61 protein-coding genes (1 of these 61 running past the window's edge) are annotated in these 54,674 nt (G+C 68.5%); 30 read left to right on the top strand and 31 right to left on the bottom strand.

All coding sequences use genetic code 11. The features are described from left to right. The first annotated feature begins 7 nt into the window (after positions 1-7). Together C1925_RS05720 and C1925_RS05715 are read left to right on the top strand one after the other, a co-directional pair. A complete protein-coding gene (locus C1925_RS05720) occupies positions 8-820 on the top strand; it encodes a DUF3108 domain-containing protein (RefSeq protein ID WP_108768045.1) in 813 nt (270 codons plus the stop codon). A gap of 2 nt (positions 821-822) precedes the next feature. Further along, positions 823-1,506, top strand: coding sequence for a DUF3108 domain-containing protein (locus tag C1925_RS05715; RefSeq protein ID WP_108768044.1), 684 nt, complete (start codon positions 823-825; stop codon positions 1,504-1,506). A 96-nt stretch (positions 1,507-1,602) separates the two neighbouring features. Here C1925_RS05715 and C1925_RS05710 read toward each other — a convergent pair whose 3' ends face one another. From C1925_RS05710 to C1925_RS05700, 3 genes are read right to left on the bottom strand one after another with little or no spacing between them, the layout of a single operon-like run. Next, complete coding sequence (locus tag C1925_RS05710) at positions 1,603-1,911, bottom strand: hypothetical protein (RefSeq protein ID WP_108768043.1); 309 nt, start codon at positions 1,909-1,911, stop codon at positions 1,603-1,605. Continuing rightward, on the bottom strand, positions 1,908-3,179 hold the full coding sequence (gene murA / locus C1925_RS05705; protein WP_108768042.1) for a UDP-N-acetylglucosamine 1-carboxyvinyltransferase: 1,272 nt from the start codon (positions 3,177-3,179) through the stop codon (positions 1,908-1,910). Before murA ends, C1925_RS05710 begins: the two co-directional genes overlap by 4 nt. Positions 3,180-3,200: 21 nt before the next feature. Continuing rightward, complete coding sequence (locus C1925_RS05700; RefSeq protein ID WP_021202589.1) at positions 3,201-3,431, bottom strand: BolA family protein; 231 nt, start codon at positions 3,429-3,431, stop codon at positions 3,201-3,203. A gap of 54 nt (positions 3,432-3,485) precedes the next feature. On the opposite strand from C1925_RS05700, the gene C1925_RS05695 reads away from it, so the two are divergent. The 15 genes from C1925_RS05695 to C1925_RS05625 all read left to right on the top strand — a co-directional run bounded on the left by C1925_RS05695 (position 3,486) and on the right by C1925_RS05625 (position 15,772). Then, complete coding sequence (locus C1925_RS05695) at positions 3,486-4,487, top strand: KpsF/GutQ family sugar-phosphate isomerase (protein WP_108768041.1); 1,002 nt, start codon at positions 3,486-3,488, stop codon at positions 4,485-4,487. 64 nt (positions 4,488-4,551) lie between these two features. Then, positions 4,552-5,100 (top strand): HAD hydrolase family protein, encoded by a 549-nt coding sequence (locus tag C1925_RS05690; RefSeq protein WP_108768040.1) that lies wholly within the window; start codon positions 4,552-4,554, stop codon positions 5,098-5,100. Continuing rightward, positions 5,097-5,672 (top strand): LPS export ABC transporter periplasmic protein LptC, encoded by a 576-nt coding sequence (lptC, locus tag C1925_RS05685; RefSeq protein WP_108768039.1) that lies wholly within the window; start codon positions 5,097-5,099, stop codon positions 5,670-5,672. The genes C1925_RS05690 and lptC overlap by 4 nt, the downstream gene beginning before the upstream one ends. A 104-nt stretch (positions 5,673-5,776) precedes the next feature. Beyond that, on the top strand, positions 5,777-6,295 hold the full coding sequence (gene lptA, locus C1925_RS05680; protein ID WP_108768038.1) for a lipopolysaccharide transport periplasmic protein LptA: 519 nt from the start codon (positions 5,777-5,779) through the stop codon (positions 6,293-6,295). Further along, positions 6,295-7,014 carry an LPS export ABC transporter ATP-binding protein gene (gene lptB / locus C1925_RS05675; protein WP_108768037.1) on the top strand — a complete coding sequence of 240 codons (720 nt, stop codon included), beginning with the start codon at positions 6,295-6,297 and terminating at the stop codon, positions 7,012-7,014. Before lptA ends, lptB begins: the two co-directional genes overlap by 1 nt. Positions 7,015-7,054: 40 nt before the next feature. Continuing rightward, positions 7,055-8,491 carry an RNA polymerase factor sigma-54 gene (locus C1925_RS05670; protein WP_108768036.1) on the top strand — a complete coding sequence of 479 codons (1,437 nt, stop codon included), beginning with the start codon at positions 7,055-7,057 and terminating at the stop codon, positions 8,489-8,491. A gap of 58 nt (positions 8,492-8,549) precedes the next feature. Then, complete coding sequence (gene raiA / locus C1925_RS05665) at positions 8,550-8,867, top strand: ribosome-associated translation inhibitor RaiA (protein ID WP_079220898.1); 318 nt, start codon at positions 8,550-8,552, stop codon at positions 8,865-8,867. A gap of 21 nt (positions 8,868-8,888) precedes the next feature. Beyond that, positions 8,889-9,341 (top strand): PTS sugar transporter subunit IIA, encoded by a 453-nt coding sequence (locus C1925_RS05660; protein ID WP_108768035.1) that lies wholly within the window; start codon positions 8,889-8,891, stop codon positions 9,339-9,341. Then, positions 9,338-10,288, top strand: a complete 951-nt coding sequence (gene hprK, locus C1925_RS05655; RefSeq protein ID WP_079220896.1) for an HPr(Ser) kinase/phosphatase — start codon at positions 9,338-9,340, stop codon at positions 10,286-10,288. The genes C1925_RS05660 and hprK overlap by 4 nt, the downstream gene beginning before the upstream one ends. A gap of 23 nt (positions 10,289-10,311) precedes the next feature. Then, positions 10,312-11,196 (top strand): RNase adapter RapZ, encoded by an 885-nt coding sequence (gene rapZ / locus C1925_RS05650; protein WP_174213488.1) that lies wholly within the window; start codon positions 10,312-10,314, stop codon positions 11,194-11,196. Positions 11,197-11,468: 272 nt separating this feature from the next. After that, entirely contained in the window at positions 11,469-11,861 is a 393-nt protein-coding gene (locus C1925_RS05645) for a PTS fructose subfamily transporter subunit IIA (protein WP_010483657.1), read from the top strand. Beyond that, entirely contained in the window at positions 11,854-12,123 is a 270-nt protein-coding gene (locus C1925_RS05640) for an HPr family phosphocarrier protein (protein ID WP_079220894.1), read from the top strand. The genes C1925_RS05645 and C1925_RS05640 overlap by 8 nt, the downstream gene beginning before the upstream one ends. 2 nt (positions 12,124-12,125) lie before the next feature. Next, a complete protein-coding gene (ptsP, locus tag C1925_RS05635; RefSeq protein WP_108768034.1) occupies positions 12,126-13,895 on the top strand; it encodes a phosphoenolpyruvate--protein phosphotransferase in 1,770 nt (589 codons plus the stop codon). A gap of 182 nt (positions 13,896-14,077) precedes the next feature. Further along, complete coding sequence (gene mgtE / locus C1925_RS05630; protein WP_108768033.1) at positions 14,078-15,439, top strand: magnesium transporter; 1,362 nt, start codon at positions 14,078-14,080, stop codon at positions 15,437-15,439. A gap of 66 nt (positions 15,440-15,505) precedes the next feature. Then, positions 15,506-15,772: a hypothetical protein gene (locus tag C1925_RS05625; RefSeq protein ID WP_108768032.1), complete on the top strand. Its 267-nt coding sequence runs from the start codon at positions 15,506-15,508 to the stop codon at positions 15,770-15,772. A 29-nt stretch (positions 15,773-15,801) separates the two neighbouring features. Here the strand turns inward: C1925_RS05625 and C1925_RS05620 are convergent, their stop codons facing one another. Continuing rightward, a complete protein-coding gene (locus tag C1925_RS05620; RefSeq protein ID WP_159097491.1) occupies positions 15,802-16,665 on the bottom strand; it encodes a hypothetical protein in 864 nt (287 codons plus the stop codon). A gap of 192 nt (positions 16,666-16,857) precedes the next feature. On the opposite strand from C1925_RS05620, the gene C1925_RS05615 reads away from it, so the two are divergent. Further along, positions 16,858-17,655, top strand: coding sequence for a prolyl oligopeptidase family serine peptidase (locus C1925_RS05615; protein ID WP_108768030.1), 798 nt, complete (start codon positions 16,858-16,860; stop codon positions 17,653-17,655). A gap of 66 nt (positions 17,656-17,721) precedes the next feature. Then, positions 17,722-18,456: a tetratricopeptide repeat protein gene (locus C1925_RS05610; RefSeq protein WP_108768029.1), complete on the top strand. Its 735-nt coding sequence runs from the start codon at positions 17,722-17,724 to the stop codon at positions 18,454-18,456. A gap of 54 nt (positions 18,457-18,510) precedes the next feature. Here C1925_RS05610 and C1925_RS05605 read toward each other — a convergent pair whose 3' ends face one another. The 4 genes from C1925_RS05605 to C1925_RS05590 form a co-directional block, all read right to left on the bottom strand. Then, a complete protein-coding gene (locus C1925_RS05605; RefSeq protein WP_108768028.1) occupies positions 18,511-18,999 on the bottom strand; it encodes a transposase in 489 nt (162 codons plus the stop codon). A gap of 163 nt (positions 19,000-19,162) precedes the next feature. Next, positions 19,163-20,113 carry an aspartate carbamoyltransferase catalytic subunit gene (locus C1925_RS05600; protein ID WP_108768027.1) on the bottom strand — a complete coding sequence of 317 codons (951 nt, stop codon included), beginning with the start codon at positions 20,111-20,113 and terminating at the stop codon, positions 19,163-19,165. Positions 20,114-20,128: 15 nt separating this feature from the next. Further along, positions 20,129-20,623 carry a Holliday junction resolvase RuvX gene (gene ruvX, locus C1925_RS05595; protein WP_108768026.1) on the bottom strand — a complete coding sequence of 165 codons (495 nt, stop codon included), beginning with the start codon at positions 20,621-20,623 and terminating at the stop codon, positions 20,129-20,131. After that, entirely contained in the window at positions 20,616-21,182 is a 567-nt protein-coding gene (locus tag C1925_RS05590) for a YqgE/AlgH family protein (protein ID WP_108768025.1), read from the bottom strand. The genes ruvX and C1925_RS05590 overlap by 8 nt, the downstream gene beginning before the upstream one ends. Positions 21,183-21,260: 78 nt before the next feature. Here C1925_RS05590 and C1925_RS05585 point away from each other — a divergent pair, with 78 nt between their 5' ends. Beyond that, positions 21,261-21,806 (top strand): DNA-3-methyladenine glycosylase I, encoded by a 546-nt coding sequence (locus C1925_RS05585; RefSeq protein ID WP_108768024.1) that lies wholly within the window; start codon positions 21,261-21,263, stop codon positions 21,804-21,806. A 60-nt stretch (positions 21,807-21,866) separates the two neighbouring features. On the opposite strand, the gene C1925_RS05580 is transcribed toward C1925_RS05585, so the two are convergent. Together C1925_RS05580 and C1925_RS05575 are read right to left on the bottom strand one after the other, a co-directional pair. Then, on the bottom strand, positions 21,867-22,574 hold the full coding sequence (locus C1925_RS05580; RefSeq protein WP_108768023.1) for a YitT family protein: 708 nt from the start codon (positions 22,572-22,574) through the stop codon (positions 21,867-21,869). Between the two features lie 421 nt (positions 22,575-22,995). Next, positions 22,996-23,208: a DUF4287 domain-containing protein gene (locus C1925_RS05575; protein WP_108768022.1), complete on the bottom strand. Its 213-nt coding sequence runs from the start codon at positions 23,206-23,208 to the stop codon at positions 22,996-22,998. A gap of 344 nt (positions 23,209-23,552) precedes the next feature. Between C1925_RS05575 and C1925_RS05570 the strand changes: the two genes are divergently transcribed. Further along, the gene (locus C1925_RS05570) at positions 23,553-24,455 is read left to right on the top strand and encodes a LysR family transcriptional regulator (protein WP_108768021.1); all 903 of its coding nucleotides are present in this window, start codon (positions 23,553-23,555) and stop codon (positions 24,453-24,455) included. An 84-nt stretch (positions 24,456-24,539) separates the two neighbouring features. Here C1925_RS05570 and C1925_RS05565 read toward each other — a convergent pair whose 3' ends face one another. The 6 genes from C1925_RS05565 to C1925_RS05540 form a co-directional block, all read right to left on the bottom strand. After that, positions 24,540-25,523 (bottom strand): aldo/keto reductase, encoded by a 984-nt coding sequence (locus C1925_RS05565; RefSeq protein WP_108768020.1) that lies wholly within the window; start codon positions 25,521-25,523, stop codon positions 24,540-24,542. 91 nt (positions 25,524-25,614) lie between these two features. Next, positions 25,615-26,193 (bottom strand): hypothetical protein, encoded by a 579-nt coding sequence (locus C1925_RS05560; RefSeq protein WP_108768019.1) that lies wholly within the window; start codon positions 26,191-26,193, stop codon positions 25,615-25,617. Between the two features lie 77 nt (positions 26,194-26,270). Further along, a complete protein-coding gene (locus C1925_RS05555) occupies positions 26,271-26,852 on the bottom strand; it encodes an RDD family protein (RefSeq protein WP_159097490.1) in 582 nt (193 codons plus the stop codon). A gap of 109 nt (positions 26,853-26,961) precedes the next feature. Continuing rightward, entirely contained in the window at positions 26,962-27,669 is a 708-nt protein-coding gene (locus C1925_RS05550) for a hypothetical protein (protein ID WP_159097489.1), read from the bottom strand. A gap of 45 nt (positions 27,670-27,714) precedes the next feature. After that, on the bottom strand, positions 27,715-28,866 hold the full coding sequence (locus C1925_RS05545) for a PilT/PilU family type 4a pilus ATPase (RefSeq protein WP_108768016.1): 1,152 nt from the start codon (positions 28,864-28,866) through the stop codon (positions 27,715-27,717). A gap of 96 nt (positions 28,867-28,962) precedes the next feature. Next, a complete protein-coding gene (locus tag C1925_RS05540) occupies positions 28,963-30,000 on the bottom strand; it encodes a type IV pilus twitching motility protein PilT (protein ID WP_004147099.1) in 1,038 nt (345 codons plus the stop codon). An 87-nt stretch (positions 30,001-30,087) separates the two neighbouring features. Here C1925_RS05540 and C1925_RS05535 point away from each other — a divergent pair, with 87 nt between their 5' ends. Together C1925_RS05535 and proC are read left to right on the top strand one after the other, a co-directional pair. Continuing rightward, positions 30,088-30,765, top strand: a complete 678-nt coding sequence (locus tag C1925_RS05535) for a YggS family pyridoxal phosphate-dependent enzyme (protein ID WP_108768015.1) — start codon at positions 30,088-30,090, stop codon at positions 30,763-30,765. A 15-nt stretch (positions 30,766-30,780) separates the two neighbouring features. After that, entirely contained in the window at positions 30,781-31,602 is an 822-nt protein-coding gene (gene proC / locus C1925_RS05530) for a pyrroline-5-carboxylate reductase (RefSeq protein ID WP_108768014.1), read from the top strand. Positions 31,603-32,190: 588 nt separating this feature from the next. Here proC and C1925_RS05525 read toward each other — a convergent pair. Continuing rightward, positions 32,191-33,063: a LysR family transcriptional regulator gene (locus tag C1925_RS05525; protein ID WP_108768013.1), complete on the bottom strand. Its 873-nt coding sequence runs from the start codon at positions 33,061-33,063 to the stop codon at positions 32,191-32,193. A 96-nt stretch (positions 33,064-33,159) separates the two neighbouring features. Between C1925_RS05525 and C1925_RS05520 the strand changes: the two genes are divergently transcribed. Then, positions 33,160-33,762, top strand: coding sequence for a short chain dehydrogenase (locus C1925_RS05520; protein ID WP_108768012.1), 603 nt, complete (start codon positions 33,160-33,162; stop codon positions 33,760-33,762). 46 nt (positions 33,763-33,808) lie between these two features. Here C1925_RS05520 and soxR read toward each other — a convergent pair whose 3' ends face one another. Next, positions 33,809-34,243 carry a redox-sensitive transcriptional activator SoxR gene (soxR, locus tag C1925_RS05515; protein ID WP_108768011.1) on the bottom strand — a complete coding sequence of 145 codons (435 nt, stop codon included), beginning with the start codon at positions 34,241-34,243 and terminating at the stop codon, positions 33,809-33,811. A gap of 29 nt (positions 34,244-34,272) precedes the next feature. Here soxR and C1925_RS05510 point away from each other — a divergent pair, with 29 nt between their 5' ends. Then, positions 34,273-35,694 (top strand): MFS transporter, encoded by a 1,422-nt coding sequence (locus C1925_RS05510; protein ID WP_108768010.1) that lies wholly within the window; start codon positions 34,273-34,275, stop codon positions 35,692-35,694. 92 nt (positions 35,695-35,786) lie between these two features. On the opposite strand, the gene C1925_RS05505 is transcribed toward C1925_RS05510, so the two are convergent. Continuing rightward, positions 35,787-37,805: a hypothetical protein gene (locus tag C1925_RS05505; protein WP_108768009.1), complete on the bottom strand. Its 2,019-nt coding sequence runs from the start codon at positions 37,803-37,805 to the stop codon at positions 35,787-35,789. Beyond that, on the bottom strand, positions 37,802-38,779 hold the full coding sequence (locus tag C1925_RS05500; protein WP_108768008.1) for a DUF4105 domain-containing protein: 978 nt from the start codon (positions 38,777-38,779) through the stop codon (positions 37,802-37,804). The genes C1925_RS05505 and C1925_RS05500 overlap by 4 nt, the downstream gene beginning before the upstream one ends. A 172-nt stretch (positions 38,780-38,951) precedes the next feature. On the opposite strand from C1925_RS05500, the gene C1925_RS05495 reads away from it, so the two are divergent. Further along, positions 38,952-39,356 carry a GFA family protein gene (locus C1925_RS05495; protein ID WP_108768007.1) on the top strand — a complete coding sequence of 135 codons (405 nt, stop codon included), beginning with the start codon at positions 38,952-38,954 and terminating at the stop codon, positions 39,354-39,356. Here C1925_RS05495 and C1925_RS20905 read toward each other — a convergent pair. Together C1925_RS20905 and C1925_RS05490 are read right to left on the bottom strand one after the other, a co-directional pair. Further along, a complete protein-coding gene (locus C1925_RS20905) occupies positions 39,353-39,526 on the bottom strand; it encodes a hypothetical protein (RefSeq protein WP_159097488.1) in 174 nt (57 codons plus the stop codon). The genes C1925_RS05495 and C1925_RS20905 overlap by 4 nt on opposite strands. A 98-nt stretch (positions 39,527-39,624) precedes the next feature. After that, positions 39,625-41,142 carry an MFS transporter gene (locus tag C1925_RS05490; RefSeq protein ID WP_108768006.1) on the bottom strand — a complete coding sequence of 506 codons (1,518 nt, stop codon included), beginning with the start codon at positions 41,140-41,142 and terminating at the stop codon, positions 39,625-39,627. A gap of 106 nt (positions 41,143-41,248) precedes the next feature. On the opposite strand from C1925_RS05490, the gene C1925_RS05485 reads away from it, so the two are divergent. Both C1925_RS05485 and C1925_RS05480 read left to right on the top strand, forming a co-directional pair. After that, on the top strand, positions 41,249-42,142 hold the full coding sequence (locus tag C1925_RS05485; protein ID WP_108768005.1) for a LysR substrate-binding domain-containing protein: 894 nt from the start codon (positions 41,249-41,251) through the stop codon (positions 42,140-42,142). A gap of 32 nt (positions 42,143-42,174) precedes the next feature. Next, complete coding sequence (locus C1925_RS05480) at positions 42,175-42,969, top strand: hypothetical protein (RefSeq protein ID WP_108768004.1); 795 nt, start codon at positions 42,175-42,177, stop codon at positions 42,967-42,969. Between the two features lie 495 nt (positions 42,970-43,464). Here C1925_RS05480 and C1925_RS05475 read toward each other — a convergent pair whose 3' ends face one another. From C1925_RS05475 to C1925_RS05450, 6 genes are all read right to left on the bottom strand, one after another. Further along, entirely contained in the window at positions 43,465-44,352 is an 888-nt protein-coding gene (locus tag C1925_RS05475) for a LysR family transcriptional regulator (protein WP_108768003.1), read from the bottom strand. Between the two features lie 39 nt (positions 44,353-44,391). After that, entirely contained in the window at positions 44,392-45,270 is an 879-nt protein-coding gene (locus tag C1925_RS05470; protein WP_108768002.1) for an SDR family NAD(P)-dependent oxidoreductase, read from the bottom strand. A gap of 85 nt (positions 45,271-45,355) precedes the next feature. Next, on the bottom strand, positions 45,356-45,574 hold the full coding sequence (locus C1925_RS05465; protein WP_108768001.1) for a hypothetical protein: 219 nt from the start codon (positions 45,572-45,574) through the stop codon (positions 45,356-45,358). A 70-nt stretch (positions 45,575-45,644) separates the two neighbouring features. Further along, positions 45,645-48,332 carry a protein kinase gene (locus C1925_RS05460; RefSeq protein ID WP_108768000.1) on the bottom strand — a complete coding sequence of 896 codons (2,688 nt, stop codon included), beginning with the start codon at positions 48,330-48,332 and terminating at the stop codon, positions 45,645-45,647. Beyond that, positions 48,329-48,931 (bottom strand): ECF-type sigma factor, encoded by a 603-nt coding sequence (locus C1925_RS05455; protein ID WP_108767999.1) that lies wholly within the window; start codon positions 48,929-48,931, stop codon positions 48,329-48,331. Before C1925_RS05455 ends, C1925_RS05460 begins: the two co-directional genes overlap by 4 nt. A gap of 102 nt (positions 48,932-49,033) precedes the next feature. Beyond that, a complete protein-coding gene (locus C1925_RS05450) occupies positions 49,034-49,897 on the bottom strand; it encodes a DMT family transporter (RefSeq protein ID WP_108767998.1) in 864 nt (287 codons plus the stop codon). A gap of 130 nt (positions 49,898-50,027) precedes the next feature. On the opposite strand from C1925_RS05450, the gene C1925_RS05445 reads away from it, so the two are divergent. Together C1925_RS05445 and C1925_RS05440 are read left to right on the top strand one after the other, a co-directional pair. Then, the gene (locus C1925_RS05445; protein ID WP_108767997.1) at positions 50,028-51,407 is read left to right on the top strand and encodes a PLP-dependent aminotransferase family protein; all 1,380 of its coding nucleotides are present in this window, start codon (positions 50,028-50,030) and stop codon (positions 51,405-51,407) included. A gap of 59 nt (positions 51,408-51,466) precedes the next feature. After that, on the top strand, positions 51,467-52,141 hold the full coding sequence (locus tag C1925_RS05440) for a class I SAM-dependent methyltransferase (RefSeq protein WP_108767996.1): 675 nt from the start codon (positions 51,467-51,469) through the stop codon (positions 52,139-52,141). A gap of 83 nt (positions 52,142-52,224) precedes the next feature. On the opposite strand, the gene smqnr is transcribed toward C1925_RS05440, so the two are convergent. The 3 genes from smqnr to C1925_RS05425 form a co-directional block, all read right to left on the bottom strand. Continuing rightward, positions 52,225-52,872 carry a SmQnr family pentapeptide repeat protein gene (gene smqnr, locus C1925_RS05435; protein WP_108770626.1) on the bottom strand — a complete coding sequence of 216 codons (648 nt, stop codon included), beginning with the start codon at positions 52,870-52,872 and terminating at the stop codon, positions 52,225-52,227. 119 nt (positions 52,873-52,991) lie between these two features. Continuing rightward, positions 52,992-54,497, bottom strand: coding sequence for a PepSY domain-containing protein (locus C1925_RS05430; RefSeq protein WP_108767995.1), 1,506 nt, complete (start codon positions 54,495-54,497; stop codon positions 52,992-52,994). 11 nt (positions 54,498-54,508) lie between these two features. Further along, positions 54,509-54,674 carry the 3' end of a TonB-dependent receptor gene (locus C1925_RS05425; protein ID WP_108767994.1) on the bottom strand. The gene runs 1,970 nt beyond the window's last position, so only the last 166 of its 2,136 coding nucleotides appear in the window; the start codon falls outside the window, past its right edge; the stop codon is at positions 54,509-54,511.

Genomic DNA, 54,674 nt, shown 5'->3' with positions numbered 1-54,674 from the left:
GCCCGCCATGAAGAACACGCCTCCGTTGCGCAAATTCCTGCTGCTGCCGTTCGCCGTGCTCGCTTTCGCCGCGTGGGCACAGACCCCGCCGTCGGCCGAACCCGCGCCCGTGGTCCAGGCACCGCCCGAACCGGCCGTGCCCGCGCTGCCGGCGATGGCCTGGGAGCCGCCGCCGCTGCAGCCGTTCAGCGCCACCTACCAGGCCTTCTACAAGGGCAAGGAGGCAGGCGATGCGACCATGCAGGTCAGCCACACCGGCGGCAACCAGTGGCGGGTGGACATGCAGGTGGTCGGCCGTCGCGGCTTCGCCAGCGTGCTCGGCCTGAACCTGGAGCAGAGCACCGTGTTCGAGGAGCGCAATGGCGTCTACGCGCCGTTGAGCCAGAGCACCGTGCGCAAGGGCCTGTTCCTGGGCAAGAAGGCAGTCGGCACCTACGACTGGGAAGCCGGTACGGCGCAGTGGACCGGCGATGTGAAGAAGGACCGCGCCCAGCCCATCCCGCTGCAGCCCGGCGACCAGAGCGCGCTGCTGCTGAACCTGTCGCTGATGCGCGATGCCCGCCCCGGCGCGGTGATGCACTACCGCTACGTCGAACTGGGCAAGGTGCGCCAGCACGATTACCAGGCCGCCGCACAGACCGAGAACGTCGAGGTCGGCGACCTGTCCTACAACGCACTGAAGGTCTACCGCACCAACGGCGGCAAGAACGAAACCATTCTCTGGATCGCCAACGGTGTCCCCACCCCGGTGCGCATCCTGCAACGCGAAGATGGCGAGGACCGTGTCGACCTGCGCCTGATCGAATACCAAGGAGTATGAGCATGACGACCCTGACCCGCCCGCTGACCTGGATCGCTGCTGCCGCACTGTCGGTGGCCAGCCTGCCGGCCATGGCCCTGCAGCCGTTCAAGGCTGATTACCTGGCCAGCTACATGGGCATGCAGGCCAACGGCACCATGACCCTGGCCAACGAAGGCACCGGCAAGTGGCGCTACAACCTGCAGGTGAAGAACCAGCTGGCCGACCTGAGCCAGAGCACCGTGTTCGAGGAAGTGCGTGGCCAGCTGCGCCCGCTGAGCAGCCAGGACCGCTCGGCACTGCTGGTGAAGAAGCGCAACGTGCAGGCCAACTACAACTGGACCAGCAACCAGGCCACCTGGACCGGCGACATCAAGCCGGACCGCGCCGGCCCGGTCGCGCTGAAGGCCGGTGACATGGACGCGCTGCTGATCAACCTGGCGATCGCCCGCGACCTGGCCGCCGGCAAGCCGCTGACCTACCGCATGGTGGACGAAGGCCGCATCAAGAACATGACCTACAAGGTCGTGGGCAAGGAAGCGGTGACCGTGGGCGGCAAGAGCTACCAGGCCACCAAGGTCTCGCGCGTGGACGGAGACAAGGAACAGATCGCCTGGATCGTGCCCGAGTTCCCGGTGCCGACCCGCATCCTGCAGCGCGAAGGCGGCCGCGACGCGCTGGACCTCACCATCAAGGCGTTGAACTGACGCGCCCGGGGTCGGATCCCTTCCGCCAGGAAGGGCTCTGACCCCATCCATGCTTCCGCGCTGCGCGCTCGCCGGGCATGGCCCGGCGCTACCGTGTTATTCGGCCGCGGCCGGCGTGAACTCGGTACGGCAGTCCACCCGGATCTGCTGGCCGCTGCTGCGCCAGACGAAGGTGCGGCAATGGCGGTTGCCTTCCTGGCTGTCGTTCACCGCAACGGCATAGAACGACTGGATGATCTCGTCACGGCTGACCGTGCCATCGCCATTCCAGTCCATGTCCTTCTGCTCGATGCCCTTGGTGATGGCCAGGTTGGCGTACCAGGCATAGCCCAGCCACGCCAGCACGATCAGCACCAGGGCCAGCAGCGCCTTGCGGCGGGGGCTGAAGCGGCCGCGCAGGATCACGGCACGCGCCGGATGGTGGCGCCGAGCGAAGACAGCTTCTCTTCGATGTTCTCGTAGCCACGGTCGAGGTGGTAGATGCGGTCGATGGTGGTGTCACCGTCGGCCATCAGGCCGGCCAGGATCAGCGACGCCGACGCGCGCAGGTCGGTGGCCATCACCGGTGCACCGCTCAGGCGCTCGTGGCCGCGGGCGATCGCCGTGTGGCCTTCCACCTGGATGTCCGCGCCCAGGCGCAGCAGTTCGTTGACGTGCATGAAACGGTTCTCGAAGATCGTTTCGTTGATCACGCCCACGCCGTCGGCCACGCAGTTGAGCGCCATGAACTGCGCCTGCATGTCGGTCGGGAACGCCGGGTACGGCGCGGTGGTCAGGTTGACCGCCTTCGGCCGCTTGCCCTGCATGTCCAGGGTGATGCTGTCTTCGGTGGTCTCGATCGTCGCACCGGCCTCGACCAGCTTGGACAGCACGGCGTCCATGGTGTTCGGGCGCGCGCGGTTCACGGTCACCTTGCCGCCGGTCATCGCCGCGGCCACCAGGAAGGTGCCGGTTTCGATGCGGTCGGGCAGCACTTCATGGCGGCCACCGGACAGGCGCTCGACGCCTTCGATGACCAGGCGGGCGGTGCCCAGGCCTTCGATCTTCGCGCCCAGTGCGATCAGGCAGTGCGCCAGGTCGGTCACTTCCGGTTCCATCGCGGCGTTGTCGAGGATGGTGGTGCCCTCGGCCAGCACGGCGGCCATCAGCACGTTCTCGGTGCCGGTGACGCTGACCATGTCGAAGGTGAAGTGGCCACCCTTCAGGCGCTTGGCGGTGGCCTTGATGAAGCCGTTCTCGACCACGATGTCCGCACCCAGCGCCTGCAGGCCCTTGATGTGCTGGTCGACCGGACGCGAACCGATGGCGCAGCCACCGGGCAGCGACACTTCGGCCGCGCCGAAGCGGGCCAGCAGCGGGCCCAGCACCAGGATCGAGGCGCGCATGGTCTTGACCAGCTCATACGGCGCCACGTGCTGGTTGACCGAGCGCGGGTCGACCACGATCGCGCTGCCGCGCGACAGGGTGCCCTGGTCGATGGTGACCTTGGCACCCAGTTCGCCCAGCAGCTTCACCGTGGTGACCACGTCGTGCAGGTGCGGCACGTTGGTGATCTCCACCGGCGCATCGGCCAGCAGGGTCGCGCAGAGGATGGGGAGGACGGCGTTCTTGGCGCCGGAGATGCTCACTTCACCGTGCAGCGCAGCGCCGCCGGTCACAACGATCTTGGCCATGTATTGGGAATCTTCTGCGGTTCAGCCGGCTTCGGCCGGGGTCACGGTTTTCAGCGCCAGCGCGTGGATCGCGCCGCCCATCAGGTCTCCCAGAGTGGCATAGACCATCCGGTGGCGGGCCAACGGCATCTTGCCGGCAAAGGCCTCACAGACCACGGTCGCTTCGAAATGCACGCCATCGTCACCGCGCACGTCGGCGCGGGCGCCCGGCAGGCCGGTTTCGATCAGGTTGCGGATGGTGTCAGCGTCCAACGGGCTTTCCTAATAAAATGAACCCTCATTCTACTTCCGCTGCGTGGCGTCCGCATGGCCGAGTCCTCCCTGCCCCCCCGTTCCGTCGATCCCGCCGCCCTGGTGGCCAGCGGCCGCCGCGTGTTCGAGATCGAGCAGCAGGCGCTGCAGGCCGTGGCCAACGGGCTGGGCGAGGCCTTCCAGCAGGCCTGCCAGGCGATCCTGGGCAGCCGCGGCCGGGTGGTCGCCACCGGCATGGGCAAGTCCGGCCACGTCGCCCGCAAGATCGCCGCCACCCTGGCCTCCACCGGCACCCCGGCCTTCTACGTGCACCCGGGCGAGGCCGGCCACGGCGACCTGGGCATGATCACCGAGGATGACGTGGTGCTGGCGCTGTCCTATTCGGGTGAATCGGACGAGGTGCTGATGCTGCTGCCGGTGCTCAAGCGCCAGGGCAACGTGTTGATTTCCATGACCGGCCGGCCGCAGTCCAGCCTGGCCAAGGCTGCCGACGTGCACCTGGACGTCAGCGTGCCGGCCGAGGCCTGCCCGCTGGCGCTGGCACCGACCTCCAGCACCACCGCCTCGCTGGCGATGGGCGATGCGCTGGCCGTGGCCCTGCTCGACGCGCGCGGCTTCACCGCCGACGATTTCGCCCGCTCGCACCCGGCCGGCAGCCTCGGCCGCCGCCTGCTGCTGCACATCACCGACGTGATGCACAGCGGCGAGGACCTGCCCAAGGTCGATGCCGAGGCCAGCCTCAGCCAGGCGCTGATGGAGATGAGTCGAAAGCGGCTGGGCATGACCGCCGTGGTCGACGCCCAGGGCGTGCTGATCGGCTTGTTCACCGACGGCGACCTGCGCCGCGCGCTGGATACCGAGCTGGACGTGCGCACGGCGAAGATCGCCGAGGTGATGACCCGCAACCCGCGCACCATCGGCGCCGACCAGCTGGCGGTGGAAGCCGCGCGGCTGATGGAGACCCACAAGATCAACGGCCTGATCGTGGTCGATGGCCAGGGCCGCGCGGTCGGCGCGCTGAACATTCATGACCTGTTGCGGGCCCGGGTGGTTTAACCGAGAGTCGGTAGACCCCATTCAGACTGTACCCGCACCCGCCCCAACCGAGCCTGATGCCCTGATGCCCTGGTCCCCCCTGCCCGCCTTCCCCGCCCACCTGCATGCCGTCGCGGCCCGTATCCGCCTGGCCTGTTTCGACGTGGACGGCACCCTCACCGACGGTCGGCTGTACTACGACAAGGACGGCAACGAGAGCAAGGCGTACTTCGTGCAGGATGGTCTGGGTCTGAAACTGCTGCAGCAGCACGGCATCCACCCCGTGCTGATCACCGCGCGCAACAGCCAGTCGGCGCTGCGCCGCGGTGCCGATCTGGGCATCGACACCCAGATCGCGGTGGGCGACAAGCTGGCCAGCGTGCAGGCGCTGTGCGCCCAGCACGGCATCGGCCTGGACCAGGTGGCGTTCATGGGCGACGACCTGCCGGACCTGGCGCCGCTGGGCGCGGTCGGCCTGGCCGTGGCCCCGGCCAACGCCCACCCGTGGATCGCCGAGCGCGTGCACTGGACCACCCGCAGCGACGGCGGCCGTGGCGCCGCCCGTGAGCTGTGCGACGTGCTGCTGGCCGCGCAGGGACACATCGATGCGGTGCTGGCGAGGTTCGGCGCATGAATGCTCCGTCGCTGAACTGGCGCACCGTGCTCGGCGTCGGCCTGCTGCTGGCGGCCCTGCTGAGCAGCTGGGCGGCCCTGCGCAACCGCGACAAGGGGCCGGTGCAGACCGGCCAGGACGTCGGCGTGGATTACATCCTGCACGACTTCCAGATCGTGGCGCTGGACGAACAGGGCAAGGAATCGACCACCCTGCGCGCACCGCTGCTGGAGCGCCAGCGCGGCGACCAGACCATCAACATCACCACCCCGCTGTTCGAGATGCCCGACAAGGACGGCCAGCACTGGACCCTGCGCGCGCAGACCGGCTGGCTCAGCGCCAAGGGCGACCAGATGAAGCTGCGCGGTGACGTTTCCGGCGACAGCCCCGCCGCCCCCGGCGTCGTACCCACCACCTTCCGCACCGACCACCTGGACGTGTTCCCGAAGGAAAGCCGCGCCCGTACCGATGCCCGGGTCATCATGACCCGCCCGGGCATGGAGCAGTCCGGCGTCGGGTTCGAGGTGGATTCGAAGAACAACACGTATCATTTCCTCAGCCAGTCCAAGGGCCGCTACACGCCCCAACGCTGATTCCGCCGCTGGCCCGCGACGTCGCCATTGCGACTGGCGCAGGGCCGCAGCCCCCACCCGCCGCCCGGCCTGACCGGGCAGCCTCACCGGTAGAACGGACCCCGATGAAGATTCCCTTTGCTGCCGTGCTCGCCCTTGGTCTGCTGGTCCCCGCCTTCGCGCAGGCCAAGTCCACCGACCGCAACGAGCCCATGAACATCGATGCCGGCGCACAGGCCGGCAACCTCACCGGCGATGGCAAGACCACGCTGTCGCAGGGGGTGGTCATCACCCAGGGCTCGCTGGACCTGCGTTCGTCCGAGGCCGAGATCTACATGAAGGACGGCGAGGCCGTGCGTGCCGTGTTCACCGGCAAGCAGGCCAAGATGAAGCAGCAGCTCGATGACGGCACCTGGATGGACGCAGTGGCCGACAAGATCGACTACGACATCAAGACCGAGATCATCACCCTCACCGGCAACTACAAGGTGACCAGCGCGCGCGGTACCAATGCCGGCCAGCGCATGGTCTACAACACCCGTACCGGCGAGATGAATTCCGGTGGCGACGGCAGCCGCGTGCGTACCGTCATTCCGCCCAAGAACAAGACGCCTGCTGCGCCGGCGGCCGGGAGCAAGAAGTAATGCTTGTCGCCAAGGGCCTGCGCAAGAAGTACAAGCAGCGCGAAGTCGTCAAGGACTTCGGGCTGACCCTCGATGCCGGTGAAGTGGTCGGCCTGCTCGGCCCCAACGGCGCCGGCAAGACCACCTGCTTCTACATGATCGTGGGCCTGGTCGAAGCCGATGCCGGCAGCATCGTGCTGGACGGCCAGGACATCACCGGCGACCCGATGTACACGCGCGCCAAGCAGGGCGTGGGCTACCTGCCGCAGGAACCGTCGGTGTTCCGCAAGCTGACCGTGGCCGACAACCTGCGCCTGGTGCTGGAGCTGCGCGACGACCTGGATTCGGCCGGCCGCGAGCGCGAACTCAGTGGCCTGCTCGACGAACTGCAGCTGGGCCACGTGGCCGACCAGCTCGGCGCCAGCCTGTCCGGCGGTGAACGCCGCCGCTGCGAGATCGCCCGTGCCCTGGCCGCCAAGCCGCGCCTGATCCTGCTCGACGAACCCTTCGCCGGCGTCGATCCGATCTCGGTCGGCGAGATCCAGCGCATCGTCACCCATCTCAAGCAGCGCGGCATCGGTGTGCTCATCACCGACCACAACGTGCGCGAAACCTTGGGAATCTGCGACCGCGCGTATATCCTCGCTGAGGGCACCGTCCTCGCCCAGGGCTCGCCGGAAGCGATCCTGGACAACGCCGACGTCCGTCGCGTCTACCTTGGAGATTCCTTCAAGCTGTGACGGCGGCCGCCGGGCCCATCCCCTCCGTTTCGGCATAGGCATGAAGACTCGGCTGCAGACATCGTTGGGACAGCAGCTGGTGCTGACACCACAGCTGCAGCAGGCGATCAAGCTGCTGCAGATGTCCACCACCGAGCTGGAGCTGGAAATCGCCCAGGCGGTGGAAAGCAACCCCCTGCTGGACTGGGCCGACAGCAGCGATGCCGGTGCCGGTGCCAGCAGCGACAGCGCCGATGACGGCGGTGCCGACGGCGATGCGCCGCCGGAACCGGCCGCGCCCAGCGGCGACGACTGGGCCCCCGCCGAGCTGGACTGGAACAATCCTGGCAGCAGCGGCAGTTTCGACGACGATGAGGACACCGGCAGCGCCGCCGAGCGCGTGGCCGAGGTCGAGACCCTGGCCGACCACCTGCTGTGGCAGCTGCACCTCTCGCACCTGTCGACGCGCGACCGCAGCATCGGCGCGGCGCTGATCGATGCGCTGGAAGAAGACGGCTACCTGCGCGAGCCGCTGGCGACCATCGCCGAAACCCTGCTGCCGGCCATCCATGCCGGCGAAGACGAGATCCTCACCGTGCTGCACCAGGTGCAGCGCTTCGACCCGGTGGGCGTGGCCGCACGCTGCCTGGGCGAATGCCTGCAGCTGCAGCTGGACGTGCTGCCCGCCGACACCCCCGGTCTGGCGCTGGCCCGGCAGGTCGCCGCCGGCCCGCTGGAGCGCCTGCCGCGCAGCGGCGTGGCCGGCCTGGCCCAGGAACTGAAGCAGCCGCTGGCCGAGGTCGAGACCGCGGTCGCCCTGCTGCGCTCGCTGGACCCGCGTCCCGGCACCCAGATCGCACCGCTGGCGCAGGACACCTACGTGGTGCCGGACGTGGTGGTGTGGCGGCAGAACGGCCTGTGGCGCGCCGCGCTGGCCGCCCACGCCGGGCCCAAGGTGATCATCCACCGCGGCTACGAACAGATGATCCGCCGCTGCGGCGACGCCGACGCCGGTTACCTGCGCGTCCAGCTGCAGGAAGCCCGCTGGCTGCTCAAGGGCCTGCAGGCGCGCGGCGAGACCCTGCTGCGGGTGGTGCGCAGCCTGATCCAGCAGCAGGCCGGCTTCCTCGAATTCGGTGAACAGGCACTGCGCCCGCTGACCCTGCGCGAGATCGCCGCCGAGCTGGGCCTGCATGAATCCACCGTCTCGCGGGCGATCGCCCGCAAGCACGTACGTACGCCGCGCGGCACCCTGCCGCTGCGCGCGTTCTTCGCATCCGGCATCGACACCGAAGGTGGTGGCGAAGCTTCCAGTACCGCCATCCAGGCGATGATCCGCCGCCTGATCGATGACGAAAACCCACGCAAGCCGCTTTCTGACGCCAAGCTGGCTGACCTGCTCAAAACGTCGGGAATCCCAGTAGCGCGGCGCACCGTGGCGAAGTATCGTGAGGCCATGAACATCTCCGCCTCGCACGAAAGGGTCAGAATCGCTTGACGCGCCGCCGCGCCCGGCGGAGAGGTTCATTGGCACATCCGAACACAGGAGAAACCCGATGCGCATCGAAACGTTTGGCAAAGATGTCGAAGTCACCCCGGCCCTGCAGTCGTATGTTGAAGAAAAGCTGGCCCGGGTCGGAAAGCACTTCGACCAGCACTGCGAAGCGCGGGTAACCCTCAAGCTGCAGAAGACCGAACACCACGTCGACGCCAGCCTCAATATTCCCGGCCAGACCCTGCACGCCGAAGCCGGCGGCCAGACCATGTATGCCGCCATCGACGTGCTGGCGGACAAGCTCGACCGTCTGGTGATCAAGCACAAGGAGAAAAAACAGCAGCACGCACCGCTGCCGGTGGGCGACAATGGCGGCTGATCGCCACCGCTCCCCGCAGACATGCCACTGACTGACCTCCTGGCGGCCGTGCAGACCCAGCTCTGCACGGCCACCGACCGCGACAGCGTCCTGCAGGCCGCCGCCGGGTTGCTGGCCTGCCGCCAGGCCAACGCCGAACAGATCTACCTCAACCTGTGCCAGCGCGAAGCCCTGGGCAGTACGGCGATCGGTTGCGGCATCGCCATTCCCCACGGCCGGGCGCCTGCCCTGGACCGTCCCCGCGGCGCCCTGCTGCGGTTGCAGACCCCGGTCGATTTCGGCGGCGATGAACCGGTGGATCTGGTGTTCGCCATGGCCGTTCCCGCCCACTACACCCACCAGCACCTGATGCTGCTGTCCGAACTGGCCGAGCTGTTCTCGACGCCGTCGATCCGCGACGCCCTGCGCGCGGCCGGCGATGCAGGGGAACTGCGCGAGGCCCTGGACCTTCCCCCATCGGCGAGCGCCGCATGAATACCAGCATCACCGCACGCGAACTGTTCGACCAGCAGCGCGAGCGGCTGGGACTGCGCTGGGCCGCTGGCAAGGCCGGCGAAAAACGCGAGCTGGAAGCCGGCAACACGGTCTCCCGCCGCCCTTCGCTGGCTGGCTACCTCAATGCGATCTACCCCAACAAGGTGCAGATCCTCGGGACCGAGGAACTGTCCTGGCTGGACGCGCTGGAACCGCGCCAGCGCTGGGAGACCATCGAGAAGATCATGCAGTCGCACCCGCTGGCGCTGGTGCTGACCCGCAACCAGGCGTGCCCGGAAGACCTGCGCGCGGCCGCCGATGAATCCGGCACGCCGCTGTGGCTGTCGCCCAAGCGCGGCCATGAACTGCTCAACCACCTGTCCTACCACCTGGCGCGCACGCTGGCGCCGCGGGTCATCCTGCATGGCGTGTTCATGGAGATCTACTCCATCGGCGTGCTGATCACCGGTGAGGCCGGGTCGGGCAAGAGCGAGCTGGCGCTGGAACTGCTCAGCCGCGGCCACCGCCTGGTGGCCGACGATGCCCCCGAATTCACCCAGATCGCCCCCGACGTGCTTGATGGCACCTGCCCCGAGCTGTTGCAGGACCTGCTGGAAGTGCGCGGCCTGGGCGTGCTGAACGTGCGCGAGATGTTCGGTGATACGGCGGTAAAGAAGAACAAGTACCTTCGGCTGATCGTCCACCTGACCAAGCCGATGACCGAACCCACCCCGCACGGTTACGAGCGCCTGACCGGCGATTCGGGCACCCGCCACGTGCTGGACCTGGACGTGCCGCTGATCACCCTGCCGGTGATGCCCGGCCGCAACCTGGCGGTCCTGACCGAGGCGGCCACCCGCCTGCACATTCTGCGTACCAAGGGTATCGACCCGGCGGCGATGTTCATCGCCCGCCACAGCAACCTGCTGGAACGGCGAACGCCCTGAGCCCCACCACCAAGAGCCTGTCCATGAGCACCCCCACCCCCACCGCCCCGACCCTGATCATCGTCAGCGGCCTGTCCGGCTCGGGTAAATCCGTCGCCCTGAAGACCTTCGAGGACCAGGACTACTACTGTTCGGACAACCTGCCGATCCAGCTGCTGCCGGCTTTCGTCCGCAGCGTGCTGGAGAACCATGACGGTGGCGCGCCGCGCCGGCTGGCGGTGGGCATCGACGTCCGCGGCCAGGCCGACCTGAGCCAGCTGGCCAACTGGCGCAAGCTGGCCACCGATGCCGGCGTGGAAACGAAGGTGCTGTACTTCGAGGCCAGCGACGAGACGATGCTCAAGCGCTATGCCGACACCCGTCGCCGGCACCCGCTGAGCCAGCTCGGGCTGTCACTGCCCGAAGCCATCGCCCGCGAGCGCGAGCTGATCGCACCGCTGCGCCGCGAGGCCGATGTGGTGATCGACACCAGTGCATTGAACGTGCACCAGCTGCGCCGGCGCATCATCACCGAGTTCGCGATGGGCCACGCCACGCGCCTGTCGCTGCTGTTCGAATCGTTTGCCTACAAGCGCGGCGTGCCGGCCGAGGCCGACTTCGTGTTCGATGCGCGCGTGCTGCCCAACCCGCACTGGGACCCGGACCTGCGTGCACTCAGCGGCCGCGAGCCCGGCGTGCGTGACTACCTGGAAGCGCAGCCGGACGTGCAGCGCTACCTGACCCAGCTGATGGATTTCCTCGACACCTGGCTGCCCAAGCTGGGCGATGGCACCCGCAGCTACGTGACGGTGGCCTTCGGCTGCACCGGCGGCAAGCATCGCTCGGTGTACCTGGCCGAGCGCATGGCACGGCACGCCCGCGAGATGGGCTGGGATGACGTGGCCACGTACCACCGCGAACAGGATTGACCTTAGAGCGAAGACGGAACAATGGGCGTAGATCCACGCCATGCGTGGAGACCGCCCGCAGGGCGGCACAAGCATCCGTAGCCGGCCGCTGCCCTCAACCACTTTCGTCCGAAGTTGAACGCCTGCCGGAGCTGCCCGGGGGCGTTTGGCTGCTCCACGCGGGGCCCATCCACGCATGGCGTGGATCTACTGGGCGGAATACATGAATACGGGACACAGTGCCCCTCTCCTGCTGCTATCGCCAATTCACCTCGACCTGTTAACGTGCAGTAATGACCTGTGGCATTCTCCTCGTAACACATCCCGGGGTCGGGACCGCCCTGCTTGACGTGGCGACCCGGCTGCTGCGGCAATTGCCGCTGAAAACCGAAGCTTTCGAAGTACCGTTCGACGCAGACCTGGATGCCCTTCTCCCGCTCGCCTCGGCTGCTCTGCGCCGGGTCGATGGCGGCGAAGGCGTGCTGATCCTGACCGACCTGTACGGCGCCAGCCCCGCCAACCTCGCCGGGCAGCTGGCCCGGTTGGGGACCCCGGTTCGCCGGGTGTCGGCGCTGAGTCTGCCGATGTTGCTGCGGGTGATGAATTATCCGGAACAGGGACTGGATCAACTGCCCGCCACAGCCGCGGCGGGCACCCGTAATGGAGCGATAGTCGACGATGCTTGAACGAGAACTCACCGTGAGCAACCGCCTGGGCCTGCATGCCCGGGCCACCGCCAAGCTGGTGCAGACGCTGGCCCCATTCCGCTGCAACGTGACCATGGCCGCCAAGGGCCGTGAGATCAACGCCAAGAGCATCATGGGCGTGATGCTGCTGGCCGCCGCCCAGGGCACCCCGGTCACCATCCGCATCAACGGCGAGGATGAAGCCGCGGCGATGGACGCCGTGGTCGACCTGTTCGAGCGCCGCTTCGACGAGGACAGCTGAGCGTGCCACGCGCACGCGCCGGCCAACCTGCCACCGGCCAACGGCCGGTACAGCTGCTGGCCGGCCACGGCGCCGCACGCGGTTCGGCGATGGGACGGGCGCGGGTGCGCCTGCCGCACGCGCTGGAAGTGGCCGAACAACGCGTCGCACCACAGCAGGTGGAGGCCGAGCTGGCCCGCCTGCACCGCGCACTGGATGCCGCTCGCGCGGAAATGCATGACCTGCGCCAGCGCCTGCACGGTGCACTGAGCCACGATGTCGGCGAATTCCTCGACCTGCACGCGCTGCTGCTGGACGACCCCGAACTGCTGTATGGCCTGGACGAACTGATCCGCAGCGGCCCCTACAGTGCCGGCTACGCGCTGCGCCTGCAGCGCGACCGCCTGGCCAAGGTCTTCGATGGCATGGACGATGCCTATCTGAAGAGCCGCATGGACGACCTGGACCATGTGATCGGCCGCATCCACGCCTTCCTGCAGCCCGACCGCCCGCCGGTGGTGAAGGGCCTGGCCGGCGAGATCCTGGTCTGCGACAACATCGCCCCGTCCGAGCTGGCCCAGCTGCAGGCGCAGGGCGTGGTCGGCATCGTCACCGCCGCCGGCAGCGCGCTGTCGCACAGCGCGATCCTTGCCCGCAGCCTGCACCTGCCGCTCATCGTCAACGTGCAGCAGGTGCTCAGCCGCATCGTCGATGGCGACGTGCTCATCATCGATGGCGCCGACGGCAGCATCACGGTCAACCCGCAGGCCGACAACCTGCGCGAATACCGCGTGCGCCTGAAGGAGCACGCGCGCGAGCAGCGCGAGCTCGGCCGCCTGCGCAGCAAACCCAGCCGTACCCGCGACCAGGTCGACATCGCCCTGCTGGCCAATGCCGAATCGCTCGAGGACGTGACCCAGGCGCATGCGCTGGGCGCTCAGGGGCTGGGCCTGTACCGCACCGAATTCCTGTTCCTGCAGCGCAACGAGCTGCCGGACGAAGAAGAACAGTTCCAGACCTACCGCGATGCCGCCCTGGGCATGAGCGGGCGACCGGTCACCATCCGCACCCTCGACCTGGGCGCGGACAAGGCCGACCGCACCGGGCTGACCCTGAGCAACGAGGAAAACCCGGCACTGGGCCTGCGCGGCGTGCGCCTGTCGCTGGCGCGGCCGAAGGTGTCCGACACCCAGCTGCGCGCGATCCTGCGCGCGTCCGCCTACGGCAAGCTGCGCGTGCTGATCCCCATGGTCAGCACCCGCGAGGAACTGCTGGCGGTACGCCGGCGCATGCTCAAGCTGACCGAACAGCTGCGCGGCGAAGGCCACGTGGTGGCCGAGCACGTGCCGTTGGGCGCGATGATCGAAGTGCCCGCCGCTGCGCTGGCGCTGGAGAGTTTCATCGACCTGGTCGACTTCCTGTCGATCGGCACCAACGACCTGGTGCAGTACCTGCTGGCCGCCGACCGCAACAACGAAGCGCTGGGCGAGCTGTATTCGCCGCTGCACCCGGCGGTGCTGCGCCTGCTGCAGATGGTCATCGACACCGGCGCACGCCATCGCATCCCGGTGGCCGTGTGTGGCGAGATGGCCGGCGACGCGCGCATGACCCCGCTGCTGCTGGCACTGGGGTTGAGCGAGTTCAGCCTGCACCCGGGCACCCTGCTGGAAGTGCGCCGCGCGATCCGCGAAGCCGACCTGGCCACACTGCGCGCGCGCGCGCCGAAGCTGCTGGCCGCGCGCGACCGCCGCGGCATCGAGCGCTGGCTGGCGCTGGTGGCCGAGACTCCCTGACTGCCGCGCTACGCGCTCGCCGGGCACGGCCCGGCGCTACCACCACAACGCATCCCCGGTAGCGCCGGGCCATGCCCGGCGGCTATGCGTTGAAACATCCGCTTGCGATAATGACGCGCTGAACACCCCTCTTGCCGCATCCTTGCCGGGATCGCGGCTTTTCTCTTCCCGCGGGAGCTGTGATGGCTGAAGCCGTACGCCACGACAAGACTGCACGCCAACTGCGGATGCTGTCCGATGCACTGGACAGCGGCCGGCTGGGGCCGGTGCGTCGGCTCGTCAACACGCTGGCGCCGGCCGAGATCGGCAACCTGCTCGAATCGCTGCCCCCGGGCAAGCGCGAAGTGGTGTGGGGGCTGGTCGATCCCGAGGACGATGGCGAGGTGCTGGTCCACGTCGGCGAGGAAGTGCGCGAGAGCCTGCTCGCGGACATGGACCCCGACGAAATCATCGCCGCGGTCGAAGACCTCGACATCGATGACCTGGCCGACCTGGTCGAGGACCTGCCCGATACGGTCATCGACGAGGTCCTCAAGTCGATGGACCGCGAGAACCGCGAGCGCCTGGAACAGGTGCTGTCGTATCCCGAGGACAGCGCCGGCCGACTGATGAACCCGGACGTGGTGACCGTGCGCGCCGACGTAAATGTCGACGTGGTGCTGCGCTACCTGCGCCTGCGCGGCGAACTGCCCGACCACACCGATCACCTGTTCGTGGTCAGCCGCCGCCACCAGTACCTGGGCCGCGTGTCGCTGGCCGCGCTGGTGACCCACGAAGACACCACGCCGATCAACCGCCTGATCGACGACGAACAGCCGGCCATCGACGTCGGCGAGAGCGACCAGGAAGTCGCCCGGCAGTTCTCCGACCATGACTGGGTGTCCGCGCCGGTGGTGGACGACAACAACATCCTGCTCGGCCGCATCACCATCGATGACGTGGTGGACATCATCCGTTCGCAGGCCGAGCACCAGGCACTGGGCGCGGCCGGCCTGGACGAAGAAGAGGATCTGTTCTCGCCGATCAAGCGTGCCGTGCGCGGCCGCGTGGTCTGGCTGGGCATCAACCTGTGCACGGCGTTCCTCGCCGCCAGCGTGATCGGCCAGTTCGAACTGACCCTGCAGAAGGTGGTGGCGCTGGCAGTGCTGATGCCGATCGTGGCCGGCGTCGGCGGCAACGCGGCGGTGCAGGTGCTGACCCTGATGGTGCGCGGCATCGCGCTGGGCCAGGTGGGCCAGAGTAATGCGCGCATCCTGCTGTGGAAGGAAGCGCGCGTGGCGCTGATCAATGGCACGCTGATCGGCCTGCTGGTCGGGCTCATCGCGTTCGTGTGGTTCCACAGCCTGCTGCTGTCGCTGGTGATCACCCTGGCGCTGATCATCAACTTCCTGGCCGCGGCGCTGGCCGGCGTGCTGCTGCCGCTGCTGCTCAAGCGCATGAACGTGGACCCGGCCGTGGCCGGCACCGTGGTGGTGACCGCGGTGACCGACGTGATGGGCTTCTTCAGCTTCCTCGGCCTGGCCACCCTCATTCTGCTGCACTGAACCTGCATGGGGTCGGATCCCGCGAAGCGGGCTCCGACCCCGACTGCATCAACTCCGGACGCCCCCATGGCCACCACGATTGAAAACTACTTCCAGCCCGGCTGGCGCGAGCAGATGCACACCTGTGCCGCCTGCGAGTGGAAAGGCAACGCGCGGGCGATGGTGATGGAGCTGGACGAGGACGCCACCGAGTACGACTGCCCGGTGTGCGAGAACCCGCTGCTGGTGGTGATGCACCCGGACATGGCGCAGGTGCAGGCCGCCGCTGCCGAGGGCAATGCCGAGGCGCAGGAGCAGCTGGACATCATCGCCAGTTTCCCGCGCCCGGACTGATCCGGCGCTGGCCGATCACCGGGCCCGCACTACGGCGGCGGCGGGCGACGCCCGGAATTCCGCAGCAGCCATGCGGCGCGCGCGCGTGCCTGGTCCAGTTCGTCCGGCGACATCGACAGCCCCAGTGCTTCGGCTACCGAACCTGCTCCGCACATCGAGCCTGTTGCGCAAAGCTGGTGGAGCAGTGGCGAGTCCGCTCCGCAAGGCAGGCCGCGGTCGCAGGCGGCCAGCATCCATGCCGCCGAGTCGGCCTGCGTGCCCGCCGGGTACGGACTGAGGGCCGCCATCGACCCATCACCGGAACAGCCCAACGCCCGCGAGAGTGCCAGATAGGCGTAGGGATCCTGCGCCGACAGCGCCAACTCGATCACGCGCTTCTGGTCTGCCGGCGAGGGCTTCGGCTCCCCATACCCCCGCGTGCCCTCGAACACGTCTTCGACCTGCGCGGCAAACGCTCCCTGGTCGGCGGCCACGCGCCGGTATCGCCCCCATGCCAGCGCCGCTTCGTTGCCATCGATTCCCTCACAGCGTTGCCCCATCCAGGCCGTGCTGCGGTACTTGGCGGCCCGTTGCCCGGCAGGCATGGCGGAGAGGTCCAACATCTGCGGATCGAAGGACCAGATGCATTCGTTGTAGATGCGGCTGAGCAGATAGCTGGCCTCAGCATCGCCCGCCAGTGAGCGTTGCTTCAATCCATCGATCATCGGCGACAACCACTTCGCCGATGCGTAGCGGGCCTGCAGATCGGTTTCGAGCGGCTGCCCTGACGGGCGGGCAACCTGCTGCTGCCAGATGCTGCCAGCGCCCTGCGTCTCCTGCCCGGTCGCATGCAGGGACTGCCCGCCCTGCGGTGCCCCCTGCCAGTGCCACTGCACTGCCAGCACCAGCACCACAACCGCGGCCAATCCAACCGCCGCGCGCCTGCCAATACTCACGTTGGCTTCCCATTCCTTTGGTTGTGGCCATTCTGGCGAGGCACGCCGCACAGAGCAACGTGGCCTGTGCGCCGATATTGCGCTGCAGAACGCGCTGTGATCTCGGCCGCGTTACGATGAAAACGATTCCACACCCGCTGAGACGGCTCCATGATCGCTCCCTTCCGCCGCTTGCTGCCGCTGCTGTCCCTGCTGATGCTGGCCGCCTGCGCCAGCACGCCCGACAGCGCGCGTGGCCACTTCGAATCCCGTGCGGTGAAGGTGGACGGGCAGACCGCGTACTACCAGGTCTTCATTCCGGCGGTGGCAGCACGCACGCCCGGCTCGCTGCCGGTGGTGCTGTTCCTGCACGGCTCGGGTGAGCGTGGCCGCGATGGCGTCAAGCAGACCCATGCCGGACTGGGCCCGTACCTGCGCGAACATGCGACTGACTTCCCGGCGCTGGCGGTCTTCCCGCAGGTGCCCGGCGACGAGGAGTGGAGTGACCACAACAACCGTGTGGCCGTGGCCGCGCTGGATGCCACGATTGCCGAGTTCGGTGCCGACCCGGCGCGGCAGTACCTGACCGGCATGTCGATGGGCGGCTACGGCAGCTGGAACATCGCCCTGGACGAGCCGCAGCGTTTTGCCGCCATCGTGCCGGTATGCGGCGCGGTGCTGGCCCCGCGCGCGGTGCGCCCGACCCTGTTCGTCGAACAGGTCGCCCACGAGGCCGATCCCTATGCGGCGATCGCGCAGCGCCTGCGGCAGACGCCGATCTGGATCTTCCACGGTGCGCAGGACGACGTGGTGCCGCCGGGCGATGACCGCCGCCTGCACGCCGCCTTCCAGGCGGCCGGCGCGGGCGACGTGCGCTATACCGAGTACCCCGACGGCAACCACAACGCCTGGGACGCGACCTACGCCGACCCGGCGATGTGGGCATGGCTGTTCGCGCAGAAGCGCTGACGGCCGATCAACGGGCTGCTAGGCTGAGCGTCAGGCGCCAGTGGCGGCGCACCAGGGAGCGGGACGATGAAGGCAGGGATGCTGCAGGCAGCGCTATGTGTGCTGTTGGCGTGTAGTGCGCAGGTGCAGGCACAGGAAGCGGAACCCGACTTCCGGCTGACCACGCTGCAACCCTCACGAATGAACGTCGACAGTGGCCTGGGCCATCATCTGCGCGACGACGTCAGCGCGGCCACGCGCATCACCCAGAGCGGCGACCTGAAAGCGGCCGAACAGCAACTGCGGGCACCGCTGTCCTATTGCCGCGCGCAGCGCGACACCCCCGGGCGGCGCGCCCTGGCCTTCAGCAGGCGCCAGCAGTACGAGCAGTACGTGGCCGAACATGCCGATGGCATGCCCACCGAGTGGCTGGACATCACCTGTGCGTCGGCCCTTCAGCAGCTGGCCTACATCCGGGTGGAGCAACGCCGTTTCGAGGATGCCATCGTGGTGCTGGAGGAAGCCATGGCACTGGCACCGCTTGATCCGGAAAGCTTCAACGAAATGGGCGTTGCGCTGATCCAGCTGCGGCGCCCGAAGGAAGCACTGGACTTCTACGAGCGCGCGCTGGCCCTGATCGATCGCGACAGCGTATCGGCCAAAAGCCGCCCGGTGGCACTGCGGGGTATCGGCTTCACCCTGATCGAACTGGGCGAACTGAAGAAAGCGCGCGCGACCTTCGAGCACGTGCTGGAGATTCAACCGAACGACCCGAAGTCGTTGAACGAACTGGCCTACATCGACGCGATGGAAGCCCGGTAAGGCCCCGGCAGATTGGCAGGGCCTTTGGTAGGTGCCGACCGTTGGTCGGCACTGTCACACCGATTCTGGATGATCCACTGCCTGCAGCGTCCCATCCATGTTCCATCGACACCACGCATGGGGATACTCACCAAGCTGCGTGGTCAATCCCGCCCTGATCGGATTGCCCAACACGTACATCGCATGACGAAACAGCGACTCATCAGACCGGATTGCGTGATCGTGATAGCTCGATTGCCAGAAACTTCCTGATCGGCCGAGCCTGCGATTGATCTGCAATGCACTGCTCGATTTGAAGCGCTGCATGATGTAGTCCAGCGAGAATGCGCGGAGCTCCACGAGCCAATGAATGTGGTCGGGCATGACCACGTAGGCATGGGAGTGCGTCAGGCCTTCCGTGTCAATCCGATGGAGAGCGTCCATCACCGCCTGCGCGGCAGTGGGATCGTCGAAGTAGCGTCGACGCCCATGGGTGACCGTGGTCAGGATGTAGGAATGGCCGATACGGGAATGGCGGCCAAGCCGCAGGCGTGCGCGGTTCATGGACACAAGCGTGTGCCCATCACCTGTCCATTGCTATCGGGTAAGCACTTCAAGGCAGGTAAGGCAGTGCCGACCAACGGTCGGCACCCACCAAGGCACCCATCCAGGCAGTTCAGTGCCAACCAACGGTTGGCACCCACCGGCACCCACCCGGTGCGGGCGATCAGCCCAGAAGGGTTTCCAGCACGGCCATGCGCACGGCGACGCCGTTGGCGACCTGGCGCAGCACCCACGACTGCGGGCCGTCGGCCACGTCGTCGGTCACTTCCACGCCGCGGTTGATCGGGCCCGGGTGCAGCACCGCTGCATCCTTGCCGGCACGGGCCAGCCGTTCGGCGTTCAGGCCGTACTGGGCGTGGTACTGCTCCAGCGACGGCACCAGGCCCTCTTCCATGCGCTCGCGCTGCAGGCGCAGCATCATCAGCGCGTCGGCGCCTTCCAGCATCGCGTCGAAATCATCGCCGACCACGCAGCCCTTCAGCGTCTCGTCGTCGGGCAGCAGCGACTGCGGGCCGCACACGCGGATCTCGCCCACGCCCAGCGTGCGCAGTGCATGCAGGTCGGTGCGGGCCACGCGCGAGTGCTTCACGTCGCCGACGATCACGACCTTCAGCTTGGAGAAATCCGGGCCCTTGGCCTGGCGCAGGGTCAGCATGTCCAGCAGGCCCTGGGTCGGGTGTGAGCTGCGGCCGTCGCCGGCATTGACCAGCGCGGTGCCCTCGCCTGCCGCGGCGGCCAGTGCGGCCACCGCGCCGTCATCAGGGTGGCGCACCACGAAGCCGCGCACGCCCATCGCTTCCAGGTTCTTCAGCGTGTCGCAGGCGGTTTCGCCCTTGCGCGTGGAAGAGGTGGAGGCGTCGAAGTTCAGCACGTCCGCGCCCAGGCGCTGAGCGGCCAGCTGGAACGAGCTGCGGGTGCGGGTCGAGGGTTCGAAGAACAGCGTGCACACCGCCGAGCCGGCCAGCACCTGGCGCTTGTTGCCGACGCGGCCGACGGCGGCATCGCGGATCTGCCCTGCCCGGTCGAGCAGCTGCAGCAGGGTTTCGCGCGGCAGGCCCTCAAGGGTCAGCAGGTGGCGCAGGCGTCCGGAAGCATCGAGTTGCTGGGCAGTCATGGCGGGAGTCGGCAGTCAGGGAATGGGGGTGGCGTCGTCGGGGGACGACAGCCAGCGGTCGATGATCACCGCCGCGGCCACGGCATCGAGGGCGGCCGCATCACGGCGGCGCTTGCGCCCTTCGGCGCGCTCGACGGCGAAGCGGCGGGCGGCCTCGACCGAGCTGGAACGCTCGTCGATCATCGCCACCGGCAGCTTGAAGCGTTCCCGCAGCTGGCGGGCGAAGCCCTGCGCGCGCTTGCGGTTGGGCTGGTCCTGGCCATCCAGGGTGAGCGGATCGCCCACCACCAGGCCATCGGGCTTCCATTCCTTGAGCAGGCGCTCGATCGCGGCCCAGTCCGGGCCGTTGCCGTGCACATCGACCACGGCCACCGCGCGCGCATGCGCAGCGAAGGCACTGCCGATGGCCACGCCGATACGGCGCGAGCCGACGTCGAACCCAAGCACGGTGCCATCGCGGCGGATGGCCGGGGCGGCAGGAACCGGGGCGGGCGCGGACGGCTCAGACATGGCCGCTGTAATCGGTCAGCCGGAACAGGTCCACGCCGATGCGCGCGGCCGCGCCCTGCCAGCGCTGCTCCAGCGGCAGCTGGAACACCAGCTCGGCATCTGCCGGCACGGTCAGCCAGCTGTTCTCGGCCAGTTCGCTTTCCAGCTGCCCTGCCCCCCAGCCGGCACAGCCCAGGGTGACCACAGCATTGGCCGGGCCTTCACCGCGGGCCATCGCCTCGAGGATGTCGCGCGAGGTGGTCAGGTACAGCCCCTCGCTCACGCGCAGGCTGGAATCCCAGTCGCGCGCGTCGTCGTGGATGACGAAACCGCGCTCGGGATGCACCGGACCGCCGTTGAGCACCACGCGCGCCTGCAGCTCACCATCACCGGTGCTGATGTCCATCTGCGAAAGCACCTCGCCCAGCGTGTATTCGGAAGGCTGGTTGACCAGCACGCCCATGGCCCCGTTCTCGTCGTGCTGGCAGATCAGCGCGACGCTGCGGGCAAAGGTCGCGTCGATCAGCGACGGCAGCGCGACGAGCAGGTGATCGGCAAGGGAGGTAGGCGTTACAGACATGGCGCCATTCTAGCCGGTGGGCGCCTCCGGCGCCTGCACGCCGCGCATAATGGGACGCCCGCCCGCCAGGAGAACACCTTGTCCGGATACTGCCGCATCGCCCCGGGCCACCCGGTGCATGAGTTCTACCACGCCAATGAATACGGCTTCCCGCAGCGCGACGAGCGCGAGCTGTTCGAGCGGCTGGTGCTGGAAATCAACCAGGCCGGGCTGAGCTGGGAAACCATCCTGAAGAAGCGCGAGGGCTTCCGCGCGGCCTACGATGGCTTCGACGTGGACCGCGTGGCGACCTATGCCGAGCAGGACATCGAGCGCCTGCTGTCCGACGCCGGCATCATCCGCAACCGGCTGAAGGTGCTGGCCGCCATCCACAACGCACAGGTGATCCAGCAGCTGCGGGCCAGCCATGGCAGCTTCGCCGCGTGGCTGGACGCGCACCACCCGCGCAGCAAGGCCGACTGGGTGAAGCTGTTCAAGAAGACGTTCCGCTTCACCGGCGGCGAGATCACCGGCGAGTTCCTGATGAGCCTGGGCTACCTGCCCGGCGCGCATGCCGAGGATTGCCCGGTGCATGCGCAGCTGTTGAAGCTGGCCCCGCCGTGGGTGCAGGCGGCGGGCCGCTGACGCACATCCGCGGTGGGTCCGGTAGCGCCGGGCCATGCCCGGCGAACGCGGTATGTGCGGTTACACGCCCATGTAACGGCCGGGGCGATGGTTGAACATCAGCACCAGGCTGAGCACCACTGCGCCGATGGCCGAGTACATCACCTTCGACGGCGACAGCACGAAGAACGCGGCCACCATCAGGCAGGCATCGAAGGACATCTGCACCTTGCCGGCGCTCCAGCCGCGGGTGCGCTGCAGGTACACCGCCAGGATGCCGATGCCGCCGAGGCTGGCACGGTGGCGGATGAAGAACAGGATGCCCAGGCCGGACAGGGCGCCGCCGACCAGCGCCGAGTACAGCGGCGCGATATGCGCAAAATCAGCCCAGCGCGGCAGGATGTCGGTCAGCACGCCGCAGGCGGTGACCGCGGCGAAGGTCTTGAGGGTGAACTCCCAGCCCATGCGGCGCACGGCCACCCAGTAGAACGGCAGGTTGACCAGCACGAACACCAGGCCGAAGTTCCAGCCCATGGCGTAGTGCAGCAGGAAGGCCGCGCCGGCCATGCCGCCGATCATCAGCCCGCCCTTGGCGAAGATGGCCAGGCCCAGCGAGGCCACCAGCGTGGCCAGGACCATGCCCTGCACGTCCTCGGCGACCGAGTGGCGCAGCGCTTTCTCGTCGGCGGGGGTGCCGGCGCTGTCTGGGGGCGGGGTCAGCGGACCGGCGGTGACGAGGTGGCCGTCAGCGTCGTCGCACGGCGCCGGGCCATGGGATTGGAGGGACATTCGGGTGGGGACCGCAGGTGGGGAGCGGTATTAGACACGATCCGGGTGACAGTTGCAGATGAAATCGTTCAGTTGGGTTGCCCGCGAACGGCGCAGCCCCTCGTGGCTGGGCGGGTTGGCAGCAACAGCCGCGCTTGGCTGGGCGGGGTGGGTGCGCGGGGGACGCCGTGAACCCCCCTCCGGGGCCCGGCCCAGCCGCTGGCTGCTGTGCGTTCGGCGGCTGTGCGTTCGGGCGCTTGCGAAGCAGTGCTTCGCAAGCAAAGCACCCTCACCCTTGGGGGCTCGTAGGCGCCATCCATGGCGCCTGCGGTCCCGCGCCCCCACCCCGCCCGGCCTTGGACAGGTTCCGTGCTCGTCCAGCCACGTAAGAGAAAAAGAAGAGCAAGAGCAGAAGCGGGTCGCTTCGCTCGGTTGCGGTGGGTCAGCGCTGGGCGTTGAGGTGGTGGGCGACCAGGGCGTTGGCGTGGCCGTGGCCCAGGCCGTGCTCGGTCTTCAGGTAGCTGACCAGTTCCATGTGTTTCAGGCCCGGCTTCTTCGCCAGCAGGCCCAGCCAGTGCGCCACCGGCTGGCCGTAGGTCTTCTCGATGGAGGGGAAATACGAGGCCGGGCCTTTCGGCTTGGTGTCAGTGCTCATGTGCAGCTCCCGTTGAAAGTCATCCATTCGACGAACCACAGACCCAGAAATCGACATCCCACTCGTCCGACCCAGTGCCGACCAACGGTCGGCACCCACCAAAGCAGAATGCCGTTCCGACAGATCGCGGGAAATTGTCGAAGGCGGGGTGGCTCAGGTTGCGGGGGCGTGAGCGCCATGGATGGCGCGACCGAGGCTACATGGACGTACTTGCGCCGTCCCCCGCAACCTGAGCCACCCCGCCATCCCACGGAATGCACGCATTTGACGTTGATCTGGACGTTGCCGGCCAGCGGCCGGCACTACCGCAGGTGCCGGGCGCAGCCCGGCCGTATCATCCCCTCATGCCCCGCGAAAACCTCAACGACCTGCAGGCCTTCGTCCACGTTGCCCGCCAGGGCAGCTTCACCAAGGCCGCCGCCCAGCTCGGCGTCTCCCAGTCCGCCCTCAGCCACGCCATGCGCGGCCTGGAAGAACGCCTCGGCGTGCGCCTGCTCACCCGCACCACCCGCAGCGTGTCCACCACCGAAGCCGGCGCCCGCCTGCTCGATACCCTCGCCCCGCGCCTGGCCGAGATCGAGAACGAACTGGCCGCGCTGGCCGAATACCGCGAGCGCCCCGCCGGCACCATCCGCATCAACGCCACCGGCCACGCCGCCGAATACCTCGCCTGGCCACGGCTGGCGCCGCTGCTGCAGCAGTACCCCGATCTGAACGTCGAACTGACCGCCGACTACGCGCTGGCCGACATCGTTGCCGAACGCTATGACATCGGCATCCGCCTCGGCGAACGCCTGGCCCGCGACATGGTGGCGGTGCCGATAAGCCCGCCGCTGCGCATGCGCGTGGTCGGTGCACCCAGCTACTTCCGCCAGCACACCGTGCCTCAGCACCCACAGGAACTGGCCGCGCACAACTGCATCACCCTGCGCCTGCCCACGCACGGCGGGCTGATGCCGTGGGATTTCGGCCAGGACGGCAACGAACTGAGCGTGCGCGTCAGCGGCCAGTGGACCTTCAACACCATGGGCATGACCCGCGAAGCCGCGCTGGCCGGCAGCGGCCTGGCCTGGCTGCCCGAGGACCAGGTGTTGGCCCTGCTGGAACAGGGCCGCCTGCAGTCGGTGCTGGATGGCTGGTGCCCGACCTTCGACGGCTACTACGCCTATTACCCGTCGCGCCGGCATGTCAGCGTGGCCATGCGCACGGTGCTGGATGCGCTGCGCGGGCCGATGGGGGGAGCATAAGGAGTGCGGACCAACGGTCCGCACCCACCACCAACGGCCCGCACCCACCAGCAACGGCCCGCACCCACCACAGCACAGATCAGATCAGCCCTTGGCCTGCGCCGCGCGCTGCGCGTTGTAGCGCTCGCCGACGATCGACACTTCTTCCAGCACCTGGGCGATGCGCTGCAGCTCGTCCGCGGACAGCACCAGTTCGGTCGCGGCCAGGTTTTCTTCCAGGCGATGTACCTTGGTGGTGCCCGGAATCGGCACGATCCACGGTGCCTGCGCCAGCAGCCAGGCCAGTGCCACCTGCGCCGGGGTCGCGCCACGGGCCGTGGCAATCGTGCCGATGCGATCCACCAGCGCCTGGTTCGCACGGCGCGCTTCCACTTCGAAACGCGGCACGCTGTTGCGGAAATCGTTGTCGCTGAAGGTGGTATCGGCGGTGATGGTGCCGGTCAGGAAGCCGCGGCCGAGTGGACTGAACGGCACGAAGCCGATGCCCAGTTCCTGCAGGGTCGGCAGCAGTTCGCGCTCCGGTTCGCGCCACCACAGCGAGTACTCGCTCTGCACCGCGGCCACCGGCTGCACCGCATGCGCACGGCGCACCGTCGCGGCACTGGCCTCGGACAGGCCGAAGTGGCCGACCTTGCCTTCGGCGATCAGGTCGCGCACGGTGCCGGCCACGTCCTCGATCGGCACGTTCGGGTCCACGCGGTGCTGGTAGAACAGATCGATGTGGTCGGTGCGCAGGCGCTTGAGGCTGGCCTCGGCCACCGCGCGGATGTTCTCCGGGCGGCTGTCCAGACCTGTATCGGTGCGGGCATCCTTGAAGCCGAACTTGGTGGCGATCACCAGCTTGTCGCGGTACGGCGCCAGTGCCTCGCCCACCAGTGCTTCATTGGTGTACGGGCCGTAGACTTCGGCGGTATCGAAGAAGGTCACGCCGCGCTCGACGGCGGCGTGCAGCAGGGCGATGCCCTGGCCGTGCTCGACCGGCGGGCCATAGCTGTGGCTCAGGCCCATGCAGCCCAGGCCAAGGGCGGAAACCTTCAGGCCACTGCGGCCGAGTTCACGTGTCTGCATCGTCAAGCTCCAGAGGGGGAACGACGACGATACGCCCCTACCCCCGCTGGATTGAACGACCTGGATGGCAGTCGGTCATGACTGGATTTCATCAATCCACATTACCCATCGCGTAGCCCAGCACGGACAGCAGCAGCACCGCGCCGCCGGCCAGGGTCAACAGGATGTGCCAGACACCGAAGCGATCCATGCGCTGCATGTCCACTTTTTCATCATGGTGGTACTGCCGCAGCAGGCTGTTGACCGGCAGCAGCGGCACGAAGCCGAAGAGCGCGATCAGGGCGGCACCGTTGGGCAGGCGACCGGCGAGGTTGAGCACGAAGAACAGCACGCCCAGCACTGCCGGCGCGAAGGCCAGCTGCCGACGCCGCGACTGCGCCACGTCGCGCAGGTCACTGAAGCACAGGAACGACCAGAGCGGGCAGAACACCGCGCGCGCCCACGGCCACTGTGTCCCGCCGGTCTCGCGCTTGATCGCGCGCCAGTTCTGCCAGAACCAGTACATCGGATACAGGCCCATCGACGCCAGCGACAGCGCGGCGATCTTCAGGGTGGACGGCGAGTAGTACGCCGCTGCGGTGGAGACTTCGAAACTGCGCGTTGCCGCAGGCAGCAGCGGTGGCGGCGCCGGCGATGCGGCCGGCGCGCGATAGGGGTCGTGCATGTCCATGTGCGAACCTTCTGGCGTGGTGTGGTGGTGCCGGCGCGCGGCCGGCGTCCTTCAGGCGGGCGCTGCGTTCTGCAACGTCACGCAGCGGCGATGCCGCGCGATGACCGGCGCACGCGGTCGATGTCCTCGCGATGCAGCACGTAGGTGCGGGCCATCATGTCGCCCAGGCGCTGGTGGTGCCTGGACACCAGTGCGGCGATGCCGGCGGGAATGCCACCGATCAGCATCGGATTGACCTCGATCAGGCGCATCAGCGTGCGGATGATGGACTGCCACCACGAGGGCCAGCCGCCCTGCAGGTTCACCACCCGGGTACCGGTGGCCAGCTTGCCCAGCGACCCGCCCAGCTGGGTTTCCATGACCGGGTAATAGGCGACGAGCAGCAGCAGCAGAAACGGCATCACCGTCTGTGCCAGTGTCTCGCGCAGCAGGACACCCGGAACGAAGAAGACCAGCGCAAACACCATGGAATCGATGATCGTGGCGAGCCAGCGGCGTACCACCAGCGACGAGGAATAACCCGCGGCGATGGTGGCCGCAGTGAGCTGACGGCCCTCGCTGCTGAAGGTGATGGCGGTCATGTCCACCGGCCCCTGGGCAGCAGGCAGCGGCGGAGGCGCCGTCGTCGACGGCGCCCGGTACGGATCGTGCAATTCCATGTGCAACCCTGTGTGTCGCGCCGGCATGGTGCCGGCTCCCCCTGTCCCGCGAACGCGGTGACGGCGCGACTATCGCAGAGGCGCAGGAGCGGCGCCAGTGCTGCTCAGCTCACCCCATCGCCTGCAGGGCGTCGGTGCATCCGGCCAGCGCCATCATCAGTCGCCCGGCATTGCGGAAGGTCGGATCACGGGGCTCCCAACGGGTGATCAGACGCTGCTCGCCGTCGCGCAGCGACTCGAACGCCCACGTCGAACCATCCAGACCGAACCGCTCGTCCTCGCCCTGCATCGCAGCGAACGCGGCAACGACGGATGCCCATTCGCGCTCGCTCAACGCACGCGGCGGCGGACACGACCAGCGTATGGCGTCCGGGTCCTCGACACCCGGTGGAGGCGGTGGCTGCAGGTGCGGCTCCAATCCCGGGCCAGCACGGGCAATGATCCACGCCTGGCCCGCCGCATTGCGCTGCGCGCGTACGGTGATGCCGGAGAAGAACGAGGGAATCCAGGCAAAACGGTAGGCCTGCACAGGCGGGAGTCCGCAGCGGAACGAGGGCTCGGGCAGCCCCTCGACCCAGCGCAGCTGGCGCACGTAGCTGGTCGTGCTCAAAGCATGGAAACCGGGGAAAGGCAGCAGTTCCCCCGGGGGCGGCAGCAGCGCCTCGGCCGAGGGCACATACCACTGCTGTGCCTGCGGATCCGCGCAGCCCTGGGCCGCAACCGCAACCGCAGGCGCTGCGGCCGGCGACGGCGCCCGGCTGCAGGCCGGCTGCAGCAGCACGGCCGCCATCAGGATCATCACTACCATCGTACGCATGTCGCCCTCCCTGGCGTGACGGGCGCCCGATGGCGCCCGCAGCGATCAACGAACTTCGGAAATCTCCACGCCATCCAGGCCCTGCGACAGGGTGCGCGCATCGCCGCCCTGGCTGAGCTTGATGCGCAGGCGCACTTCGTTCTGCGAATCGGCGTAACGCAGCGCGTCCTCGTAGCTGATCTCGCCGGCCTGGTACAGCTCGAACAGGCTCTGGTCGAAGGTCTTCATGCCCAACTCGACCGATTCCTTCATCAGCTCCTTGAGCTTGTGGATCTCGCCGTCGCGGATGTAGTCCTGCACCAGCGGCGTGCCCAGCAGGATCTCCATCGCGACCTTGCGCGAACGGCCATCGGGCGAAGGAACGAGCTGCTGCGCGACCACGCCCTTGAGGTTCAGCGACAGATCCATCAGCAGCTGGTTGCGGCGGTCTTCCGGGAAGAAGTTGATGATGCGGTCCATCGCCTGGTTGGCGTTGTTGGCATGCAGGGTGCACAGCACCAGGTGGCCGGTTTCGGCGAAGGCGATGGCGTGGTCCATGCCCTCGCGGGTGCGCACCTCGCCGATCATGATCACGTCCGGCGCCTGGCGCAGGGTGTTCTTCAGGGCCGCTTCCCAGCTGTCGGTATCGATGCCGACTTCGCGCTGGGTGATGATGCAGCCCTCGTGCTTGTGCACGAACTCGATCGGGTCTTCGATGGTGATGATGTGGCCGGTCGAGTTCTGGTTGCGGTAACCGATCATCGCCGCCAGCGAGGTCGACTTGCCGGTACCGGTGGCACCGACGAAGAGGATGATGCCGCGCTTGGTCATCGCCAGCGTCTTGATGATCGGCGGCAGGCTCAGTTCTTCCACGGTCGGGATGCGCGTCTCGATACGACGCAGCACCATGCCGACCTGGTTGCGCTGGTAGAAGCAGCTCACGCGGAAACGACCGACACCGGCCAGGCCGATGGCGAAGTTGCACTCGTGGGTCTTCTCGAATTCCTCGCGCTGTGCCGGGGTCATCACGTTGAGGACCAGGTCGCGGCTCTGCTGCGGGGTCAGCGGCGTCTGCGTGATCGGCGAGATCTTGCCGTTGACCTTGATCGCCGGCGGCATGCCCGCGGTGATGAACAGATCCGAGGCGCGCTGGTGCGCCATCAGCTTGAGGAACGAGGTGAAATCGATGGTGCTGGCGGTACTGGCGGTGCTGTTCATGGCGGGCTCCGAATGGGCGTTTGCCAGAGATCGGTCGGTGGACAGGACATCGCGGGACGGCGGCATGCATGCGCACCGCCCCACCGTTGCCTCGCCTTACTCGAACAGACGCTTGTCCTTGGCGTACTCGCGGGCCTGGTTGCGGGTGATCAGGCTGCGCTTGACCAGGTCCTGCAGGTGCTGGTCCAGGGTCATCATTCCGTACTGCTGGCCGGTCTGGATGGCCGAGTACATCTGCGCGACCTTGTCTTCGCGGATCAGGTTGCGGATGGCCGGGGTGCCGACCATGATTTCCCACGCTGCGGTACGGCCGCCGCCGACCTTCTTCAGCAGCGCCTGCGAGATGACCGCGCGCAGCGATTCGGACAGCATCGAGCGCACCATCGGCTTTTCGCCGGCCGGGAACACGTCGATGATGCGGTCGATGGTCTTGGCCGCCGAGCTGGTGTGCAGGGTGCCGAACACCAGGTGGCCGGTTTCCGCGGCGGTCAGCGCCAGGCGGATGGTTTCCAGGTCGCGGAGTTCGCCCACCAGGATGATGTCCGGATCCTCACGCAGTGCCGAGCGCAGTGCTTCGTTGAAGCCGTGCGTATCGCGGTGCACTTCGCGCTGGTTGATCAGGCACTTCTGCGAGGTGTGCACGAATTCGATCGGATCCTCGACGGTGAGGATGTGGCCGTATTCGTTCTTGTTGATGTAGTCGATCATCGCCGCCAGCGTGGTCGACTTGCCCGAACCGGTCGGGCCGGTCACCAGGATCAGGCCCTGCGGCTGCTGGATCACCTCGCGGAACAGCGGCGGGCAGGCCAGGTCCTCAAGGGTGAGCACCTCGGACGGAATGGTACGGAACACCGCACCGGCGCCGCGGTTCTGGTTGAAGGCGTTGACACGGAAGCGCGCCAGCGACGGAATCTCGAAGGAGAAGTCGACTTCGAGGAATTCCTCGTAATCGCGCCGCTGCTTGTCGGACATGATGTCGTACACCAGCGCATGGACCTGCTTGTGGTCCAGGGCCGGGATGTTGATCCGGCGAACATCGCCGTCCACGCGGATCATCGGCGGCAGGCCTGCAGACAGGTGCAGGTCGGACGCTTTGTTCTTTACGGAAAACGCCAACAGCTCGGCGATATCCATGAGCGGCTACTCCCCAATAACGGCTTCGACTGGAAGGATCTTTCCCCTGGCGGCAGTATAGCCTCCTGTCACACTGGAACGCGTTACGTGGCCACTGCCCTGCCCGAGATCCTGAGCAACCTGCACAACGCCGCCGAGGCCGCCGGGCGGCCACCGCCGCGCCTGCTGGCGGTTTCCAAGACCCAGCCGGCCGAGGCCGTGGCCGCCCTGGCCGCGCAGGGCCAGCGCGCCTTCGGCGAGAACTACGTGCAGGAAGCCCTGGCCAAGATGCAGGCGCTGCAGGCGCTGGGGCTGGAATGGCACCTGATCGGCCATCTGCAGTCGAACAAGGCCGAGGCCGTGGCCAGCCACTTCGACTGGGTGCAGAGCGTGGACCGGCCCAAGCTGGTAGCGGCCCTGGCCCGCCATCGCCCGGCCGGGCGCTCGCCGCTGAACGTGCTCATCCAGGTCAACATCGACGATGAATCCAGCAAGCACGGCTGTGGGCCGCAGGACGTGGACGCGCTGGCCGAGGCCATCGGCGCCGAGCCCACGCTGTGCCTGCGCGGGCTGATGGCCATTCCCGCGCCGTGGCCGGAAGCCGAGCGCCGTCGCGACGCCTTCGTGCGCATGCGCACACTTTTTGACTCGCTGGCCGCGCGCCATCCGCAGGTGGACACCCTGTCGATGGGCATGAGCAGCGACTACGCCGAGGCCATCGCCGAAGGTGCCACCCTGGTGCGCATCGGCACCGCCCTGTTCGGTGCGCGCCCGCGCCCGGCCTGAACCAAGGAATTCCGCATGACAGTTGAATCGATCACCTTCATCGGCGGCGGCAACATGGCCCGCAGCCTGATTGCCGGGCTGGTCCGCCAGGGCGTGCCGGCGGCGCAGATCCACGTGGCCGAGCCGGTGGCGGCCCTGCGCGAGGCACTGGCCGCCGATTTCGGCGTGCAGATCCATGACAACGCCGCCGAGGCCGCCGCGCAGGGCCAGACCTGGCTGCTGGCGGTGAAGCCGCAGGTGCTGCGCGAGGTCTGCCAGTCGCTGCAGGCGCTGGCCCAGGCGCGGGCACCGCTGGTGGTGTCGATTGCCGCGGGCATCACCAGCGCGCAGCTGCAGCGCTGGCTGGGCGGTGCGCTGCCGGTGGTGCGCGCGATGCCCAACACCCCTGCCCTGCTCGGCGCCGGCGTGACCGGCCTGTATGCCACGGCGGCGGTGGATGCGCAGCAGCAGGCGCAGGCTGATCGCGTGCTGGCCAGCGCCGGGCGCACGGTGTGGATTGATGATGAAGCGCTGATGGATTCGGTCACCGCCGTGTCCGGCAGCGGCCCGGCGTATGTATTCCTGCTGGCCGAAGCGATGGAGGCGGCCGGCATTGCCCAGGGCCTGCCGGCCGACGCCGCCCGTGCGCTGGTGGTGCAGACCCTGCTGGGCGCATCGCGGATGCTGGACGAAGCCGGTGAGAGCCCGGCCGAACTGCGGCGCCGGGTGACCTCGCCCAACGGCACCACCCAGGCGGCGATCGAGAGCTTCCAGGCCGATGGTTTCGAGGCGCTGGTGGCCAAGGCGCTGCAGGCGGCGCAGCAGCGTGGGCGGGCGTTGTCGGCGGCGAATGATTGACCCGACCACCAGTAGATCCACGCCGTGCGTGGATGGAGCCTTCCCAGTGCACCGACACGCCGGCATCGACGCATGGCGTCGATCTACTGACCGCTTGGATCGATGCATGGCGTCGATGCAGCAGCGTGGGCGGGCGTTGTCGGCGGCGAATGATTGACCCGAACACCAGTAGATCCACGCCGTGCGTGGATGGAGCCTTCCCAGTGCACCGACACGCCGGCATCGACGCATGGCGTCGATCTACTGACCGCTTGGATCGATGCATGGCGTCGATGCAGCAGCGTGGGCGGGCGTTATCGGCGGCGAATGATTGACCCGAACACCAGTAGATCCACGCCGTGCGTGGATGGAGCCTTCCCAGTGCACCGACACGCCGGCATCGACGCATGGCGTCGATCTACTGACCGCTTGGATCGATGCATGGCGTCGATGCAGCAGCGTGGGCGGGCGTTGTCGGCGGCGAATGATTGACCCGACCACCAGTAGATCCACGCCGTGCGTGGATGGAGCCTTCCCAGTGCACCGACACGCCGGCATCGACGCATGGCGTCGATCTACTGACCGCTTGGATCGATGCATGGCGTCGATCTACCCCACGTGCTGCAGCACGTACTCCACGAAACACTGCAGCCGCGGGCGTGGCCTCCGGTCCGGCAGGTAGATCAGGTGCATCGGCCGCGGCTCGGGCACATACCCGCGCAGCAGCGGCTTCAGGCGCCCGGCCGCGATATCCGCCGCCAGCAGCGCCGTCGGCTGCAGGATCAATCCGGCACCGGCCACCGCCGCTTCACGCAGCGCGTAGCCATCGTTGCTGGTCAACCGTGCATCCCAATCGACCTGTTCGCCATTGGCCAGCTGCCAGCCATGACCACCGCGCCAGGCCAGATGGCTGAGGCAGTCATGCCCGGCCAGGTCGGCCGGCATGCGTGGCGTGCCTCGCCGCCGCAGGTAGGCCGGCGATGCGCACAGGCTCATTGCATACGGCGGCAGCGGGCGCGCCACCAGTTCCTGCGAGGGCAGCGGCCCGACCCGGATCGCCGCATCGAAGCCATCTTCGATCAGGTCCACCCGGCGGTTGCTGAGATCCAGTTCAATGTTCAACAGCGGCTGCGCGCGCAGCAGGCCCGACAACAACGGTGCCAACACGCAGCTGCCCCAGGTGGTGGGCGCACTGATACGCAGCAGGCCCTGCGGCTGCCGCTGCAGTCCGGCGACATCGGCCTCGGCCTGCTGCACCTGTTCCAGCACCTGCCGGCATCCGGCCAAGTAGGCCGCGCCCGCTTCGGTCAGCCGCTGGTGGCGGGTGTTCCGCTGCAGCAGCGCGGTGCCCAGGTGCGCCTCCAGCTGCTGGATGTATTTGCCGACCATCACCGCCGACACCTGCAGCTGCACGGCGGCCGCCGCGAAGCTGCCGTGCTCGGCCACGGCCACGAACGCCTGCATGCAGCGCAAGGTATCCATTGCTAACTCTTGGTTAGGAATATACGAATCATACGCCGCTTACCAAACCCATATCCGGCGGCGCAGACTGGAGCCCTTCCCCATGAGGACGCCACGATGAAGATCCTGCTTGTCGGTGCCAGCGGCACTCTCGGCCAGGCGGTCGCCCGCCACCTTGGCCAGCATCACGAGATTCTTGCCGCCGGCCGCCGCAGCGGCGCGCTGCGCGTGGATCTGGCCGACGATGAAAGTGTCTCGGCCCTGTTCGCGCAGACCGGCCCGGTCGATGCGGTGATCTCGACCACCGGCAACGTGCATTTCGGCCCGCTGCAGACGATGACCGCCGCGCAGTTCAACAGCGGCCTGCAGGACAAGCTGCTCGGCCAGGTGCGGCTGGCGCTGGCGGCGCAACATCACCTGACCCCGGGCGGCTCGATCACCCTCACCACCGGCATCATCAGCGCGCAGCCGATCCGCGACGGCGTCAACGCCACCGCGGTGAACCAGGCGCTGGAGGGCTTCGTGCGCGCCGCCGCGCTGGAACTGCTGCCGCGCGGCCTGCGCATCAACGCGGTCAGCCCGAACGTGCTGGCCGAATCACTGGCGTCCTACGGCCCCTACTTCCCCGGCTTCGAAGCCGTACCCGCGCAGCGTGCGGCACTGGCCTTCCAGCGCGCCGTGGAAGGCATCCAGAGCGGCGAGACCCTCACCGTCTGGTAATTGCTGCAACCGCCGCCGGGCATGGCCCGGCGCTACCGGGCGCGACTCAGCCCCAGCGCATGGGGCCGTCGCCGCGTTCGCCGAGCACGTCGTCGGGGTTGGCCAGGCGGCAGCGCCTCAGTGACAGGCAGCCGCAGCCGATGCAGCCGGTCAGTTCATCGCGCAGCAGCTGCAGCATGTGGATGCGCTCTTCCAGTTCCTGCTGCCAGCGCGCGGACAGCCGCGCCCAGTCGGCCTTGGTCGGCGCGCGGCCCTGCGGCAGGGTCTCGAATGCGCGGGCCACCGCTTCCAGTGGCATGCCCACGCGCTGCGCAACGCGGATCACCGCCAGGCGGCGCAGCACGTCGCGCGCATAGCGGCGCTGGTTGCCCGCCGTGCGCAGGCTGCTGATCAGGCCCTTGCGCTCGTAGAAGTGCAGCGCCGACACCGCGACGCCGCTGCGACGGGCCACGTCGCCCACGCTCAGTTCCGCTTCCTGCATTGCTTGACCTCAACCATGGTTCAGGTGTCATGCTGCGTCCTTCGCCGCCGGATGACAAGCGCGGCCCGAGCATCTTCCCCCGCATGAACACCCCCACCGCAGCACCAGCGACGGCCACGTCCGCACCCGATTCCATCCTTTCGCCCGCCCACCGCAGCACCACCATCGGCATGGTCGTGCTGGTCGCCCTGCTCGCCTTCGAAGCACTGGCCGTGGCCGCGGCGATGCCCACCGTGGCCGAGGCACTGGATGGCCTGCGCCTGTACGCGCTGGCCTTCGGCGGCACCCTCGCCACCAGCGTGGTCGGCATGACCGTGGCCGGGCGCTGGACCGACCGCAGCGGCCCGGCGCGACCGCTGTGGTGGGGCCTTGCGTGCTTCGTGCTGGGCCTGCTGCTGGCCGGCCTGGCCACGCGCATGGGCACGCTGGTCGCAGGGCGCCTGCTGCAGGGCCTGGGCAGCGGCGCGATCTCGGTGGCGCTGTACGTGATGGTCGGCCGCAACTATCCCGAGGCGCTGCGGCCGAAGGTCTTCGCTGCGTTTTCAGCCGGCTGGGTGGTGCCGTCGATGGTGGGGCCGGCGCTGAGCGGCCTGATCGTGCAGCACCTGGGCTGGCGCTGGGTGTTCCTGATCGTGCCACTGCTGGCGATTCCGGCGGCGTTGATGCTGCGCCCGGCGCTGGCGCGGCAGGCACCCGTTGAAGCCCGCGACGAGGACAGCAGCGGCGATGTCGTGCGCTGGGCCATCGGTGCATCGCTGGCCGCGCTGCTGCTCTATTTCGGTGGCCAGCAGCAGGGCGTGCCGGCGCTGGCCTGCATGGGCGTGGCCGTGGTCAGTCTGCTGCTGTGCGGGCACCGCCTGTTGCCGCCGGGCACGCTGCGCCTGCGCCGGGGCCTGCCCAGCGTGATTGCGTTGCGTGGTGTCGCCGCCGCGGCGTTCTTCGCCTGCGAGGCTTACCTGCCGCTGCTGCTGCAACGCGAGCGCGGCCTGTCGCCGAGCTGGGCGGGCGCCGTGCTGAGCCTGGGCGCACTGGGCTGGTTCAGTGGCTCGTGGCTCCAGGGCCACCAGCAGCGCGGCTGGTCGCGGCAGCAGCTGCTGCGCGTGGGCACGGTGCTGATGACCATCGGCATCACCGCCACCCTGGCGGTGCTGTTCAACGCGGTGCCACTGCCTGTCGCGCTGCTCGTCTGGACCATCACCGGTTTCGGCATGGGCATGATCTACGCCAGCCTGTCGGTGCTGACGCTGTCGCTGTCCGCGCCGCAGGAACAGGGCCGCAACAGTTCGGCCCTGCAGTTGAGCGAGGCGCTGTGCGTGGCTACCGCGCTGGCGTTGTCGGGTGCGTTGTTCGCGCTGTTCGTCGAGCAGGCGCCGCACACCGGTTACGTGCTGTGCCTGGCGATCACGGTGGGGCTGGCGGTGCTGGGCGCGGTGGTGGCGCGGCGGGTGTAGTCGCTGTTTGGGGTCAGAGCCCTTTTCTGCGGAAGGGATCTGACCCCGGGGTCGGATCCGTTTTCGCAGAAAACGGCTCCGACCCCCGCATGTCACGGCCGGTTACCGGTCGCCACCTCATCGATGTCACGGTGCAGGATGCGCCGCACTTCCAGCACCGCCTGCGGGCTTTCCTGCACGCTGTGCCCGGAGATGATCACTTTCTCCGACTGCGCGCCCGGCAGGTGCGCGCTCCAGTACGGCACCAGGCCATCGTCGGATTTCTCCAGCGGCAGTTCCGGTTTGCGCTGGGCGATGATCGAGTGGTACTTCAGCCCCGGCTCGATCGGCAGCTGCGCGGCGGCCTTCACGAACGGATCGCTGGCCTTGAGGTTGTCGATGCTGTTGGGGATCTTCGGCTTGGCGGTACCATCGACCTGCTGCTCGGCCTGCGCCAGCGCCAGGAACACATCCTCGAACTTGCCCAGGATGGTCAGCGGCAGGCGCACCAGCCGGCCGATCAGGCGGCCGACCTTGTTGCCGGCGATGTCGGTGCCCTGGTGCGGAGCGGCGATGAAGATCGCGCGCTCCACGTTCGGCTGCGCCTTGAAGTGCAGCAGCGGCCCCAGCTTGCCCTGCACGCGCTTCAGGCGCTCGCCCTTCAGGTCGTAGTTGGCCAGCAGGTCGTTCCACAGCACATCACCGGAATCGCTGACCAGCAGCCGCGCCAGCACGCCACCCATGCTGTGGCCGATGTAGACCATGTCCTTCGACGCGCGCGTGTTCCCGCTGGGGTCGAAGTGCTGCAACGTGTCATTGAAGGCGTTTGCGATCTCGTAGCGGTTCAGCGCGATGGGCGCATTGGTCGGGTAATAGACCTGCCACACCTGGAACTGCCGGCGGAGCTCGGGGTCGCCCATGATCTCGTTGGCCAGGTTCACCCAGGCCTCCGGGCTGCTGGCCAGGCCGTGCAGCATGAAGATGATGCGGCGGTTCGGGTCCCAGGGCTGCATCAGGTAGATGTGCGGCTCGCCGATGCCCTCGCTCAGGCCAAACAGCGTGCGCAGCGACTGCGTGGCGAAGCCGCTCTGTGCCAGCCACAGGCCGTAGGCCGCGGTGAAGTTGCCGGCCAGCGGCACCTGTTCGCCATGCAGAGTGATGCGCTCGGTCGCTTCCGGCGAATACGCATCGAGCTCGACCCGGCGCGTGCGCATCACATCGTCCAGACTCTCGCCCTCGAAGCGCAGCAGCGCGGTGACGTTGACCGAGGACATCTCGCTGAACTCGGGCACGCTGTCGTCATGCCGATGGCGGCGGCCGCGCGAGTCATCATCGCCCTGCGTGGTCTCGGCCTTGGGGCCGTCGGCGGCCACCACCGGCACCACCAGTTTCGGCGGGTCCATCACCATCACCAGTTCGGCACCGAAACCATCGCGACGGTAGGTGCTGCGCAGGCCGACGAAGCTGACCGAACCGGCCGGCACCAGCTGCGAAGGAATGCTTTTCAGTGCCAGCTGCTGGTAGTTGGCCGCCAGCGTCCAGCTGCCGGCAGACATCGGCCGGGTGTAATCCTCGCCGGCCAGCGCCGCCGCCCGTGCACGCGCGAACAGCACCACGGCGGCCTTTTCCGCCGCGTAGTTGTAGTAATCGCGCACCTGCGTCTGCCGGTCCTCGAACGCACGGTCCGAGGGCGAGCGACCGCTGAAGAACAGGTAGGCATAGCCGTACCGCGCGGCCTCCAGCCAGGCATCGAGTGCGGCATCGCTCATCGGCGGCTCGCCGGCGGCGTGCTTCTTCGGGGTCAGCGCCAGCGCGGCCTTCACCCATAGTTCGGACAGGGTCGACAGCCGCTGCTCGACATTCAGGTCATCGGTCATCAGCAGCGTGCTGCGGCAGACCAGGAAGTCCTTCTCGCACTGCGATTCGTCCAGGCCGGCGGCACTGAGCGTCTCGCGCGAGGCCGGGCTGAGCTTGCCGGTGTTGAGCACGTCGGCGCGCTTGTTCACCAGCGAATCGCTGGATGCCACCTGCTTGACGGTAACCATGGCGCAGCCGCTGCCACCCAGCAGGACGAACGCAGCCAGCAGCGCCGGCAGCACGCGCTGCCAGCGGATCGGGAAATCGAGGGTCATTGCTGCGGGTCCTGCTCGGTGCCGGGAATGCCGCGGCGGATCACGGTGGAATAGTTCTCGCCCGCTGCCATGTGCAGCGCGCGCTCGGTGATGCGGCCCTTGGCGTGCAGCTCGGCATACGGCACGCCGGGCACCAGCGCACCGACCTCCTGTGCGTACTCAGCCAGGTAGCCGGACAGCAGCAGGCGATAGTCCAGCGGCAGGCCGGGGGCGATATGCCGGGCCAGGTCGAAGACGATCGTGGTGCAGTTGCTGGTGGCGGTGTTGTAGAACGCCGGCGCGGCGTCCAGCTGCTTCGCCTCATCGAGGTAGGCGGCGAACAGCGCCTTCAGCTGGCCGCGGTCCAGCCCATGCAGGCGGTACAGGTAGACGTCCTCGCCACGGGCATTGGTGCGCGTGCGCAGGATATCGGTCTCTTCCGAGGCGACCAGGGTCATCTCGAAGCGACGGAAGAAGCCACCCAGCGCCGAGAACGATTCGCCCTGCTCCTTGCGGATTTCCAGCGAGAACACCAGGTGGCGGCCATCGTCGAAACCGAACGAGACCAGGGTGTGGGCGATGGCCGGGCCCATCCAGTACGACAGCACCAGATCGGCCGAGCGCAGCTGGTCCAGGTCGTATTCGCGGCGCACCCAGCGCGCGTCGTAGTCGGATTCCGTGCGCCAGGTGAAGTCACGCACGTTGTCCAGCACCACGTGGCGGCCATCGAAAGATTCAACGTGCAGGCGCTGGGCCACGTCGTCAGCCCAGTCGCGGTCCTGGCGCGGGGTCAGCAGCAGCCACCACAGGCCCGCCAGCGCCACCGACGCCACGTAGAAGCCGGACCAGCGCTTCGTGCGTTTCCCGCGCGCCACCGTCAACGCCGTCCACAGCGCGGCCAGCAGCCACAGCGCGGCCACGCCCGCCGACAGCCAGCCCGGCCCGGGCAGCTGGTAGGCGAACAAACCGGCCACCCACAGCGCGAGCAGCGCCATGGCACATCCTGTCATCCAACGTCCTGCGGCTCTCACGGGCATCCTGTCGCGTACGGGGGGCGGCATAGTTAGCCACAAGCCGGCTGACGCTGGCATCACCGACCCATTCAGCAACGGGCGCGGGCCAGCCTGTCAGCGCATACTGGCCGGGTCACCACAGCAGGGAACAGCGATGGGAATCACCTCCGTAGCCGGCGTGGCCGTGCAGCCCCGGCACCGCGCCACCTGCCATTGCGGCGCAGTGGAGCTGCTGCTGGACCTGCCCGACGGCATCGTCGACCCGCGCCGCTGCGACTGTTCGATGTGCCGGCGCCGCGGCGCCATCGCCGCCAGCGTCGCCCGCGAGGGGCTGCAGGTGGTGCGCGGCCAGGAACAGCTGCGCCTGTACCAGTTCAACACCCACGTGGCGGAGCATTACTTCTGCGGTGTCTGCGGCATCTACACCCATCATCGGCGCCGCTCCAACCCGGACCAGTACGGCTACAACGTCGCCTGCCTGGAAGGCATCGATCCCTTCGCGCTGGGCATCATCCCGGTCAATGACGGGGTCAACCACCCCGCCGACCGCACGGCCTAGTGGCGCGCGCGGCGCGTGGCCGGGGCGACCTTCTGCCACGGTGCCATGCCGCTGCGCCCGGCTCGTGCGGGGCGCTTCAGCCACGGCCTGCGCGGTGGCAACGGCGGCTCGAGGGCCATCGGCGGCGGCAACGGACGGCGGCTGGGCCAGAGATGATCAAGCAGCCACATGGCAGGTCTCCGTGGGGGACGGGGATGACCGACTCTAGGCGTGCGGCGGCATAGGCCGCGTGAGTCCTTGCCTACACGGCGATGACATCCCGCGCGACTTACGCCGAGTCGGCCACGCCTTCATGCGACGGGGCGCTGCGCCCCAGCAGCAGCTGCAGCAGCAGCGCGCAGGCAAAGGTCAGCGCAGACAGCACGCGCAGCAGGGTGGCCAATGCCTCGCCACTGGCCTGCTGCAGTTCGGCCACTGTGGCGTGCGGCAGCCACGCCTGCGCGGTCTCCAGATCACCGGTCACCAGGTACATCGATGCCGACGCCTTGGCCTCCGGCCAGGCCGACGGCAGGTGGCGTCCGATCAGCCCCGCCAGCAGCGCGGTCACCGCCGCCAGGGCAATGCCTTCGCCGGCCACGCGCACGGTGCCGAACATGCCGGCGGCCATGCCGGCACGCTGTACCGGCACCACGCTGACCGACAGGCCGTCCATCAGGCCCCACGGCAGCGCCGCGCCTGCACCGATCAGCAGCAACGGCGGAATCCACAGCATCGGCACCGGCGTGGCGGCATGCCGCGACAACCACCACAGGCCCTGCGCGCACAGCAGCAGGCCCAGCGTGCACAGCAGCGTGCTGCCGACGTGCTGCGCGCAGCGCGCGGCCAGCATCGGCAGCACCAGCAACGGCGCCGACAACGCCAGCATCTGCAGGCCGACGATGCCCGTGCCCTGCCCGTGCACGCCCAGCAGCTGCAGCGGCAGCACCACCAGCAGCACCACGTAGCCGAAGCAGGTGGCCACCGGCAGCAGCTGCACGCCGACGAAGGCACGCTGCGAGAACAGCGAGAGATCAAGCAGCGGTGCAGCCTGCCGGCGCTCGATCCAGACGAACAGCGACGCCAGCACGACGCAGGCGAGGAACGCGATCTGCACGCGCGGCATGCCGATGCCGTGCTCACCCAGCCACAGCAGCGCCAGCGTCAGGCTGGCCAGCATCAGGCTGAAGACCAGCATGCCCGCCACATCCAGGCGCACGCGATCGCCATGGCTTTCGCGCAGTACGCGCGCACCCAGCGCGCAGGCCAGCAGGGCCAGCACGCCGCTGGTGGCGAACACGCTGCGCCAGCCGGCCAGCTGCAGCAGGGCCCCGGCCAGCAGTGGTCCCAGTGCAAGGCCGGCACCGAAGTTAGTGCCGAGCAGGGCGAACGCGCGCGCACGGCCGGGCCCCTGCCAGGCGTGCGCCAATGCCGCCGTGCCCGAGGCCAGCGCGGCGGCGGCGGCAACGCCCTGCAGGCCGCGCGCGATATCCAGCCACACCAGGTCAGGCGCCAGGCAGACGCAGGCAGTGGTGGCAGCGAAGCCAGCGGTTCCGGCCAGGAACACGCGACGCCGGCCCAGCCGGTCGGCCAGCGCACCGGCCGCCAGCAGCAGGCCGCCAAAGGTCAGCATGAAGGCATTGGTCACCCAGGCCAGCGCCAGCGGCGAAGCGCCCTGCCCCAGCTGCAGCGACGGGACGACCACCGCACCTGCGGAAAAGGCCAGCGGCAGCGCGAGCGCGGCCAGGCACACGGCGAGCAGCGCACCGCGTCCAGCGGCGCGGGAATCCTGGGCACAACGGGGGGCCATGCGGTCCTCCTTTCACGAAGGGCCGTGATGATGAATGTGCGTCAGCCTTGGAAAAACACGCTGTGAGGATGTTGATTGCGTCCATACATTCCGCAATCATCCCGACATGGACTCGATTTCCGCCCTGCTCGCCTTTGTCCGCACTGCCGAGGCCGGCAGCATCGTCGGCGCCGCCCGCGTCCTCGGCCTCACCGCTTCGGCGGTCGGCAAGCGCATCGCCCGGCTGGAACAGGACCTCGGCACGCGCCTGTTCCATCGCACCACCCGCCGCCTGCACCTGACCGACGAAGGCGAACTGCTGCTGCAGCGCTGCCGGCGCGCCCTGGATGAGCTGTCCGACGCGCAGGCCGATCTCGCCCATCGGCAGCACGCGCCGCGCGGGGTGCTGCGCATCGGCCTGCCGACCATCGGCTACCGCTTCCTGCTGCCGGTGCTGCCCGGCTTCCAGCAGCGCTATCCGCAGGTGCAGCTGGAACTGGATTTCAACGACCGCCTGGTGGATGTGGTCAACGAAGGACTGGATGCGGTGATCCGCAGTGGCGAGCTGGCCGACTCCAGCCTCATGGCACGCCAGCTGGGTACGTTCCGCTTCATGGTGTGTGCATCGCCGCAGTACCTGCAGGCATGCGGCATGCCGCAGCAGCAAGCGGACCTGCAGCGGCTGGCGGCGGTGCGCTTCCGCTTTCCCAGCAGCGGCAAGCTGCAGCCGTGGACCCTGCCCGGCCATCACGGCGACGCCGCCGCCGACATGGCCACCAGCATGACCTGCAACAACATGGAGGCGATGCTGTCGGCCACCATCGGCGGCATGGGCGCGGGCTGGATGCCCGATTTCCTTGCGACCGATGCACTGGCCGATGGTCGCCTGCAGGACGTGCTGCCCGCGCTGCCACACCAGCAGGGCCAATTCTCGCTGCTGTGGCCCGGCAACCGCCAGCCCAGCGCGCGCCTGCGGGTGTTCATCGATTACATGGTCGAACACCTGTTCGGCGCTCGATAGACTGGGCGGCCACATCGGACGCGGCCGCGCATATGGCGATCAAACACCTGGACGTACTGAAACTGCTCGCCGCCGCCGGCCTGGTCGAGGCCATCGATGGCGACGTGAAGCGCTGCGCGCACTGGGCGCGCCTCGGCCCTGAGGCGGCCGCGCGCGAGCCTGCGCAGATCGGTGCAGAGGTGATCGAAAACGTGCTGCTGCGCTGGAACTGCATCCTGCAGGCCGACCCGGCCGAGGTTGCGCCGCTGTATGTGCACAAGACCGCGTTGGCGCTGGCGGTGTGCCTGCACCGGCAGGGCTTCGTCGATGTGCAGCTCACCGACGCAGCGGTTGCGGCCATTGCGGCGTTGAATGCCGCCGTCGCGTTGAACGACACCTTCCATCGCCGCAGTGCGGATATCGAGGCGCTGCTACGCAGCCCGGCAGTGATGCCGGCACGCCGCCCCCCGCTGCTGAAAGCGCACACCGCGTGGCGCGCCGGTGACGTGGTCGGCATGCAGGTGGCCGACCGCCACCATGCCTTCCATGTACTGGAGGTCAGCCAGGGTGCGCCCATCGTCGAGTTCTACGACATCGTGCAGGCCACGCTACTGGCATGGGAACACCTGCAGGGTGTCATCGCCCGTGGCCAGCGGCTCAACGATGGCCGTCACTACCTGGACCGCCACGCGCTGTACGGCCTGCAGCACCAGCCCGACCCGGCCCACCAGTTCCGCCTGCTCGCCAGCGGCATCGCGCAGGGCCCTGACAGCACCCATCTTGCGCGGCACTCCGGCCTGTACGCGGTCACCGATGTTTTCCGCATGACGCGCGACCTGTTGCCTTAGGACAGGACGCGCCGCCACACACGCGATAAATGCACCACCCGCCGCCACTCCCCAGATGAGGTGCGCCCTGCCTGGACAGGGCTGCAGCACTCACACCCACGCAATACCGTGGATGGGCGGCGGGCGATGCGGGTTGGCGTACCGGCAACTCTGGAGCGGACCGGCGGATCGCGGTGATCCCCACGCATCACCCACCACGGACCAGCGGGCCGCGTCATCCGGAAAACGCCCTCCTTGGACATCTTTCCGGACACGCGCCAGAGTTGTTTGTGGGACGCCAATCCCAGCCAGCCATGACAGCCGGCGAAGGGATGCTGACCGCCTGCACCGACGCTGGCTGTAGGGCTTACCCGCAGGCACCGATCAGGAATCTACGGATCGTCATCCCGCTGCCCTGAAACCCTTGCCTTGCGGTGCCCGCGCAGCGGCGCAGCAGCGTGCTGCAGCCCGCGTATCAAGTGCTGCGTGGCCGGCGAACGCATGCCACGATGTCGATCACGACAGATCCGGCCCGGCAGCCATCGCCAGGAAGTGCTGCAGCACCGGCCCCGCCGCGCCTGGCCGTGTGCAGAACTGCAGTTCGAAACCAGCCTCGGCGCCATCGATCACGCGGTACACCACTTCCTGCGGACGGAAGCTGGCCATGCTGGCCGGTACGATCGCCACGCCCGCGTCCACCGCCACCAGCGACAGCACCGCATGCATGCCCTGCGCTTCCTGCACCACGCGCGGGGTGAATCCAGCCGAGGTACACAGGCCCAGCACCTGCGCATGGAAGCCGATGCCCTCGCCTGCCGGCCAGGACACGAAGGGTTCGTCCACCAGCATCGCCACGCTGAGCGGCTCACATGCGGCCAAAGCGTGGCTGCGCGGCAAGGCGATGGCCAGGCGATCGTGGTCGAAGCCCTGCAACGCCAGTTCGGTGGATGGAATGGGCGGGATCAGCACGCCCAGGTCGATGCGCTCCTCGCGCAGCCATTGCTGCTGCTGCCGCGAGGTGGCCTCATGCAGGTGCAGCTGCACCTGCGGAAATGCCTGGCGGAACCGGCGGATCAGATCCGGCAGGCGACCATACAGGGCGCTGCCCACATAACCCACGCGCAGGCTGCCGATCTGCCCGGCCGCCGCTTCGCGGGTACGCTGCAGGGCCTGACCGGCCTGCTGCAGCGTGGCACGCGCTTCCACCAGCAGAGTCTGCCCGGCGGCGGTCAGCCCCAGCGTGCGGTTGCGGCGCACGATCAGGCGGGTACCGACCTCATCTTCCAGCCGCCGCATCGCCGCCGTCAGCGGTGGCTGCGACATGTGCAGGCGCGCGGCGGCGCGATGGAAATGCAGTTCTTCGGCCACCGCCACGAACTGGCGGAGCAGGCGCAGATCGATCATGTCGACACAGGCAGCGGGGGGGCTGCCTAGGGTACGCGCTCAGCCGCGTGCGTCGACACTCGGCCGGGCGATCACCGGCCACTGCAGGGCCACCGATTCGATGCTGTCCGCGACGACCGCACGCAGGTCGCGCGGGTAACCCACGTGTTCGGCTTCCTGCAGGCGCAACGCATGGAACTGCCCGTTGCTCGCACGCAGCACCCAGCCGCCTTCGCGACAGCGCGTCGATGCGAGGAACGCTACGCCGTTGGCCACCGCGTCCGGGTGCAGTTCGTCGGGTTCGCCGTCGATGCCCCACATGCGGGTCTTGGCCACCGGCGAAACCGCATTGACCACGATGCCGTGCTCGGCGCCCTCCAGCGCCAGCACGTTGGCCAGCCCCAGCGCGGCCATCTTCGCCATCGCGTAACCGGCCAGGCCCTTCTGCGCGTACTGCGGGTACAGCGCGCGGTCGGAGGTGGTCACCACGATGCGGCCACCACCGGCCTCGCGCATCGCCGGCCAGGCGGCCTGGGCCAGCCACAGCGGCGTCTTGGCCGCCACCCGCAGCATCTGCTCCAGCGCATCGTCATCCACCGCTTCGAGCAGTTCGTACGCCACCCAGCCGGCGTTGTGCACGATGAAGTCGATGCGGCCGTGGCGCTGCAGCACTTCACGGACCAGTGCGTGGCAGCACGCACGCTCGTCGATCGCGCCCGAGGCCGCCTCCACCGACAGGCCCTGCGCCTGCAGTGCGGCCACCGCGTCGCCGATGCGGCTGGCGTCGCTGCCGCGACCATCCAGGCCGGCACCCACGTCATGCATCACCACGTGCGCGCCGCGCTGGGCCAGCAAGCGGCTGTAGGCCAGGCCGAGACCGCCGGCCGCGCCGGTCACCAGGCCGATCTGGCCTGCAAAGGAAATGGGGGAAGGTTTCATCCGCCGCAGCATGGGCGATGCGCCCACGCTACGGCCAATACCGATTTCCCCCGCGCACGATAGCCGCTGCGTATCGCCCATGGATTCAGGCATCCCAATCGCTGCGGCTGATACGTGAAATGCGCCAGCCACCATGCGAGGTGAAGCGCCCGCTGTCCCCCCATACCGCAAAACGCACCCCGACCAGCGATGCACGCAGGCGTGAGCAGTGCCATTCCCGTGCCTTGCCGTAGGCCTTGGCAAAGCGGTGCAGCACCCCGCCGTTCCGCTTTTCCGGGCGGTGGACCGGTTGATCATCGTGCATGTTGCGTTTCCCCTGTTATTCCAGCAGTGCGTATGCCTGTCATGGAACAACCGGAGAAACCGCACGCAACCTATCGCGCCCCGGCCACCTTCGCATTGCCCAGCTGCGCATCCAGGGCCGCCGCGCGCAGCAGGAACTCCGATTGCGGCGAAAGACCGACCAGCTGCGGACGCGCGCGCTGCAGCTGGGCCGTTGCCGATGCCGCATCGCCGGCCTGCAGCAGGCTCTCCGCGTAGGGAATGCGCCACTTGGCCGTGGCCGTGGAATCGGCGCCGTAGAAACTCTCGAAGGTAGCCACCACCGTCGCCCAGCGCGCGGCGGCATCACTGTCGCCACCGCGCTGGGCCAGCAGCGCGGCCTGCATCTGCTGGCGCAGCGCCAGGCTCGGCACCGGCGAGGGATTGCGGCGATCGAACGCGGCCAGCGCTTCGCGCGCTTCGGCGATGCGACCGGCGCGGGTCAGCCACTCCAGTTCCACCAGTTCCAGCGTCACCAGCTGCTGTGAATCTGCCGCCAGGGTCCTCCGCCACACCTCGCCCACTTCGCGCAGCAGCGGCTCGGCATCGTCGGTGCGGTCGGCACGCATCAGCAGCCGTGCCAGCACCATCTGCACGTCCAGGCTGCGCGGATGCTGGTTGCCCAGCAGGCGCTGGTGCAGGGCCAGCGTCTGCCGGTACCCCCGCTCGGCCGTGGCGAGGTCACCGCGCGCCTCCTCCATGATGGCCCGGCCGTAGATCATGCCGGCGTAGGCCAGGCTGTCGGCACCGTCCACGCGGACGCTGGTGGCGATGGCCGCATCGAAATGCTGCTGCGATTCGCTGTAGCGGCCCAGATCGAGGTACTGGCCGGCCAGCGCTGCTTCGGCCGCAGCCGTGTAGCTGCTGCCGGTGCCGAACAGCTGGCGGGTGATGGCGAAGGTCTCTTCGGCCAGGCGCATCGCCTCGTCGGCACGCCCCTGCGCCAGCAGCGTGTAGACCAGCGAGCGCAGCACGCGCAGGCGGGCCGGCCCGTGCAGGGGCGACGCATCGCCACCGATGGCGGCGGCTTCGCGCAGCGTCTGCTCGGACAGCGGCAGCTTGCCCTGCGACCGGTACAGCGTGCCCAGGTTGGACAGCGTGGTCATCAGGCCAGCGTCGGCTGCCACGCCGGTGCCGTGACGGGCGAGCGCCAGCGCCTCCGCATAGGCGGCGGCGGCTTCGTCGAAATCCTCTCGGCTGGCGTGTGCGCGTCCCACGGCATTGAGCAGGTCGATACGCACGCCGGGGTCATCGTCGTCCTCCAGCAGCGCCAGCCCGCGGCGTGCTCCCTGCAGGGCGGCATCCTGCTGGCCGTCCTCCACCTGCAGCAGGGCGCGGGCGGCCTCTGCCGCGGCAATCTCGTGCGGTGGCGCAGCGGCGTCACGCAGGCCCAGCACGGCGCTCTGCAGCAGTGCGCCGGCTTCGCGCGGCTGGCCCAGGTTTCGATAGGCGCGACCGAGCGCGGCCTGCAGGCGCGCACGCACCAGCGGCGAGGCGGACATGTCCTGGTCGATCCGCAGCGCACCGAGATCGAGGACCTCACGCGCCGTCATCGGACGGTCACCGCGGATGCCCGGTTCCGCCGAGTCGAATGCCGCCACCAGCAGGTCGGCGATGCCGGAGGCGGCCGCCGCGTTCTCTTCGGCGCGGGCGCGGGCATCGCCGATGCGCTGCACGAAACCCACCGCCATCAGCAGCGCACAGGCTGCCACGGCGCAGGCCCGCCATTGCCGGCGCACGAACAGGCGTGCGCGCCGCACGCGGCTGGGGCGCAGCGCACGCACCGGGCGATGCTGCTGGAAACGGATCACGTCTTCGGCCAGCGCATCCACCGATGCGTAGCGATCGGCGGCGACCGGGGCGCGGGCGCGCGCGGCCACGGCCATCAGGTCGCCATCCAGGCGCACGGCCGGACCACCCAGCGCCAGCAGTTCGTCGAGCATCACCCCGAGGCTGTAGATGTCATCGGCCACCGCCGCCGGCCGTCCCGAGCGCCGCTCCGGACTGGTGTAGCGCGGCGTGGCGTAGGCGCCCACCTCGCTGCTGCCATCACTCATCAACCGCGAGATGCCGAAGTCCAGCAGCACCGGTTCGTCATCGCTGCGCACCAGCACGTTGGCCGGCTTGATGTCGCAGTGGATCACGCCCTGCGCGTGCGCGGCCTGCACCGCGCGGCAGACCTTGCAGAACAGGCCCAGCACCCCCGTCAGGGTGATGTCCGGCGAGCGGCAGGCTTCATCCAGGCGCTGCCCATCGATGAATTCCATCACCAGGTAGGGCTGGTCGGCGCGCGCACGGCCCACGTCGTAGAGGTGGGCGATATTGGGGTGCTGCAGGTCGGCCAGGATCTGGCTCTCCGCCTGCAGCCGCTCCGCCAGCGCGGGATCCAGGCTGCGGCGCATCACCTTGATCGCCACCTGGCGGCGATACAGCTGGTCGGCACGCTCGGCCAGGAAGACCCGGCCCATGCCCCCGGCCGCCAGCAGCCGTACCAGCCGCCACGGCCCGATCAGCTGCCCCACCTGGATGTCATCTGCATCCAGCGAAGCGAGCACCTTGTCAATCGAACCCTGCATGCCGCCCAGTGCCTGGGTCTGTGCGCGCAGCAGGGCCAGTGTCTCGTGCACCAGCGCAGGGTCGCCGGTCAGGGCATGCAGCTCGCTCTCCCACAGGGGCTCAGGCAGTTCGCAGACCGAATCGAACAGCGCGCGGACCGCGCCCCAGTCCACTGCGTCGTTCATGCACCGTCATCCCGTGAAGGCATGCCACCCAGGTGGCGCTTGAGCCAGGCCTTGGCGAAGCGCAGGTCGCGATCGACAGTCGGCACCGAGACGCCCTGTGCCGCGGCGATTTCCTCGCGGCGCATGCCGCCGAAATACATCCACTCGACCGTGGAACTGGCGCGTGCATCGACATCGGCCAAGGCCAGCAGTGCGGCATCCAGGGCCAGCACGTCCACGGCATCCTGGTCGTCCACGCCTTCGCGGTCCGCGTGTTCCAGAGTGAGATGCAGCTGGTCGCCGCCACGCTTGGCCGCACCCATCGCACGTGCATGGTCGACCATGACGCTGCGCATCTTCAGCGCCGCCAGGGCCAGGAAGTGCACGCGATCGTTGTAGGCCGTACCGGGGTCGAGCATGCGCATCAGCGCCTCGTTCACCAGCATGGTCGGCTGCAGCAGGCCGGGCGAATCACCGCTCAGTCGCACCGCGGCCATGCCACGCAGCTGTGCGTACAGCATCTGCAGCAGGCGATCGCGCGCGGACAGATCGTTGCCCGTGCTCCAGCGCTTCAGCAGCGTGGTGACGCCATCGTCGGCAGGCGATCCGGAAACCGTCATCTACATCGCGATCCATGCCCTGGTAGAGATCGCATTATTGCCCATGGCGGGCCAAAATCGACATCGCAGGCCGACACACAGCGTGCCACGGGACCGCCGCGGTCATCGACTGAAGCGGCGCGCTCCCGCCACGCAGGCCACCGCGGCCAGGGTCACCAGCAGCATGCCGGCGCTGACCGTTTCATGCAGCAGCAGCGCCGCCAGCGCCAGGCCGAAGAACGGCTGCAGCAGCTGCAGCTGCCCCACCGCTGCGATGCCGCCCTGGGCCAGCCCGCGGTACCAGAACAGGAAGCCGACCAGCATGCTGAACACCGCCACGTAGCCCAGCGCCCACCAGGCCGGTGCACCGATGGCCCCCAGCGAAGCCGGGCGCATCACCACCATCAGCGGCAGCATCACCGGCAATGCCAGCAGCAGCGCCCAGCTAATCACCTGCCAGCCGCCCAGGTGCCGGGCCAAGCGCCCGCCCTCGGCGTAACCGAGTCCGCAGACCACGATGGCTGCCAGCATCAGCAGATCGGCCTGCAGCGAGGCCTCGATGCCGTTGCGTGCCGCGTAGCCGACCACGCAGGCACTGCCCAACAGCGAGAACAGCCAGAACGCCGGCCGTGGCCGCTCACCACCGCGCAGCACGCCGAACAGCGCGGTGCTGAGCGGCAGCAGGCCGACGAAGACGATGGTGTGGGCCGACGAAGCATGGCGCAGCGCCAGCGCGGTCAGCAGCGGGAAACCCACCACCACGCCCAGGCTGACCATCGCCAGGCCGGGCAGGTCCGCGCGCGCCGGCCGTGGCTGCCGCAGGGCCAGCAGCAGGACCAGGCCGAGCACGGCGGCGATGCTGGCGCGCGCGGCGGTGACGAAGCCGGCATCCAGCTCCAGCACGGCCAGGCGCGTGGCCGGCAGCGATCCGGCAAAGATCACCACACCGATGAAGCCGTTGATCCACCCACGTGCCGACCGTTCCACGCTGATATCCGTTGCGATGGGCACCGCTGGCCCGGGCAACCATTGGGCCATTGCCGCGCGCCTGCACCCAGCTACAATCCAGTACAATCGCAAGTAACTGTACTGGCCACACTTCCCGCACAGTCGCCCCATGTCCCGATCCCCCAGCCGTATCGACAGCGTCATGCAGGCCGTGCGCACGCGAATCGCTGCACGCCAGGATGGTCCCGGCGCGCGCCTGCCCTCGGTGCGCGCACAGGCGGCGACCATGGGCGTTTCGGTGTCCACGGTGGTCGAGGCCTACGAGCGGCTGGCCGCCGAAGGCGTGATCGCCGCGCGCGCCGGCTCGGGGTTCTACGTGGCCGGGCCGCTGCCGCCACTGGCCCTGGCGGCGATCGAGCCACGCCAGGATCGCGCGGTGGATCCGCTATGGGTGTCGCGGCAATCTCTGGAAACCCCGGCCGAACACCTCAAGCCCGGCTGCGGCTGGATGCCCAGCGAGTGGCTGTACCAGGACGGCCTGCGCCGCGGCCTGCGTCGGATGGCGCGTGCCGAGCCTTCAGCACTCACCGACTACGCCAGCCCGCTCGGGCTGCCGTCGCTGCGCCAGTCGCTGCAGCGGCGCGCGGCCGGGCTCGGCATCGAGGTGCCGCTGGACCAGGTGCTGCTGGCCGAATCGGGCACGCATGCGGTGGACCTGGTCTGCCGCCTGCTGCTGAAGCCGGGCGACAGCGTGCTGGTCGACGATCCCAGCTACTTCAACTACCACGCGTTGCTGAAGGCGCACCAGGTGCAGGCCATCGGCGTGCCGTACACGCACAGCGGGCCGGATCTGCACGCGTTCGCGGCGGCCCTGCAGGCGCACGCGCCGCGGCTGTACATCACCAATTCCGGCCTGCACAACCCGACCGGCGCGGTGCTGTCGGCGGCCACCGCCCACCGGCTGCTGGGCCTGGCCGAACGCAGCGGGATGACCATCGTCGAGGACGACATCTTCGCCGACTTCGAGCTGCGCCCTGCCCCGCGCCTGGCTGCACTGGACGGGCTGTCACGGGTGATCCACGTCGGCAGCTTCTCCAAGACCGTCTCGGCCGCGTCGCGCTGTGGCTACATCGCTGCGCGCGCGGACTGGATCGACGCGCTGGTCGACCTGAAGCTGGCCACCAGCTTCGGCGGCGGCCATCTGGCCGCGCACCTGATGCAGATCGCGCTGACCGACAGCGGCTACCGCCGGCACATGCAGGCCATCCGCGCGCGCCTGGCCGATGCCCGCAAGCACACCCTGCGGCAGGTGCAGCGCCTGGGCATCACGCCGTGGCTGGTGCCTGAAGCCGGCTTGTTCCTGTGGTGCCAGCTGCCCGATGGCCGCGACGCCGCGGCGCTGGCCCGGCACTGCCTGCGCGAAGGCGTGGTGGTGGCGCCGGGCAATGCCTTCAGCCAATCGCAGCGCGTGGCCGACTATGTGCGCTTCAACGTGTCGCAGTGCCAGGACCCGCGTATCTGGCAGGTGCTGGCGCGGGCGCTGCGCTGAAGCAGCGCTTGACGAGCGCGCTACAGTGGAATGTCACCACTGCCGCAGGAACGCACGCCATGTCGACCTTCGAAGACCCGCAGGCCGTCGCCCGCTACGCCGAGGGCCCGCTGCGGCAGGTGCCGGGCTTCCTGGCACTGCAGCAGATGAGCCAGCTGCTGCTGGCCGAACATGTGCCGCTCGAAGGACGTGTGCTGGTGCTGGGCGCCGGTGGCGGGCTGGAGCTGAAGGCCTTCGCCGAAGCGCATCCAGGCTGGCGCCTGCTGGGCGTGGATCCGGCCGCACCGATGCTGGCGCTTGCGGAACAGACGCTGGGGCCGCTGATGGCGCAGGTGGAGCTGCTGGAGGGCTACATCGACGATGCGCCGGACGTTCGTTTCGACGGTGCCAGCTGCCTGCTGACCCTGCACTTCCTCGATGCCAGCCGGCGCCTGCACACGCTGCGCGAGCTGCACCGCCGCCTGCGCCCGGGTGCACCGCTGGTGGTGGCCCACCACAGCGTACCGGCCGACGATGCGGGCAAGCGTCGCTGGCTGCAGCGCTACGTCGCCTTTGCCGAGGCGTCGGGTGTGGCGCACGCCGATGCCCAGCGCACCATCGAGGTCATGATCGAGCGGTTGCCGCTGCAGTCGCCCGAACAGGACGTCGCGCTGCTGCAGCAGGCCGGTTTCGAGGGCGTGGAGCTGTTCTACGCCGGCTTCAGTTTCAAGGGGTGGGTGGCGTACGCATCGTAGAGTCGAGCTTGCTCGACTGCTGTTCGCGGATCAGTCGAGCAAGCTCGACTCTACGGGCTCTTGGCAGTCGAGCAAGCTCGACTCTACGGCACCACGGTGATGCCGATGCGTTGCATCAGCAGCGCCACCTGCTGAACATCCAGCCGTGCGCCGCGCAGGTTGACCACGCGCAGGTCCAGGTCGCCCAGCTCCGAGCCGGTCAGGTCGCAGTCGGTGAAGTTCGCACTGCTCCAGTCGATGCCCTCGAACTGGCCGGACGACAGATCCGAACCGGCGAAACTGGCGCCGCTGACGTTGGCGCCGTCCCAGCGGTTCTCCCACAGCTCGCACTTCTCCAGCGTCACCCGCGAGAAATTGGCGTAGCGCAGGTTCGATTTCTTGATGAAGGCACTGCAGAACCAGGTGCGCGTGGTGATCTGGTTCATGAAACTGGCGTTGCTGAAATCGGCGCCCTGCGCGCGGCACTCGCTGATTTCCAGGCCCAGCGCCTTGATGAAGTTGAAGTGGCACATGCTGACGTCGCAGCTGCGGAAGCTGGCTTCCTTCAGGGTGGCGCCATTGAAGCGACAGCCGGTGCGGCTTTCGGCGTCATAGAAACTGCAGTTCACGAACTCGGTGGCGGTCAGGTCGGCGCCGGAAAAATCACATCCGTGGAACTGCTGGTCGACCACTTTCTGGCCGGCGTACTGGTCGCCGGCGATGCGCAGCGCGCGGTGGATGCTGGGGGACATCTGGATTTCCATGTCACGGTTGCCCGACATGATGCCGGGCAAACGGGGGCTTCCGTAAGCGGCCGCGCCGTGAGGTTCACCGGCAGTCCAGCCGTGATGTGTACAAAGCACACCCGGCGTCAGTGCCGACGGCGCCGCACCTTCATCCGCAGGCGACGGTAGCCGATCACCACGCCCGTGGCACACAGGCCCGCACCCGCCACGCTCAACAGCAGCAGCACGCCCAACCGCGTGTTCTCCTGCCGCAGGATGCCCGGCAGGTCCCAGCTGTGCAGGAAGTAGAACAGCCAGCGGCCGACCCGCTCGCGATGGCCCAGGGTCAGCAGCGGATCGCCGGTCGCCAGATCGAAGTACACACGCGTGGCATGCGCATCGCCGAAGTCGGCCACTGCCACCGGGAAACGTCGCACCGCCGCCCCGTTCATCGCCTCGGGGGCACGCGGGTAGAAGTACGCGTCGGGCGTGCGCAGGATCGAGAACGCGCGCAACGGTGCGGTACCCATCGCCTGCGCGTGCTGCTGCAGCCATGCAGACGGCAGGGTCTGGGCAACGTGCAGCTGCCCCTCTGCCTGCGAAACGATGCGGGTACCACCCTGCCCGTCCAGCAGCACCGCGAACAGTTCGCCACCGATGCGCCGCCACTGGATCTCCACCGGCGCGAAGCCTTCCTTCGACGCTGCGGCGAGCAAGGCCTGCGGCTGCGCCACGGCGGTATCCAGCGCCACCGTCGCACCGCGATAGCGCGCGGCATCCACGGCACCTGCCGTAGTGCTGAACACCTGCAGCGGATTCATCGACATCAGCCCGCTGAAGATCCAGGTGAACACGAAGGCGCAGGCCATCAGGCCGACCAGATGGTGCCAGCGCATCCATGGCTCCACGTAGGGCGTCTTCGCACCCGACCGGTAGCGGCCGCGGAAACGCCAGCGCCACACGCCCACCACGATGCCGCTGATGGCCGCCACCGTGCACAGCGCGGACAGCACGATCACCACCCACGTCCACACCGGGTCCACCGACTGCATGCGCAGGAAGTACAGCCAGTGCAGCCACGCACCGACGTAGTTCCAGCGCTGCTGATGGTACGGCGCATCCAGCACCACCTCGCCGGTGCGCGAGGAAACGTACAGACTGCCCGGCTGGTGGCCGCCCACTTCCACCTTGTACAGCGGCCGATGTGCGTCCAGCCCGCGCGAATGCGTCCAGCGATCCTCGTCCGCGCGCACGGCACCGGGGAACGCCGGGCCACCAGCAAACGCCGCCGCCGACAGTTCGGCGCGCTGCGCAGACACCGGCAGCAGCGCGTGGCCGGTCTCTGCCGACCACGCGCCAACGTGGGCACCGCTGCGCACCACATAGGCCGGTTCGCCGCGCAGCGTGGTCAGCGCCACGCTTTCCGGTTCGGCCTGCACCGCGTCGGGCAGCACCGGCAGGCCCTGCGGCACGCGTGTGCCATCAAGCACCGGCAACGCGGCCAGCCGCTCGCCCGGGGTCAACTTCGGGTAGCCGATGAACAGCATCACCATGCCGCTGACGAACCACAGCAGCATCAGCAGGCAGCCACCGATGCCCAGCCATCGGTGCAGCAGGTAGGTCCAGCGCTTGGCGGTGGATCGCAGCGACATCAGCTACATCCTCAGAAGCGATGGTCGACGGTGAACTCGACGCGGCGGTCCGCGCCCAGCAGCCACTGCGTGCTGGTGTAGTACGCCGTCGCGTAGTACGCCTTGTCGAACACATTGAACACGCGCGCGCTCACCCGCGTGCGCGGCGCCGCCTGCCAGGTCAGGGCCAGATCGGTG

The sequence above is a fragment of the Stenotrophomonas sp. SAU14A_NAIMI4_5 genome (genome assembly GCF_003086795.1).
GTDB lineage: Bacteria > Pseudomonadota > Gammaproteobacteria > Xanthomonadales > Xanthomonadaceae > Stenotrophomonas.
The sequence above is the reverse complement of the archived record's forward strand: the minus strand, read 5'-3'. Positions and strand labels throughout refer to the sequence as shown.

Coding starts and splice junctions, on each gene's coding strand:
- C1925_RS05455 (WP_108767999.1), bottom strand. CDS start 48,931: ATGACGGTTTCCGGATCGCCTGCCGACGATGGCGTCACCACGCTGCTG.
- C1925_RS05505 (WP_108768009.1), bottom strand. CDS start 37,805: ATGACCCTCGATTTCCCGATCCGCTGGCAGCGCGTGCTGCCGGCGCTG.
- lptA (WP_108768038.1), top strand. CDS start 5,777: ATGAAGATTCCCTTTGCTGCCGTGCTCGCCCTTGGTCTGCTGGTCCCC.
- C1925_RS05555 (WP_159097490.1), bottom strand. CDS start 26,852: ATGGAATTGCACGATCCGTACCGGGCGCCGTCGACGACGGCGCCTCCG.
- C1925_RS05695 (WP_108768041.1), top strand. CDS start 3,486: ATGGCCGAGTCCTCCCTGCCCCCCCGTTCCGTCGATCCCGCCGCCCTG.
- C1925_RS05600 (WP_108768027.1), bottom strand. CDS start 20,113: ATGACTGCCCAGCAACTCGATGCTTCCGGACGCCTGCGCCACCTGCTG.
- raiA (WP_079220898.1), top strand. CDS start 8,550: ATGCGCATCGAAACGTTTGGCAAAGATGTCGAAGTCACCCCGGCCCTG.
- C1925_RS05615 (WP_108768030.1), top strand. CDS start 16,858: ATGATCGCTCCCTTCCGCCGCTTGCTGCCGCTGCTGTCCCTGCTGATG.
- C1925_RS05510 (WP_108768010.1), top strand. CDS start 34,273: ATGCTGCGTCCTTCGCCGCCGGATGACAAGCGCGGCCCGAGCATCTTC.
- lptB (WP_108768037.1), top strand. CDS start 6,295: ATGCTTGTCGCCAAGGGCCTGCGCAAGAAGTACAAGCAGCGCGAAGTC.
- C1925_RS05580 (WP_108768023.1), bottom strand. CDS start 22,574: ATGTCCCTCCAATCCCATGGCCCGGCGCCGTGCGACGACGCTGACGGC.
- C1925_RS05565 (WP_108768020.1), bottom strand. CDS start 25,523: ATGCAGACACGTGAACTCGGCCGCAGTGGCCTGAAGGTTTCCGCCCTT.
- C1925_RS05540 (WP_004147099.1), bottom strand. CDS start 30,000: ATGGATATCGCCGAGCTGTTGGCGTTTTCCGTAAAGAACAAAGCGTCC.
- C1925_RS05605 (WP_108768028.1), bottom strand. CDS start 18,999: ATGAACCGCGCACGCCTGCGGCTTGGCCGCCATTCCCGTATCGGCCAT.
- C1925_RS05445 (WP_108767997.1), top strand. CDS start 50,028: ATGTCCCGATCCCCCAGCCGTATCGACAGCGTCATGCAGGCCGTGCGC.
- hprK (WP_079220896.1), top strand. CDS start 9,338: ATGAATACCAGCATCACCGCACGCGAACTGTTCGACCAGCAGCGCGAG.
- C1925_RS05715 (WP_108768044.1), top strand. CDS start 823: ATGACGACCCTGACCCGCCCGCTGACCTGGATCGCTGCTGCCGCACTG.
- C1925_RS05520 (WP_108768012.1), top strand. CDS start 33,160: ATGAAGATCCTGCTTGTCGGTGCCAGCGGCACTCTCGGCCAGGCGGTC.
- lptC (WP_108768039.1), top strand. CDS start 5,097: ATGAATGCTCCGTCGCTGAACTGGCGCACCGTGCTCGGCGTCGGCCTG.
- C1925_RS05490 (WP_108768006.1), bottom strand. CDS start 41,142: ATGGCCCCCCGTTGTGCCCAGGATTCCCGCGCCGCTGGACGCGGTGCG.
- C1925_RS05610 (WP_108768029.1), top strand. CDS start 17,722: ATGAAGGCAGGGATGCTGCAGGCAGCGCTATGTGTGCTGTTGGCGTGT.
- mgtE (WP_108768033.1), top strand. CDS start 14,078: ATGGCTGAAGCCGTACGCCACGACAAGACTGCACGCCAACTGCGGATG.
- ruvX (WP_108768026.1), bottom strand. CDS start 20,623: ATGTCTGAGCCGTCCGCGCCCGCCCCGGTTCCTGCCGCCCCGGCCATC.
- C1925_RS05575 (WP_108768022.1), bottom strand. CDS start 23,208: ATGAGCACTGACACCAAGCCGAAAGGCCCGGCCTCGTATTTCCCCTCC.
- C1925_RS05525 (WP_108768013.1), bottom strand. CDS start 33,063: ATGGATACCTTGCGCTGCATGCAGGCGTTCGTGGCCGTGGCCGAGCAC.
- C1925_RS05430 (WP_108767995.1), bottom strand. CDS start 54,497: ATGTCGCTGCGATCCACCGCCAAGCGCTGGACCTACCTGCTGCACCGA.
- C1925_RS05670 (WP_108768036.1), top strand. CDS start 7,055: ATGAAGACTCGGCTGCAGACATCGTTGGGACAGCAGCTGGTGCTGACA.
- murA (WP_108768042.1), bottom strand. CDS start 3,179: ATGGCCAAGATCGTTGTGACCGGCGGCGCTGCGCTGCACGGTGAAGTG.
- C1925_RS05495 (WP_108768007.1), top strand. CDS start 38,952: ATGGGAATCACCTCCGTAGCCGGCGTGGCCGTGCAGCCCCGGCACCGC.
- C1925_RS05500 (WP_108768008.1), bottom strand. CDS start 38,779: ATGGCGCTGCTCGCGCTGTGGGTGGCCGGTTTGTTCGCCTACCAGCTG.
- C1925_RS05645 (WP_010483657.1), top strand. CDS start 11,469: ATGACCTGTGGCATTCTCCTCGTAACACATCCCGGGGTCGGGACCGCC.
- C1925_RS05625 (WP_108768032.1), top strand. CDS start 15,506: ATGGCCACCACGATTGAAAACTACTTCCAGCCCGGCTGGCGCGAGCAG.
- C1925_RS05640 (WP_079220894.1), top strand. CDS start 11,854: ATGCTTGAACGAGAACTCACCGTGAGCAACCGCCTGGGCCTGCATGCC.
- C1925_RS05590 (WP_108768025.1), bottom strand. CDS start 21,182: ATGTCTGTAACGCCTACCTCCCTTGCCGATCACCTGCTCGTCGCGCTG.
- C1925_RS05660 (WP_108768035.1), top strand. CDS start 8,889: ATGCCACTGACTGACCTCCTGGCGGCCGTGCAGACCCAGCTCTGCACG.
- C1925_RS05550 (WP_159097489.1), bottom strand. CDS start 27,669: ATGCGTACGATGGTAGTGATGATCCTGATGGCGGCCGTGCTGCTGCAG.
- C1925_RS05440 (WP_108767996.1), top strand. CDS start 51,467: ATGTCGACCTTCGAAGACCCGCAGGCCGTCGCCCGCTACGCCGAGGGC.
- C1925_RS05460 (WP_108768000.1), bottom strand. CDS start 48,332: ATGAACGACGCAGTGGACTGGGGCGCGGTCCGCGCGCTGTTCGATTCG.
- C1925_RS05690 (WP_108768040.1), top strand. CDS start 4,552: ATGCCCTGGTCCCCCCTGCCCGCCTTCCCCGCCCACCTGCATGCCGTC.
- C1925_RS05465 (WP_108768001.1), bottom strand. CDS start 45,574: ATGCACGATGATCAACCGGTCCACCGCCCGGAAAAGCGGAACGGCGGG.
- C1925_RS05470 (WP_108768002.1), bottom strand. CDS start 45,270: ATGAAACCTTCCCCCATTTCCTTTGCAGGCCAGATCGGCCTGGTGACC.
- smqnr (WP_108770626.1), bottom strand. CDS start 52,872: ATGTCCCCCAGCATCCACCGCGCGCTGCGCATCGCCGGCGACCAGTAC.
- C1925_RS05720 (WP_108768045.1), top strand. CDS start 8: ATGAAGAACACGCCTCCGTTGCGCAAATTCCTGCTGCTGCCGTTCGCC.
- C1925_RS05475 (WP_108768003.1), bottom strand. CDS start 44,352: ATGATCGATCTGCGCCTGCTCCGCCAGTTCGTGGCGGTGGCCGAAGAA.
- C1925_RS20905 (WP_159097488.1), bottom strand. CDS start 39,526: ATGTGGCTGCTTGATCATCTCTGGCCCAGCCGCCGTCCGTTGCCGCCG.
- C1925_RS05545 (WP_108768016.1), bottom strand. CDS start 28,866: ATGAACAGCACCGCCAGTACCGCCAGCACCATCGATTTCACCTCGTTC.
- C1925_RS05560 (WP_108768019.1), bottom strand. CDS start 26,193: ATGGACATGCACGACCCCTATCGCGCGCCGGCCGCATCGCCGGCGCCG.
- C1925_RS05570 (WP_108768021.1), top strand. CDS start 23,553: ATGCCCCGCGAAAACCTCAACGACCTGCAGGCCTTCGTCCACGTTGCC.
- rapZ (WP_174213488.1), top strand. CDS start 10,312: ATGAGCACCCCCACCCCCACCGCCCCGACCCTGATCATCGTCAGCGGC.
- proC (WP_108768014.1), top strand. CDS start 30,781: ATGACAGTTGAATCGATCACCTTCATCGGCGGCGGCAACATGGCCCGC.
- C1925_RS05480 (WP_108768004.1), top strand. CDS start 42,175: ATGGCGATCAAACACCTGGACGTACTGAAACTGCTCGCCGCCGCCGGC.
- C1925_RS05485 (WP_108768005.1), top strand. CDS start 41,249: ATGGACTCGATTTCCGCCCTGCTCGCCTTTGTCCGCACTGCCGAGGCC.
- soxR (WP_108768011.1), bottom strand. CDS start 34,243: ATGCAGGAAGCGGAACTGAGCGTGGGCGACGTGGCCCGTCGCAGCGGC.